The 57262-nt window shown below is 72.6% G+C and carries 51 protein-coding genes and 3 tRNA genes (2 of these 54 cut by a window edge); 29 read left to right on the top strand and 25 right to left on the bottom strand.

Going from position 1 to position 57262, the window contains the following annotated elements:
• A protein-coding gene (locus O7616_RS13315; RefSeq protein WP_282307621.1) for a winged helix-turn-helix domain-containing protein crosses the window boundary here: on the top strand, positions 1-282 show its 3' portion. The gene continues 222 nt to the left of window position 1, outside the view; the window shows 282 of its 504 coding nt (coding positions 223-504); its start codon lies off the left edge, out of view; it ends in the stop codon at positions 280-282.
• Between the two features lie 64 nt (positions 283-346).
• Here the strand turns inward: O7616_RS13315 and O7616_RS13310 are convergent.
• The 3 genes from O7616_RS13310 to O7616_RS13300 form a co-directional block, all read right to left on the bottom strand.
• A tRNA-Val gene (locus tag O7616_RS13310) sits at positions 347-421 on the bottom strand.
• A 13-nt stretch (positions 422-434) separates the two neighbouring features.
• A tRNA-Cys gene (locus tag O7616_RS13305) sits at positions 435-505 on the bottom strand.
• 34 nt (positions 506-539) lie between these two features.
• Positions 540-612: transfer RNA gene (locus O7616_RS13300), tRNA-Gly, on the bottom strand.
• A gap of 387 nt (positions 613-999) precedes the next feature.
• Here O7616_RS13300 and O7616_RS13295 point away from each other — a divergent pair.
• The 3 genes from O7616_RS13295 to O7616_RS13285 all read left to right on the top strand — a co-directional run bounded on the left by O7616_RS13295 (position 1000) and on the right by O7616_RS13285 (position 5422).
• Positions 1000-1602, top strand: coding sequence for a TetR/AcrR family transcriptional regulator (locus O7616_RS13295; RefSeq protein WP_282261571.1), 603 nt, complete (start codon positions 1000-1002; stop codon positions 1600-1602).
• Positions 1603-1680: 78 nt separating this feature from the next.
• Positions 1681-2262, top strand: a complete 582-nt coding sequence (locus tag O7616_RS13290; protein WP_282307066.1) for a TIGR03086 family metal-binding protein — start codon at positions 1681-1683, stop codon at positions 2260-2262.
• A 229-nt stretch (positions 2263-2491) separates the two neighbouring features.
• On the top strand, positions 2492-5422 hold the full coding sequence (locus tag O7616_RS13285) for a M36 family metallopeptidase (RefSeq protein WP_282307065.1): 2931 nt from the start codon (positions 2492-2494) through the stop codon (positions 5420-5422).
• 41 nt (positions 5423-5463) lie between these two features.
• Here the strand turns inward: O7616_RS13285 and O7616_RS13280 are convergent, their stop codons facing one another.
• Positions 5464-6357, bottom strand: a complete 894-nt coding sequence (locus tag O7616_RS13280; RefSeq protein ID WP_282307064.1) for a hypothetical protein — start codon at positions 6355-6357, stop codon at positions 5464-5466.
• Positions 6358-6508: 151 nt separating this feature from the next.
• Here O7616_RS13280 and O7616_RS13275 point away from each other — a divergent pair, with 151 nt between their 5' ends.
• From O7616_RS13275 to O7616_RS13255, 5 genes are all read left to right on the top strand, one after another.
• Positions 6509-7177: a 50S ribosomal protein L11 methyltransferase gene (locus tag O7616_RS13275; RefSeq protein WP_282307063.1), complete on the top strand. Its 669-nt coding sequence runs from the start codon at positions 6509-6511 to the stop codon at positions 7175-7177.
• A 9-nt stretch (positions 7178-7186) separates the two neighbouring features.
• Positions 7187-8365, top strand: a complete 1179-nt coding sequence (locus O7616_RS13270; RefSeq protein ID WP_282307062.1) for a cytochrome P450 — start codon at positions 7187-7189, stop codon at positions 8363-8365.
• A 24-nt stretch (positions 8366-8389) separates the two neighbouring features.
• Entirely contained in the window at positions 8390-9244 is an 855-nt protein-coding gene (locus O7616_RS13265) for a polysaccharide deacetylase family protein (protein WP_282307061.1), read from the top strand.
• Positions 9245-9329: 85 nt separating this feature from the next.
• On the top strand, positions 9330-10262 hold the full coding sequence (locus O7616_RS13260) for an ATP-binding cassette domain-containing protein (RefSeq protein ID WP_282307060.1): 933 nt from the start codon (positions 9330-9332) through the stop codon (positions 10260-10262).
• Entirely contained in the window at positions 10259-11029 is a 771-nt protein-coding gene (locus tag O7616_RS13255) for an ABC transporter permease subunit (protein WP_282307059.1), read from the top strand. The genes O7616_RS13260 and O7616_RS13255 overlap by 4 nt, the downstream gene beginning before the upstream one ends.
• A gap of 35 nt (positions 11030-11064) precedes the next feature.
• Here the strand turns inward: O7616_RS13255 and O7616_RS13250 are convergent, their stop codons facing one another.
• The 4 genes from O7616_RS13250 to O7616_RS13235 are packed head-to-tail and all read right to left on the bottom strand — an operon-like array spanning position 11065 to position 15217.
• Positions 11065-11742, bottom strand: coding sequence for a response regulator transcription factor (locus O7616_RS13250; protein WP_282261580.1), 678 nt, complete (start codon positions 11740-11742; stop codon positions 11065-11067).
• The gene (locus tag O7616_RS13245) at positions 11742-13304 is read right to left on the bottom strand and encodes a histidine kinase (RefSeq protein ID WP_282307058.1); all 1563 of its coding nucleotides are present in this window, start codon (positions 13302-13304) and stop codon (positions 11742-11744) included. Before O7616_RS13245 ends, O7616_RS13250 begins: the two co-directional genes overlap by 1 nt.
• 54 nt (positions 13305-13358) lie before the next feature.
• A complete protein-coding gene (bioD, locus tag O7616_RS13240; RefSeq protein WP_282307056.1) occupies positions 13359-14084 on the bottom strand; it encodes a dethiobiotin synthase in 726 nt (241 codons plus the stop codon).
• Positions 14081-15217, bottom strand: coding sequence for an 8-amino-7-oxononanoate synthase (locus tag O7616_RS13235; protein WP_282307055.1), 1137 nt, complete (start codon positions 15215-15217; stop codon positions 14081-14083). Before O7616_RS13235 ends, bioD begins: the two co-directional genes overlap by 4 nt.
• A 152-nt stretch (positions 15218-15369) precedes the next feature.
• Here O7616_RS13235 and bioB point away from each other — a divergent pair, with 152 nt between their 5' ends.
• The 3 genes from bioB to O7616_RS13220 are packed head-to-tail and all read left to right on the top strand — an operon-like array spanning position 15370 to position 17074.
• On the top strand, positions 15370-16365 hold the full coding sequence (gene bioB / locus O7616_RS13230; RefSeq protein ID WP_282307054.1) for a biotin synthase BioB: 996 nt from the start codon (positions 15370-15372) through the stop codon (positions 16363-16365).
• Positions 16366-16370: 5 nt separating this feature from the next.
• Entirely contained in the window at positions 16371-16562 is a 192-nt protein-coding gene (locus O7616_RS13225) for a hypothetical protein (RefSeq protein ID WP_282307053.1), read from the top strand.
• Positions 16563-16567: 5 nt separating this feature from the next.
• Positions 16568-17074: a GNAT family protein gene (locus tag O7616_RS13220; RefSeq protein WP_282261588.1), complete on the top strand. Its 507-nt coding sequence runs from the start codon at positions 16568-16570 to the stop codon at positions 17072-17074.
• Positions 17075-17082: 8 nt separating this feature from the next.
• Here O7616_RS13220 and O7616_RS13215 read toward each other — a convergent pair whose 3' ends face one another.
• Positions 17083-17610, bottom strand: a complete 528-nt coding sequence (locus tag O7616_RS13215; RefSeq protein ID WP_282307052.1) for a DUF488 domain-containing protein — start codon at positions 17608-17610, stop codon at positions 17083-17085.
• Positions 17611-17725: 115 nt separating this feature from the next.
• Entirely contained in the window at positions 17726-20626 is a 2901-nt protein-coding gene (locus tag O7616_RS13210) for a glycoside hydrolase family 9 protein (RefSeq protein ID WP_282307051.1), read from the bottom strand.
• A gap of 435 nt (positions 20627-21061) precedes the next feature.
• Here O7616_RS13210 and O7616_RS13205 point away from each other — a divergent pair, with 435 nt between their 5' ends.
• Positions 21062-22627, top strand: a complete 1566-nt coding sequence (locus O7616_RS13205) for an aldehyde dehydrogenase family protein (protein WP_282307050.1) — start codon at positions 21062-21064, stop codon at positions 22625-22627.
• A gap of 23 nt (positions 22628-22650) precedes the next feature.
• On the opposite strand, the gene O7616_RS13200 is transcribed toward O7616_RS13205, so the two are convergent.
• Positions 22651-23715 (bottom strand): GNAT family N-acetyltransferase, encoded by a 1065-nt coding sequence (locus O7616_RS13200; RefSeq protein WP_282307049.1) that lies wholly within the window; start codon positions 23713-23715, stop codon positions 22651-22653.
• Positions 23716-23804: 89 nt separating this feature from the next.
• Positions 23805-24506 carry an amino acid-binding protein gene (locus tag O7616_RS13195; RefSeq protein WP_282261596.1) on the bottom strand — a complete coding sequence of 234 codons (702 nt, stop codon included), beginning with the start codon at positions 24504-24506 and terminating at the stop codon, positions 23805-23807.
• A gap of 150 nt (positions 24507-24656) precedes the next feature.
• On the opposite strand from O7616_RS13195, the gene O7616_RS13190 reads away from it, so the two are divergent.
• Together O7616_RS13190 and O7616_RS13185 are read left to right on the top strand one after the other, a co-directional pair.
• Positions 24657-25736: a phosphotransferase family protein gene (locus O7616_RS13190; RefSeq protein WP_282307048.1), complete on the top strand. Its 1080-nt coding sequence runs from the start codon at positions 24657-24659 to the stop codon at positions 25734-25736.
• Positions 25736-26947, top strand: a complete 1212-nt coding sequence (locus tag O7616_RS13185) for an acyl-CoA dehydrogenase family protein (RefSeq protein ID WP_282307047.1) — start codon at positions 25736-25738, stop codon at positions 26945-26947. Before O7616_RS13190 ends, O7616_RS13185 begins: the two co-directional genes overlap by 1 nt.
• A 21-nt stretch (positions 26948-26968) precedes the next feature.
• Here O7616_RS13185 and O7616_RS13180 read toward each other — a convergent pair whose 3' ends face one another.
• The 6 genes from O7616_RS13180 to O7616_RS13155 all read right to left on the bottom strand — a co-directional run bounded on the left by O7616_RS13180 (position 26969) and on the right by O7616_RS13155 (position 33632).
• On the bottom strand, positions 26969-28015 hold the full coding sequence (locus O7616_RS13180; protein WP_282261602.1) for a LacI family DNA-binding transcriptional regulator: 1047 nt from the start codon (positions 28013-28015) through the stop codon (positions 26969-26971).
• A gap of 82 nt (positions 28016-28097) precedes the next feature.
• A complete protein-coding gene (locus O7616_RS13175; protein WP_282307046.1) occupies positions 28098-29519 on the bottom strand; it encodes a GH1 family beta-glucosidase in 1422 nt (473 codons plus the stop codon).
• Positions 29516-30358: a carbohydrate ABC transporter permease gene (locus O7616_RS13170; protein ID WP_282307045.1), complete on the bottom strand. Its 843-nt coding sequence runs from the start codon at positions 30356-30358 to the stop codon at positions 29516-29518. The genes O7616_RS13175 and O7616_RS13170 overlap by 4 nt, the downstream gene beginning before the upstream one ends.
• 10 nt (positions 30359-30368) lie before the next feature.
• Positions 30369-31340 carry a sugar ABC transporter permease gene (locus tag O7616_RS13165; protein ID WP_282307044.1) on the bottom strand — a complete coding sequence of 324 codons (972 nt, stop codon included), beginning with the start codon at positions 31338-31340 and terminating at the stop codon, positions 30369-30371.
• A gap of 109 nt (positions 31341-31449) precedes the next feature.
• Positions 31450-32736 carry an extracellular solute-binding protein gene (locus O7616_RS13160; RefSeq protein ID WP_282307043.1) on the bottom strand — a complete coding sequence of 429 codons (1287 nt, stop codon included), beginning with the start codon at positions 32734-32736 and terminating at the stop codon, positions 31450-31452.
• 332 nt (positions 32737-33068) lie between these two features.
• Complete coding sequence (locus tag O7616_RS13155) at positions 33069-33632, bottom strand: plasmid pRiA4b ORF-3 family protein (RefSeq protein ID WP_282261607.1); 564 nt, start codon at positions 33630-33632, stop codon at positions 33069-33071.
• Positions 33633-33782: 150 nt separating this feature from the next.
• Between O7616_RS13155 and O7616_RS13150 the strand changes: the two genes are divergently transcribed.
• The 10 genes from O7616_RS13150 (at position 33783) to O7616_RS13105 (ending at position 45428) form a co-directional block, all read left to right on the top strand.
• Positions 33783-34529, top strand: a complete 747-nt coding sequence (locus O7616_RS13150; protein ID WP_282307042.1) for a pyrimidine reductase family protein — start codon at positions 33783-33785, stop codon at positions 34527-34529.
• A 148-nt stretch (positions 34530-34677) separates the two neighbouring features.
• On the top strand, positions 34678-36432 hold the full coding sequence (locus O7616_RS13145; RefSeq protein WP_282261610.1) for an ATP-binding protein: 1755 nt from the start codon (positions 34678-34680) through the stop codon (positions 36430-36432).
• Positions 36433-36450: 18 nt separating this feature from the next.
• Positions 36451-37599, top strand: a complete 1149-nt coding sequence (locus O7616_RS13140) for an exonuclease SbcCD subunit D (protein WP_282261612.1) — start codon at positions 36451-36453, stop codon at positions 37597-37599.
• The gene (locus O7616_RS13135; protein WP_282307041.1) at positions 37599-40073 is read left to right on the top strand and encodes an SMC family ATPase; all 2475 of its coding nucleotides are present in this window, start codon (positions 37599-37601) and stop codon (positions 40071-40073) included. Before O7616_RS13140 ends, O7616_RS13135 begins: the two co-directional genes overlap by 1 nt.
• A 2-nt stretch (positions 40074-40075) precedes the next feature.
• Complete coding sequence (locus O7616_RS13130) at positions 40076-41038, top strand: hypothetical protein (protein WP_282307620.1); 963 nt, start codon at positions 40076-40078, stop codon at positions 41036-41038.
• 16 nt (positions 41039-41054) lie between these two features.
• Entirely contained in the window at positions 41055-41912 is an 858-nt protein-coding gene (locus tag O7616_RS13125) for a fused MFS/spermidine synthase (protein WP_282307039.1), read from the top strand.
• Positions 41913-42057: 145 nt separating this feature from the next.
• Positions 42058-42750, top strand: coding sequence for a sigma-70 family RNA polymerase sigma factor (locus O7616_RS13120; RefSeq protein ID WP_282261618.1), 693 nt, complete (start codon positions 42058-42060; stop codon positions 42748-42750).
• Positions 42747-43529 carry a zf-HC2 domain-containing protein gene (locus tag O7616_RS13115; RefSeq protein WP_282307037.1) on the top strand — a complete coding sequence of 261 codons (783 nt, stop codon included), beginning with the start codon at positions 42747-42749 and terminating at the stop codon, positions 43527-43529. The genes O7616_RS13120 and O7616_RS13115 overlap by 4 nt, the downstream gene beginning before the upstream one ends.
• 203 nt (positions 43530-43732) lie before the next feature.
• Entirely contained in the window at positions 43733-44380 is a 648-nt protein-coding gene (locus O7616_RS13110; protein WP_282307036.1) for a hypothetical protein, read from the top strand.
• 127 nt (positions 44381-44507) lie between these two features.
• Positions 44508-45428, top strand: a complete 921-nt coding sequence (locus tag O7616_RS13105; protein ID WP_282307035.1) for a DNA-3-methyladenine glycosylase 2 family protein — start codon at positions 44508-44510, stop codon at positions 45426-45428.
• Positions 45429-45460: 32 nt separating this feature from the next.
• Here the strand turns inward: O7616_RS13105 and O7616_RS13100 are convergent, their stop codons facing one another.
• The 3 genes from O7616_RS13100 to O7616_RS13090 all read right to left on the bottom strand — a co-directional run bounded on the left by O7616_RS13100 (position 45461) and on the right by O7616_RS13090 (position 46814).
• Complete coding sequence (locus O7616_RS13100; protein WP_282307034.1) at positions 45461-45964, bottom strand: DUF1990 domain-containing protein; 504 nt, start codon at positions 45962-45964, stop codon at positions 45461-45463.
• A gap of 83 nt (positions 45965-46047) precedes the next feature.
• Positions 46048-46470, bottom strand: coding sequence for an SRPBCC family protein (locus O7616_RS13095; RefSeq protein WP_282307033.1), 423 nt, complete (start codon positions 46468-46470; stop codon positions 46048-46050).
• A 131-nt stretch (positions 46471-46601) separates the two neighbouring features.
• Positions 46602-46814 carry a hypothetical protein gene (locus O7616_RS13090; protein WP_282261628.1) on the bottom strand — a complete coding sequence of 71 codons (213 nt, stop codon included), beginning with the start codon at positions 46812-46814 and terminating at the stop codon, positions 46602-46604.
• 135 nt (positions 46815-46949) lie between these two features.
• Between O7616_RS13090 and O7616_RS13085 the strand changes: the two genes are divergently transcribed.
• The 4 genes from O7616_RS13085 to O7616_RS13070 are packed head-to-tail and all read left to right on the top strand — an operon-like array spanning position 46950 to position 50303.
• Positions 46950-48065 (top strand): ATP-dependent DNA ligase, encoded by a 1116-nt coding sequence (locus tag O7616_RS13085; protein WP_282307032.1) that lies wholly within the window; start codon positions 46950-46952, stop codon positions 48063-48065.
• 58 nt (positions 48066-48123) lie between these two features.
• On the top strand, positions 48124-49695 hold the full coding sequence (locus tag O7616_RS13080; protein WP_282307617.1) for an alpha/beta hydrolase: 1572 nt from the start codon (positions 48124-48126) through the stop codon (positions 49693-49695).
• A 21-nt stretch (positions 49696-49716) separates the two neighbouring features.
• A complete protein-coding gene (locus O7616_RS13075; protein WP_282307031.1) occupies positions 49717-50169 on the top strand; it encodes a GNAT family N-acetyltransferase in 453 nt (150 codons plus the stop codon).
• A gap of 5 nt (positions 50170-50174) precedes the next feature.
• Positions 50175-50303 (top strand): hypothetical protein, encoded by a 129-nt coding sequence (locus tag O7616_RS13070; protein WP_282307030.1) that lies wholly within the window; start codon positions 50175-50177, stop codon positions 50301-50303.
• Positions 50304-50482: 179 nt separating this feature from the next.
• Here O7616_RS13070 and O7616_RS13065 read toward each other — a convergent pair whose 3' ends face one another.
• The 4 genes in view from O7616_RS13065 to O7616_RS13050 are tightly spaced (at most 11 nt apart) and all read right to left on the bottom strand, a layout consistent with a single transcriptional unit that may run on beyond the window.
• Positions 50483-51208, bottom strand: coding sequence for an ABC transporter ATP-binding protein (locus tag O7616_RS13065; RefSeq protein WP_282307616.1), 726 nt, complete (start codon positions 51206-51208; stop codon positions 50483-50485).
• Between the two features lie 11 nt (positions 51209-51219).
• Positions 51220-52215 carry an ABC transporter ATP-binding protein gene (locus O7616_RS13060; protein WP_282307029.1) on the bottom strand — a complete coding sequence of 332 codons (996 nt, stop codon included), beginning with the start codon at positions 52213-52215 and terminating at the stop codon, positions 51220-51222.
• Between the two features lies 1 nt (position 52216).
• Complete coding sequence (locus tag O7616_RS13055; RefSeq protein WP_282307028.1) at positions 52217-54925, bottom strand: FtsX-like permease family protein; 2709 nt, start codon at positions 54923-54925, stop codon at positions 52217-52219.
• On the bottom strand, positions 54922-57262 hold the 3' portion of the coding sequence (locus tag O7616_RS13050; RefSeq protein WP_282307027.1) for an ABC transporter permease. Its footprint extends 845 nt past the window's final position; the window shows 2341 of its 3186 coding nt (coding positions 846-3186); its start codon lies off the right edge, out of view; the stop codon is at positions 54922-54924. The genes O7616_RS13055 and O7616_RS13050 overlap by 4 nt, the downstream gene beginning before the upstream one ends.

Below are 57262 nucleotides of genomic sequence, written 5' to 3'. Positions count from 1 at the left end.
GACCTGGAGATCGACGCCCTGGACCACCTGGTGACGTGGCGCGGGCAGCCGCTGGCCCTGACCCGCCTCGAACACCGCCTGCTCACCCATCTCGCCACCGCGCCGGTCGGGGTCTGGACGTACGAGAGGCTCTTCGAATCGGTCTGGGGCGGCGCCTACCTCGGCGACAGCTCGGTCCTGCACTCGGCCGTCAAGCGGTTGCGGCGCAAACTGCGCACCGCCGACGCCACCCTGGGCATCCAGACCGTACGCGGCATCGGCTACCGGCTCAGCGTGACCTGAGGTCCGGCGGTGACATGCGAAACGGCCCGCCACCGGATGTTCCGGTGACGGGCCGTCCTCCCTGTGGTGGGCGATACTGGGTTTGAACCAGTGACCTCTTCCGTGTCAAGGAAGCGCGCTCCCACTGCGCCAATCGCCCGTGCTTGTTGCCGAGGTGGGGACGGGATTTGAACCCGCGTACACGGCTTTGCAGGCCGTTGCCTCGCCTCTCGGCCACCCCACCGAGGTTGCCCCCGTCATGCGTGGCGGCAGCTCCGAGCGGACGACGGGATTCGAACCCGCGACCCTCACCTTGGCAAGGTGATGCGCTACCAGCTGCGCTACGTCCGCACGCCCCCGGACGTTCCCGGGTGACGGATGAGAACTTTAGCCGAGCCGGTGAGCGCATGCCAACTCGGGGTCGCCCCGGCGCGTCCCGCTCGTGGCGGACGAGGTCACCACCCCACCCCGTGGGCTTCCTAGGAGGATGGTCTGGCGTCTCGGCCTGCCGGTGACGGTCACCCTCCGACACCAGCGGGCAACGATCGTCATCACCGCGTCGCAGGCCGACCGGTGACCGCGTCCGCACGCCGGCTTCAGCGGCAGACCTGGATGAATGCTTCCTTACCGAACGACCGACGGCACCTCGGGGAAGTGTCCGGCTTCCGACTGACACAGCGTGGCTCAGCACGCGGCGGTAACTGTTCGTGTTCACTCTGATGGGCTACGGTAACGGTCGTGACGAGACGTGCGGCCGAGATCCGCCTGGATGCCCTGCTGCGCACCGCCTGCGACGTGATCGTGGAGCGCGGTCTGGCCAACACCCGAACGGCGGATGTGGCGAACGCAGCCGGCGTGAGCCAGGCACTGGTCTTCTACCACTTCGCCACCAAGGAACGGTTGCTCGCGCAGGCCTTCGCGTACGCGGTCGAGCAGGATCTGGCCCGACTGGACGCGGTGACCCGCTCCTCGGCCCCGCCACTGACCAAGCTCCGCAGGATCCTCAAGCTCTACACCCCGGCCGGTCGGGCGACCTCCTGGTCCATGTGGATCGACGGATGGTCCGAGTCGCTGCGTACCCCGGAACTGGAGAAGGTCTCCCGCCGACTCGACCTGCGCTGGCGTCAGGACCTGGCCGCGGTGATCTCCACCGGGGTCGCCGACGGCACCTTCCAGTGCGCCGACCCGGACGGGGCCGCCTGGCGGATCAGCGCGGTCATGGACGGCCTCGCGGTCCAACTCGCCGTGCACGACCGGGTGATCTCCCGCCGGCAGTTCGGCGAATGGGTCCGACTGGTCACCGCCCGGGAACTCGGCCTGGACCCCGCCGACCTGGACTGAGCGGGGCAGTCGGTCTCAGCCCCCACCAGACCGGGCAAAACGGCTCGGCCCGCCCCGCCGACCGGAACAATCGGCAGCATGGATCTGCTGGAGGCGTACCGCCGGAGCCTGGCCGAATTCGTCGACCGGGTGGACCAGGTCGAGCCCGGCCAGTGGTCCGACCCGACACCCTGCTCGGACTGGGACGTCCGCACCGTGGTCAACCACGTGGTCGGCGAGGCCCGGTGGAGCGTCCCGCTGCTCGCCGGCCGCACCCTCGAGGAGGTCGGCGACCGATTCGACGGCGACGTGCTGGGCGACGACCCGATCTCCACGGCGCGCGAGGCAGCCGCCCAGGCGGAGATCGCCGCCACCCACCCCGGCACGATCGACCGCACCGTGCACCTGTCCAGTGGTGAGACCCCGGCCGCGGAATACCTCCGGCAACTCCTCGCCGAGCACCTGATCCACGGCTGGGACGTGGCAGTGGCGATCGGCGCGCAACCCCGACTGGACCCGGACGCGGTGCACGTGGCCGCCCGGTGGTTCGCCGGGCAGATCGACGACTACCGGCGCAACAACCTGGTCCGGACCGGGGTGCGGGTGCCCGACGACGCCGACGCGCAGGACCACCTCCTGGCCGCCTTCGGCCGCGACCCCGACTGGGCGCCGACCGAATGACCACGCCGCACCCGTAGCCGGCCGACCACCGGCCTCACCTCCCCACACCGATCGTCACGACCGCCCCGGGACACCCCGAGGGCGGCTTCGTCTTTCCTCGATCCCGCGACGTGTCGACATTCCCGGACCTTGCCGCCACCACGATCGACTGATATCCACGAATGCACATGCGTCACCACGCATCGACGGTCGGCGACCGCCGGCCATCCCGCTCCCACGAGGAGGTCCCGTGCCACAACCGGAGTGGTCACCCCCGATGAGCCGGCGTCGACGCCGGCTCATCGCCGTCCTGGCGACGACGGCGACGGTCGCCGCGCTGCTCCCCACCGGCGTGAGCACCGCGGCACCCACCGGCAACACGGCGTCCGCCGAGCGCAGTTCCGGACCGTTCGCCGAGGGCCACGAGCCCGCCGACGCCGACAACCGCACCGGTACGGCCGCACCCGACGCCCGCCAGCGCGGGTTGGCCCGCGCCGCCGACCCCGACGTCCGGTGGAACCGGCTCGGCACCCCGCAGGCGCTCGGGCCCGGCCGCACCCCTCTCGCCACCGGGCTGCCCACCGACCCGGAGGCCGCTGCCCGCGCCTACCTGACCGCCAACCGCGACCTGTTCGGGCTGGACGCCACCTCGGTGGCCGCCATGGAACGGGTGCTGGTCCGGCCGATCGGCAGCGGCGCCGTGGTCACCCTCCGGCAACGCTTCGGCGACCTGCCCGCCGGACCGGACGGTCTCGTCACCGTCGCGGTCGCCAAGGGCGCGGTGCTCTCGGTCAGCTCGTCGCTGGCCCGCGACAACGGGACCCCCGCACCGGCCACCCGCACCCCCGAGCAGGCGTACGCGGCGGCGCTCGCCGACGCCGAGCTGACCGCCGACGAGGTGGCCGGCCACACCATCCGGGCGGTGGCCGTGCCCACCCCGCTGGACGGGCCCCGGGCCGCGTACGAGGTCACCATGATCGGCAGGGACACCGAGCACCCCGCCGCGTTCACCAGCTACGTGGACGGCAACACCGGCACGGTGCTGGTCCGCGAGGACCTGGTCGACTACGACTCCGACAACCCCAGCTGGGCGGTCTTCCCGGCCACCCCGCCCCGCGACCTCGGCCCGGGGCAGGACCCCCGGGTGCGGTGGTGCGCCGACCCGGTGCCCGGCTGCGTGGCCGCCTGGCGCGACCCGGCCACCGGCCAGCCGTGGGACGTCGACGCGGCCACCGGCACGCCGACCTTCACCTCGCGCGGCAACTCGGCCAACACGGTGCTGTCCTGGGGTGCGGGCACCCCGGTCGTCCCGGCCCCCACCAGCCCGGAGCGCCGCTACGAGTACCCGTTCACCGACCAGTGGCACCAGGCGAAGTGCAACCCGGAGGTGTTCACCTCCGCCCAGCGCAACGACGCGGACGCCTCGATCGCCAACCTGTTCGCCATGCACAACCGGATGCACGACTGGTCGTACCGGTTGGGCTTCACCGAGTCGGCGTGGAACCTCCAGGCGGTCAACCTCACCCCGGACGGGCTGGGCGGGGACGCCGAGCAGGGCCGCGCCCAGCAGGGCGCGTTGACCGGCAACCGCAACAACGCCAACCAGGGCACCCCGCGCGACGGGCTGCCGCCGACCACCAACATGTACCTGTGGCAGCCGCAGGCGGGCGGGCCGTACCCGCCGTGCGTGGACGGCGACTACGACATGACGGTGATCGGCCACGAGTACACCCACGCGATCACCAACCGGATGATCGCCGGCCCGGACAGCGGCATCAGCGGTCACCAGGGCGGGGCGATGGGCGAGTCGTGGGGCGACCTGCTCGCCGCCGAGTACCTCTTCCAGCACGGGCTGCGCGCGCCCGGCGAGACGCCCTTCATCACCGGCGGCTACGTCACCGGCAACCTGGTCAGCGGCATCCGCAACCACGACCCCAGCCGCAGCCCGCTGAACTACTCCGACATCGGCTACAACACCGGCGGCCCGGCCGTGCATGCCGACGGGGAGATCTGGGGCGCCACCAACCTCCGGGTCCGCTCCGCGCTGGTGAAGCGGTACGGCCTCGGCACCCCGCAGCGGCAGCTCGACTGCGCACAGGGGAAGGTCGCCGCCGACCAGTGCCCGGGCAACCGGCGCTGGTCGCAGCTGGTCTTCGACTCGTTCCTGCTCCAGGCCGCCAGCCAGGTCAGCATGCTCGACATGCGGGACAACATGCTCACCGCCGACCTGCTCCGCTTCGGCGGCGCCAACCAGGATCTGATCTGGGCCGAGTTCGCCCGCTCCGGAATGGGCCGGGACGCCGCCACCAACGGCGCCGCCGACACCGACCCGACGCCGAGCTTCGCCTCACCGCGCGGCGGCAACGCGACGCTCACCCTGCGCCCGCGCGGGGACAGCGCCGACGCGCCGATCCGGGTGTACGTCGGGGCGTACGAGGCCCGGGCCACGCCGATCGCGGACACCGACCCGGCCACACCGATCCCGGACACCGTGGAGTTGGTGGCCGGCACGTACGACCTGCTGGCCGTGGCTCCCGGCTTCGGGCACCAGCGGCTCGGCACGACGGTCAAGGCAGGTCAGAACGGATACCTGGACCTGCGGATGAGCCGCAATCTGGCGTCCACCGCGTCCGGGGCGACGGTCACCGGCGACGGGGTGAACCTGGACCGGGTCGCCGACGACACCGAGGCGACGAACTGGGCCTCGCTGGACGGGGTGGCCGGCCGGCAGCTCACCGTGGCGTTGCCGGGCGACGGCCCGCAGACGGTCAAGCGGGTGAACGTCAGCGCGATGCTGCGCCCGGCGATCACCGGTGACGCCGACACCGGCAGCCAGAACGCGCTCAGCGCGCTGCGCTCGTTCGCGGTGTCCGCCTGCGACGCGACGACGACCGACTGCGCGGACCCGACGCGGTGGAAGCGCATCTACACCAGCGCCGGCGACGCGTTCCCCGGCGGGGCGTACCGGGCGTACGTCCGGGACATCAACCTGCGGACGTTCGCGGTGCCCACCACCCTCGCCACCCACCTGCGGCTGGAGGTGCTGGCCAGCCAGTGCACCGGCGGTCCGCAGTACGCGGGCGAGCAGGACGACGACCCGGCCACGACGACGGACTGCGCGACCGCCAGCCCGGCCCGGGCCCAGGTCCGGATCGCCGAGTTCCAGGCGTTCTCGAAGTGACACGGTGGGGGCCGGCTGCCGCCGGCCCCCACCGCCCTCGATCAGCGGCGGGCCGGCCGCCACCGGTCGACCGCGGGGCGTTCCCAGCGCCGGTCCACCGGCGGGTCGTCGGCCCCGTCGGCACCGTCGGCCCCGTCACCGGGAGCCCGGGTCAGGTGCCGCAGCCGCAGCAGCAACCCCATGCCGAGGAAGAGCAGCAGCGCACCGAGCAGGAAGGCGGCCTGCACCGCGCCGAACCCGCCGGACTGCGACACCGGGCGTCCGGCCGGCGGTGCGGCGTCGACCGGGTAGTCGGCGACCGGTTCCTCCCCGGCCGTGCTCTCCTCCTCGGCCGGCTCGCTCGGCGGATCGGTGGGCTCCGGCGGCGTGGCGCTCGGCTTCGGCTTGCTGGTCGGGGTGCCACCCGCGCCCACCACCGAACGGGTGGCGGTCTGCCGGGCCAGCAGACGCGAGTCGGCGTCGTACGCCTCGGCGGCGAGGGTGACCCGCCCCTGGGTGACGTCCTCGGCGAAGGCCACCCGGTAGCGGGCGGTGACGGTGCGGCCCGGGCAGAGGGTGCCCGGGTCGAGCTGCCGGTCGGTCAGCCGGGCCACGTCGCCCTCGGTCCGGATGTCCAGGGGGAAGTCCCCGGCCTCCTCCACCCGGTCCATCTTGACCTGGTCGAGTCGGAGGCCCTGCACGCTCAACACCATCGACCAGCGCACCTTCACACAGCCTCCGCGCCGGTCGGTGCGGGAGACGACCGCGGACACCGTCCGCACCTGCTCGCCGGCGGTGAACCGGGCCGGCAACCCACTCAGCTCGGTGGTGAACGCCGCCTGCGCCGGGGCGGCCGATGCCAGCCCCACCCCGCTCAGACAGGCCAGCACCACCCCGACCCGCACCGCGTACCGCCACACCGTCACCACCGCCGCCCTCCGTTCGGTCGCCTCCACTGGGCAACGCTAGGAGCACCGCCTGGGCCCGACCAGACGGGTGTGTTCGCACCGGGCGGTAAGGACGGGAGGGCTTTTCACCGACCGTGGTGAACCGGTCACCACTCCCCCACGACACGCCCGGAGTCGGGCCGCTGGGACAATCGGCGACGTGTCCGAGCTCTCCAGCACGTTCGTCCGGCTGCATGCCCGGCTCGCCCCGGTGGCGTTCGTCCCCGAGGTGCGGCTGCACCAGGCCGACGAGCCGATCGGGCTGTGGGAGCTGACCGAGGGCCAGTTCTCCACCGACCGGCCGCCACCGTTCTGGGCGTTCGCTTGGGCCGGTGGGCAGGCACTCGCCCGCTACGTGACCGACCACCCGGAGCTGGTCACCGGCCGTCGGGTGCTCGACCTGGCCTCCGGCTCCGGCCTGGTGGCCATCGCCGCCGCCCGTGCCGGCGCGGCGTCCGTGCGGGCCGTCGAGGTGGACGAGCTGGCGGTCGCGGCCGTCGCCCTCAACGCCGAGGCCAACGGGGTACGCGTCGACGCCGAGCTGGGCGACATCCTCGACGGCGACGCCGGGGACGCCGAGGTGGTGCTCGCCGGTGACGTCTTCTACAGCGACGCGATGGCTCGCCGGTTCCTGCGGTTCCTCCTCCGGGCCACCCGGGCCGGCGCGCCGGTGCTGGTCGGTGACCCCGGTCGGGCGTTCCTGCCCCGGGACCGCTTCGAGGAGTTGGCCGCGTACGACGTGCCGGTGCCGGAGGCGCTGGAGAGCGTCCGGGTGAAGCGCACCACCGTCTGGCGACTGCGGGCCGGGCTTCCGGGGGCCTCCGGCTAGCGTGTCCGGGTGCTGTTCCGCAGCTGGGCGCAGGTGACCGACCCCGCATGGCCGGACGTGGCCCGGGTGTCGGACCACGTCGGCGGCACCCACCTGGTCGTCACCCGGCACGCGTTGGTCCGTCAGGTCCTCACCGACCCGGTCACCTACCGGCCGGACAACGCGCTGGACGCGGTGACACCGATGCCGGTGACCGCGCTGCGGGTGCTCGCCGGGCACCGGTTCCGGCTACCGCCGACCCTGGCGAACAACTCCGGCGTCAGCCATCCGCAGATCCGGGCGATCGTCGCGGACGCGTTGCACCCCGCCCGGGTGGCCGCGCAACGGCAGTGGCTCACCGCGCTGGTCCGGGAGCGGGTCGACGGACTCACCGCCGCGCTCGACGCCGACGAGTCGGTCGACCTGTACGCGGACCTCGCCGCCGACCTTCCGCTGCTGGTGCTGGCCCGGCTGGTGGAGTTGCCGGACGCCCCGGTCGGCGCGGTCAAGGAGTTCGCCCGTGCCGCGCTGGAGTTGTTCTGGGCACCGCTGGACGCCGACCGGCAGGCGGCGCTCGCCGCCGAGGTGGGCCGTTTCCACCGCGTACTGCGGGACTTCGCGGCCACCGGCGGCGGCCTGGCGGCCGAGTTGCGCGCGGCCGGGCACCCGCCGGACGTGGTGGTCGGCGCGCTCTTCTTCCTGCTGGTCGCCGGGCAGGAGACCACCTCTCAGTTCCTCACCCTGCTGCTGCACCGGCTGGCCGGCGAGCCGGCGGTACGGGCCGGTCTGCGCACCGGCGAGGTCGCCGTCGCCGACGTGGTCGAGGAGGGGCTGCGGCTGGAACCGCCGATCGTCACCTGGCGGCGGGTGGCGGCGACGGACAGCACGCTGGGCGGGACGGTGGTGCCGGCGGGCAGCAGCCTGGTGCTGTGGTTGGGGCGCGCCGGTCGGGACCCGGCGGTCGTGGAGTCGCCCGACGAGTTCCGCCCGGGTCAGCGCGGGTCCCGTCGGCACCTGGCGTTCGGGGCGGGCGCGCACCGCTGCGTCGGTGACGTGCTGGCCCGCATGGAGGCGGCCGTGGTGGTGGCCGAGGCCGCGCCGCTGTTGGACGGGGTGCGGGTGGTCCGTCCGCCCTGGTGCCCGGACAACCTCACCTTCCGGATGCCCGACGCCTTCGTCGTCCGGCGCTCGCCGGTCGCACCGGTCTGACGTCGCTTCGGTAGGTTTCCGGGCGTGTCAGCGACCCCTGCTCGCCGGATCCTCGCCGCCGTAACGCTTCTGGCCCTGCTGGTGCTGAGTGGCTGCACAGTCGGCCCGGCCCTGCACGTCCGACGGATCGTCGCGCACCAGCCGACCCCGTCCGCTTCGCCGTTCGCGCCGTCGGCCTCGCCGTCCACCTCGCCGTCCACGACGGTGAAGCCCGCACCCGGGAGCCTGGACTGGTACCTGGCTCAGGTGCCGACCTTCCCCGAGGCGCCACCGCCGCAACCGGTACCGCTGCCGACGACCGGCGCGGCCCCGTTCTGGCATCGCCTGCCGACCGACCAGAAGGTCGCCTTCATCACCATCGACGACGGCGGCCTGGCCCGCCCGAGTGACGTGGCCGACTTCGTCTGGCGGGCGCGCATCCCGGTCACCCTGTTCCTGAACTCACCGGCGGCCGAGGAGCACCCCGAGTACTTCCGGCAGATCCAGGTCGCGGGCGGGGTCGTCGAGAACCACACGATCAACCACAACTCGCTGGCCGGTCGGTCGTACGACTACCAGAAGCGGGAGATCTGCGGGGCCGCCGACAAACTGGAGGCGCTGTTCGGCAAGCGGGCGACCCTGTTCCGCCCACCGTTCGGCGAACACGACAGCACCACGTTGAGGGCCGCCCACGACTGCGGCGCGAAGGCGGTCTTCCACTGGACCGAGACCGTCCACGAGGGGAAGGTGCGCTACCAGACCCCGGAGAAGATGGTCCAACCCGGCGACGTGCTGCTCATGCACTTCCGGCCGGCGCTGATGGACGACCTCCTCGCGGCGTTGAAGGCGATCCACCGTGCCGGACTCACCCCGGCGCTGCTGGAGGACTACGTGCTCTGACGCCGCCGGGGTATGACGAAGGTCAGGGTCGGGAGGTGCCGTTCGGGCGCGGTGCGCGGACCGCCTGCTCGCCTAGCGTCAACGCATGATCACATTACGTGGGTTGACGAAACGCTTCGGCGCGACAGTCGCTGTCGACGCGTTGACAGTCGACATCGCGCCCGGCCGGGTCACCGGGTTCCTCGGCCCCAACGGCGCGGGCAAGTCCACCACCATGCGGATGGTCCTCGGGCTGGACCGGCCCACCGCCGGGCAGGCCCTGGTCGGCGGGCGCGCGTACCGGGAGTTGCGCCGACCGCTGCACGAGGTGGGGGCACTGCTCGACGCCCGGGCCATCCACCCGACCCGGTCCGGCCGGGCGCACCTGCTGAGCATGGCCCGCAGCAACGGCATCCCCGGCAAACGCGTGGACGAGGTGCTGGACACCGTCGGCCTGGACGCGCGGGCCGCCCGCAAGCCCGGGCGAACCCTCTCCCTCGGCATGGGCCAGCGGCTCGGCATCGCCGGTGCGCTGCTCGGCGACCCGCCGGTGCTGATGTTCGACGAGCCGGTGAACGGCCTCGACCCGGACGGGGTGCGCTGGGTACGTCACCTGATGCGCTCACTGGCGGACGAAGGGCGGACGGTCTTCGTCTCCAGCCACCTGATGAGCGAGATGCAGCTCACCGCCGACCAGCTCGTGGTGATCGGTCGGGGACGGCTGCTCGCCGACGCGCCCACCGACGAGGTGATCGCCGGCAGCCCGGTCGCGGTCCGGGTGCGCAGCCCGCACCCGGACGGCCTGGCCGCCCTCGCCGCGCGCCTGACCGCCGCCGGGGCGACGGTCACGGCCGCCGACCGGAACGAGCTGACCGTCACCGGCGTCACCGTGGACCGGGTCGGGGACCTGGCCCACGAACTCGGGGTACGACTGCACGAGCTGACCCCGCACGGCGCGTCACTGGAAGAGGCGTTCATGGAACTCACCGCCGACAGCGTCGAGTACGCGGGCGGACCGACCGGAGGTGGCGCGCGATGAGCACCAGTACCCGTGGTGGCATCCTGGCCGCCGAGTGGACCAAGCTCTCCTCGGTGCGGAGTACCTGGTGGACGGCGCTGGCCGGGCTGCTGGTGACGGCAGCGGGCGCCGGCCAACTGGCCATCTACGTCGCCAACGGCAACACCAACGACGATCCGGCTGACGACGCCGGCGTCGTCACCGTCGGCAGTGTGCTGATCGACTCGGTCGAGCTGACCCAGTACGTGGTGTTGGCGCTCGGCCTGCTGGCGATCACCTCCGAGTTCACCAGCGGCACCATCCGGACCACGTTGCAGTGCACTCCGTCGCGTGGTCGCGTACTCCTGGGCAAGGCCGTGGTCGCCGGAGCCGTCACGTTCGCCCTCGGTCTGCTGCTCGGCGGCGTCGGCGCCCTGGTCGCAGGGCCGGTGCTCGGCGAGTGGGGCAGCGCCCCGGCCGCCGAGACGATCGGCGACATCGTGGCGGTGGCGGTCTACCTGGCGCTGGTCGGCGTGCTCGCGCTCGGCCTCGGCGCCGCGCTGCGCAGCGCGGTCCTGACGCTCACCGTGCTGCTGGCCACCCTGATGATCGTGCCGCTGTCCCTCCAGGAACCCGACATCGACGTGCTGACCCGCATCGCCGACGTGTTCCCCGGCGTGGCCGGCAATCACTTCCTGGCCGGGGACACCGAGCCGTACCCCAGCCTGGTCGGGTTGCTCCTGCTCGCCGGATGGGCCGGCGCCGCGCTCCTGCTGGGCCGGGCCGCCCTGCGCCGCCGCGACGCGTGACGACCACGGCTGAGCGGGGGCTGCCCGGCCCCCGCTCAGCCGTCGACCAGCCCCGCCTCGTACGCGAGGATCGCCGCCTGCACCCGGTTGCGCACGTCCAACCGGGTGAAGATGCTGGTCAGGTAACTCTTCACGGTGCCCTCCACCAGGTGCAGCCGGCGGGCGATCTCGGCGTTGGACAACCCCGCCCCCACCAGGGCCAGCACCTCCCGTTCCCGCTCGGTCAACCCGGCCGTCCGGTCCCGCGCCACGGGTCGGCGGGCCAACCGCCCGGCGCCCAACTCGATCACCCGGCGGGCCACGGTCGGCGACAGGTACGCGCCGCCGTCCGCGACCGCGTGCACCCCGGCGATCAACTCACGAGGGTCGCCGGCCTTGAGCAGGAACCCGCTCGCGCCGTGCCCGAGTGCCCGCGCCACGTGGTCGTCCTCGCCGAACGTGGTCAGCATGATCGTCGCGGTGTCCGGCACGACCCGACGGATCTCGGCGGCCGCCGCCAACCCGTCCAACCGGGGCATCCGGATGTCCAGCAACGCGACCCGGGGTCGGTGCGCGCGGACCAACTCCACCGCCTGGTGCCCGTCGCCCGCCTCGGCGACCACCTCGATGCCGGGATCGGTGGCGAGGATCGCCCGGACACCGGCGCGGATCATCGCCTCGTCGTCGGCCAGGACCACCCGGACCGGCCCGGCCCCGGCCGTGTCGCTGTTCACTACGCGATCCACTCCTTGCTGGCCAACCGGCCGTCGGTGAAACAGAGCCGCCAGGTCGGCTGAGCGAGGGGGAAGTTGCCGTCGGTGTAGTACTCGCAGCCGTCCCGGTTCGCCGTCGTCGGGCGTTCCAACGGCCGCCGGGGCAGGCCGGCCAGCTCCGCGCGGGCCGTACCGAGACGCATCTGATCGAAGGTGGCCCGGTCCAGCACCGTGCCCGCCGTCGCCACCGGGTAGTAGACGAGGGAGAGCACCAAAGCGAACCCGGCCGGTGCCACCAGAGCCACCAGCAGGCTGCGCCGCACCCGTCGGCGGGCGTCGTGCAACCGCCGCTCCGCGTCCACCGGCCGGTCCACCGCACCGGGCTCCGCCGCGTCGAGAGGTGCCGCCGGATTCACCCCGGCGGGGGCCTCCATCGCCCCGGTGGCCGGCAACACCGCCCGCACGGCGAAACCACCGCTGGTACGGGGGCCGGCGCGCAGCGTGCCACCGGCGAGACGGACCCGCTCGGCGAGGGCGAGCAACCCGCTGCCCTGCGACGGCGGGGCGGGCAACGGGCCCGCCGTCGGGGCGTCGTTGACGACGGCCACCTCCACCCGGTCACCCGTGCGGATCACCGACACCTCGACCGGAGCGCCGGGCGCGTACCGAGCGGCGTTGGTCAACGCCTCCCGCACGATCCGGTGCGCGGCGTGCCCGGTCATCGCCGGTAGCTCCGCGACCGCGGGGGCCGCCTCCAGGCGCACCGCCATGCCGGCCTCCCGGGCGCCCTCGACCAGCTCGGCGACGGTCTCCCCGCTCGGACGCACCGACGCGCCCCCCTCCTCACGGAGCACCCCGATGATCTCGTGCAGTCGCTCGGTGGCAGCGGAGACACTGGCCCGCAACTCCCCCGCCGCCGCCCGGTGCCGCTCGTCGAGGTCGGCGGCCACCTCCAGGGCGGCGGCGCGCAACGCGATCAGGCTGAGGTCGTGACCGAGTGAGTCGTGCATCTCCCCGGCGATCCGGGCCCGCTCCCGCAACCGGATCCGTTCGGCGGCACCACGCTGCTCCCGGGCCGACGCCTCCACGTGCCGTCGACCGGCGTCGACCAATTCCTGCTGCTGACGCCGGTACCGGCCGACCAACCAGGGGAACACCGCCGCGAACAGCAGCACCGAGGCGAGCAGGAACCAGGTGGCCGCGCCGGTGCCGAGCAGCCCCAGGTTGAGCGCCGTGCCGCCGGCCACGATCAGCACGAAGACACCGGCCGCCGGACCGACCGACGCGGCACGCCGCCCGGCGAGGTAACTGAAGACCGGAATCGCGAACACGAAGTTGCCGTCGACCACCGACCCCAGCACCACCAGCACGAGGGCGGCCAACGGCTGACGTCGACACGCCGCCACCGCCGCGCCGAGCAGCGACACCTTGGCCAGCGTCAGCGGCACCGCGTACGGCGCGTAGGGCGGGCTGAACCCGGCGTAACCCACCGGGGCGGCCACCACCGCCCAGAGCAGCACGTCCGACAGCAGGCGACGCCGCCGGTCCCACCAACCCGGCGGCCAGGAGTCGAGGATCCGCACGGCGGTCAGGCTACCCACGCCCGACCTGGGCGGACACCGACGAAAGTCAGGTGTTCAGCCGCTCTCCTCGGCCCAGACCCGCCAGTCGTCGAGCACACCGTGCAGGGCCGGGGTGAGCCAACCCGGAGCGGAACGCCGGAACACACCCGGGTCCATCGCACCCGCGCCGTCGGGCACCGCGCCGAGCAGGTTCGGCACCAGGTCGGTGAGGTTCGTCCAGTGCACCAACTCCGGCCGGGCCGGCCAGGCGCCGATCACCACACCCGCCGGCACGGCCCGCCGGTCCAGCGCCTCCATTGTCAGCGCCGTGTGGTTGAGCGTGCCCAACCCGGCACGGGCGACCACCACCGCCGGAGCGCCGAGCGACACCGCCAGGTCGGCCATCGTCCACGGCTCCCCCGACGGACGCAGCCCCATCGGCACCAGCAGCCCACCCGCGCCCTCGATCAACACCAGGTCGTGCTTGTCGACCTCGTCACGCACCGCGTCCACCGCCGTGTACAGCTCCAACGGCGGCAGATCGGCGACCCGGGCGGCAGCCAACGGCGCCAGCGGATCGGGATAACTGGCCAGGGTCCGGCCGGTCAGCGGAGCCGCCAACCGGTTCACCGCGTCCACGTCGCCCGGCTCACCGCCCGCCGTACCGGTCTGGCCGGGTTTGACCACGGCCACCCGCAACCCGGCGGCCTGCGCGGCCGCCGCGATCGTCGCCGTCACCACGGTCTTACCGACCTCGGTGTCGGTGCCGGTGACCAGGACCGGCCCCTCCCACCCGGTCATGGGGCGGACTCCACGATGACGTCCAGGGCCCGTTCGAACGTCGCCCGGGGCACTCCCGCGCTGACCGTCAGGCGCAGGCGGGACCGGCTGTCCGGGGTGGACGGCGGTCGGAAGCACCCCACCGCGACGCCCCGGTCCCGGCAGTCGGCGGCCCAGGCGGTCGCCGCCTCCGGGCTGGGAGCCGCCACCGAGATCACCGCCGCGTCCGGCGCGGAGACGGTCAACCCGGCCGCCCGCAGTCGGCCGACCGCCAGGGCCACCCGGTCGGCGAGTTCCACGCGCACATCGTCGCCGCCCCGGGTCAGCCGCAGCGCGGCGTGCACCCCGGCGGCGACCGCCGGGGGCAGGGCCGTGTCGAAGATGAACGTACGGCTGGTCTCGACCAGGTGCCGGACGAACTCGGCCGGGCCGGCCACCACGCCACCCGCACCGCCGAGCGCCTTGGACAGGGTGGCGGTGACCACCACGTCCGGCTCACCGGCCAGCTTCGCCGCCGCCACCGCGCCCGCCCCGGCCGGACCTGTCACACCCAGCGCGTGCGCGTCGTCGACCAGCAGCAGAGCGCCGTGACGGCGGGCCACGGCGTGCAGCCGGGCCAGTGGGGCGAGGTCACCGTCGACCGAGAACACCGACTCGGTCACCACCACCGCCGGGCGACCCGGAGCGGCGGCGAGCGCGGCGGCCACCGCGTCCACGTCGGCGTGCGGCGTGACCACCGTCTCCGCACCGGAGATCCGGCAGCCGTCGATCAGGGACGCGTGGTTGTGCGCGTCCGACACGAGCAGCGTCCGAGGTCGGACGAGCGCCCGCAGCGCGCCGAGGTTCGCCAGGTAGCCGGAGGAGAAGACGAGGGCACGGTCGGTGCCCAGCCACCGCGCCAGCTCGGTCTCCAACGCCTCGTGCGCGTCGGTGGAGCCGCGCACCAGGCGCGACCCGGTCGCCCCCAACCCGTACGCCGACAGTGCGGCCGCGGCGGCGGCGGTGACCTCCGGGTGGGTGGCCAGGCCGAGGTAGTCGTTGCCGGCCAGATCGGTCATGCCGTCGGCGGCGGGACGCGGATGCAGTCGCCGGGTCAGCCCGGCTCTCGCCCGCAACTCCGCGCGGCGGTCGAGCGCCGCCAGCCAGTCCGCCACGTCACCCCTTCACCGCCGTTCGTGCCGGTCAGCCCGACACCCGCCGGGCGAAATTACCACCCGCCGCCGACGCCCGACGGATCCACTCGCTGGCCGGCGTAGGGGTTCCCAGGTCATTCCGGCTGATCGGGCCGCCTTGTAGGGTACGAGCCATGCCAGAGATCCTCGACCAGGCCCGGACCCAGGTCCTCGGTGACGGCGTCGGCCTCGACCAGGCCGGCATCCTCGCCGTGTTGAACCTGCCCGACGAGCACCTCCCCGCCGCCCTTCAGCTCGCTCACGACGTGCGCATGCGCTGGTGCGGCCCGGAGGTCGAGGTCGAGGGGATCGTCTCGCTGAAAACCGGCGGGTGCCCGGAGGACTGCCACTTCTGTTCCCAGTCCGGGCTGTTCACCTCCCCGGTGCGCTCGGTGTGGCTGGACATCCCGTCGCTGGTGGAGGCGGCGAAGCAGACCGCCGCCACCGGGGCGACCGAGTTCTGCATCGTCGCCGCGGTACGCGGCCCGGACGCCCGGCTCATGAAGCAGATGCGCGAGGGCGTCGCCGCCATCAAGGCGGCCGTCGACATCCAGGTCGCGGCGTCGCTGGGCATGCTGACCAAGGAGCAGGTCGACGACCTGGTCGACATGGGCGTGCACCGCTACAACCACAACCTGGAGACCTGCCGGTCGTACTTCCCGAACGTGGTCACCACGCACTCCTGGGAGGAGCGCTGGGAGACCCTGCGGATGGTCCGCGACTCCGGCATGGAGGTGTGCTGCGGCGGGATCCTCGGCCTCGGCGAGACCGTCGAGCAGCGGGCCGAGTTCGCCGCCCAGCTCGCCGAGCTCGACCCGCACGAGGTGCCGCTCAACTTCCTCAACCCGCGTCCCGGCACCCCGCTCGGTGACCGCCCGGTGGTGGAGGGCAAGGACGCGCTGCGGGCCATCGCCGCGTTCCGGCTGGCCATGCCGCGCACCATCCTCCGGTACGCGGGCGGTCGGGAGATCACCCTCGGTGACCTGGGCACCCGCGACGGTCTGCTCGGCGGCATCAACGCGGTGATCGTCGGCAACTACCTGACCACGCTGGGTCGACCGGCGACCGCCGACCTGGAGTTGCTGGACGAGCTGAAGATGCCGGTCAAGGCCCTCTCCGCGACACTGTGACGACGATGACGACGACGGAGCTGTGGTGCGACAGGTGCGGTGAGCCGGCGACGGCCACCGCGCACCCGGCCTGCGCCACGGCCCGCCGGTTGGAGCCGCCCCGGTTCTGCCCCCGGTGTCGGCGTCGGATGAAGGTGCAGGTGTTGCCGGTGGGTTGGTCGGCGGTCTGCGTCGAGCACGGCGAAGTCCGGGGCTGACGCCGATGCTGCACGGGCGGGCGGTGACCCTGCGCCCGGCGACGGACACGGACGTGCCGGCCCTCGCGGCGATCCGGGCCGACCCGGAGGTGCGCCGGTGGTGGCGGGGCGGCGACGACCTGACCGGTGCCGTCCGCGCCGACCTCGGCGACGACGACCTGCACGTGTACGCCATCGAGCACGACGGGCAGGTGGTCGGCGCGATCCAGTGGTACGCCGAGGCCGACCCGGACTACCGCCACGCCAGCCTGGACGTCTTCCTCGACCCGGCGGTACGCGGCACCGGCCTGGGGGTGGACGCGATCCGCACCCTGGCCCGGCACCTCGTCGACGAGTACGGCCACCACCGCTTCACGATCGACCCGGCGGCGGCGAACAGCGCCGCGATCCGCGCGTACGCCAAGGTGGGCTTCCGCCCGGTGGGCATCATGCGCCGCTACGAGCGCGGCGAGGACGGCCGCTGGCACGACGCCCTGCTGATGGATCTGCTCGCCGACGACCTGGTGGAGTGAGCGGGGCGTCAACCGCCCCAGCAGAGGTGCCCGTCGGGGAGCCGGCGGGCACCCTCGGCGGGCTGGTGGAGACTGAGCCGCCCGTCCGGCATGAGGTGTGCCACAGGTGTCCCGCGACCGAGCGCCGCGACGTCGGCGATGAGCCGGCGGTGGCAGCGCCACCACAGGCTCTCACTGCACATGACAGCGGTGGTCCGTCCGGCCGCGTCGGCCAGCACCTCGGTCAGCGCCGCGTCGAATTCCGGCGTGCGGGTGTACGCGGCGTACGCCCGGAACGCCTCGACCTTCCACCAGGTGTCCGGCTCGGGTTCACCGGCCGGGACGTGCCGTCGTCCGCCGAGCCGCGGCTCCCAGCGGTAGTCGATGCCGTACTCGGGCAGCCACCGTTCGAGTTCCTCGCGGCGGACGTCCGGGTTGGTGCGGCTGGCGGGGTACCGCCGCACGTCCACCAGCAGAGCCACCCCGCCCGCGGTCAGCAGCTCACCCAGCCGCACCCGGTCGGCGGTGCCGTGCCCGACAGTCAGCAACTCCCCCACCCGGTTGGTTGTGCCCGGAATCCCCTGCGGTTATCCCGGTCCACGCGCGAGATCCGCGCGACATCACCGACAGTGCCGCCTCCGAACACGGGGAGGCAGCACTGTCGGTGATGTGTCAGGCGACGGCGCAGGCGGCGTTGTTCACTGTGAAGGCCGCCGGCTTCGGGTTGTTGCCGGTGTGCGTTCCGTTGAAGCCGAAGCTCACCGACGCCCCGGGCGCGAGCGTGCCGTTGTAGGACAGGTTCGTCGCGGTGACCGCCGTGCCGCTCTGGCTGACCGCCGCCGACCAGCCCTGACTGACGGTCTGTCCGCCGGCGAAGGTGAACCGCAGGGTCCAGCCGTTGATCGCCGTGGTGCCGGTGTTGGTGATCGTGACGGTGGCGGTGAAGCCGGTGTTCCAGTCGGTCGTGGCGTACCCCACCGAACAGGCCCCACCGACCGGCGGGGCCGCGGTGGTCACCGCGACCGGCGCGGACGCCGCGGAGGTGTTGCCGGCGGCGTCCACCGCCACCACGTAGAACTGGTACGCCGTCGACGCGGTCAGCCCGGTCACCGCGACCGTGGTGCCGGTCGGCGAGCCGACCAGCGCGTCGGTGGCGCCGGCCTCGCGGTAGACCCGGTAGCCGGTGACGCCCACGTTGTCGGTCGACGCCGCCCAGCTCAGGGTGAGCCCGGTGGCGGTGACCGCCGAGGCGACCGGGGTGCCGGGCGCGGTGGGCGCGGTGGTGTCCGGCGCCGGTCCGGCCGGCGTGGTGACGCTGACGGCGGCCGACGACGCCGACCGGTTGCCGGCGCCGTCGAGGGCCCGCACGGTGAACTGGTACGTCCGCTCCGGCAGCAGCCCGGTCACCGCGAGCGTGTTGGTGGTGGCGGTACGCAGCACCACTGCGTCGCTGCCCGCCTGCGACTGGGTGATCTCGTAGCCGGCCAGGCTGCTGCCGCCGGTGTCGGTGGACGCGGCCCAGGTCAGCGTGAGCCCGCTCGACGTGACGGCGGACGCGACAGGCGTGCCGGGCACGCTCGGCGCGGTGGTGTCCGGTACGACGGGTCCGGGCTCGTCGCCCCAGACGCGGGTGGTGCCCGAGTAGAGCGGCACCTTGCGGTTGGGCCCGGCGGTGGCCTGGTACGACGGGTCGTTCGTCGGGTCCCAGGTGCCGCCCTCCGGCACGCCCACCTTGAACTGGACCTCCATCCGGTGCTGTGACTGACCGGCCGGGGCGATGGTGTGGCCGGTGCAGTCCACCTCGACGTACCAGATGTCTCCGCTGTACTGCTTGGCCGTGGTCGGGGACGGGCAGCCCTGGGTGTAGCCGGAGGTCACCTGCACCGGGCCGGTGCCGTCGGGCCGGAAGTAGTACCGGAACCGGCCGTCGGTCAGCGCGCGGGCCGGGAACGCCGACTTGTTGTAGACCATCACCTTGAGCCCGGTGGCCCGGGGTTCGGCCTGCGTCACGGTGGTCTCCACGGTCAGCTCGTCGATGTCCGGCGTCTCGGCGACCGGGAAGTTCGCCAGCGGCGTGCCGCCGTACTCGGAGGTCAGCCGGACCAGCGCGGACGTGAATCCGGCGTTGTAGTCGGTGGCGACCTCGTTCATCACGTAGTCCGACCGGCTGTCGCTGTACGCGTCGTTGGGCGACGACGGGCCGCCGACCAACGCCCCGTAGAGGGTGTGCCGGGTCTCGACGGGCACGGTCTGGCTGTCCCACCAGGAGCCGTGCGCGGTGCGGTGGTGCGGGTTCTTCGGCGGGTTCGCCCCGAACCCGATCACGTAGCTGGAGTTACGCGGGTTGTCGCCGAGCGCGTAGTTGATCTGCCGGACGGCGAAGTCGTGGTAGCGCGCCTTGCGGGTCGTGTCGGTGGTCTTGTCGCTGTAGACCAGCGCCGCGAACGAGGTGTTGGCGGCGTAGCGCAGCGCGCCCCAGGAGTCGAGCACCGCCATCCCGCCCGGCGAGTACGGCACCCGCTGCCCGTTCACACCGACGGTCCAGTAGTCCAGCCAGCGGTTGGCGTCGTCGACGTACTTCTGCTTGCCGGTCAGGTTCGCCAGCAGCACGTACGCGCCGAACTGCTTGTTGTCCCAGGCGATCGTCCACTTGTAGGAGCGGGTGGTGGTCTGGTTCTCGGTGCCGAGCTTGTCGTACTCGCTCTCGGCCTTGGCCAGGTAGCCGGCCTCGCCGGTGGCCCGGTGCAGCCAGATCGCGGCCCAGACCAGCTCGTCCTGCCAGCCGCTCCACGACCGGTAGAAGCTGGTCGCGTCGGTGATGCACTCGTGGTACGACTTCCGCACCGTGTCGGCGAACGTGTAGAGCTGCCGGGCGTGGGTGAGCAGCTTGTCCGCGTAGGTCGCGTCGGTGGGCCGGAACACCATCGAGGACGCGGCCATCGCCGCCGCCGTCTCCCCGGCCAGGTCCGCGCCGCCACAGCTCGCATCGATCTTGTACGCGGGCCGCGCCATCGGCATCACCTCGGCCGGGCCCCACCACTTGTGGTCGTCGTCGCCCTTGCCGACCTGCCCGTAGAGGACGTTCGCCGACGGGTGCGCCTTGATGAAGTAGTCGTTGACGAAGCGCAGGTTGTTGAGCAGGTGTGGGAGTTGCCCCGAGGAGGCGTAGCCGCTGCGGTACTCCACCGCGCCCCAGGCGAGCATCGTCGCGCTGAACGCCATCGGGAAGCCGAACTTGACGTGGTCACCGGCGTCGTACCAGCCGCCGGTGAGGTCCAGGCCCGCCCCGGCACCGTCGGTGAGGGCGCTGTCGCCGCGCCAGGAGACCCGGTTCCAGTCCGGCAACCGACCGGACTGCTGCGCCTCGTAGAAGAGCAGCGACTTCTGCAACGCCTCGGCGTAGTTGTAGGTGGCCGGCGCGGCCGAGGCGGGCGACGACGTCGGCCCGGTGACCACGAGGGACAGACCGGTGAGCACTGCCGCTCCGGCGGCCAGCAGCCGCCGCGGCCAGGGCTGGTCGGCGGCCGGTGACCGGCCGGGCTGGCCGCTGAACGGCCGGGTCAGGTGGCGCATGGCGGGCTCCTGTCGGAGGCGTCGCCGGCGGTCGCACCGACGCGGGACGGCGTACGGGCGGCACGGCTACCGGCGACAGCGGGGGTGGCGGTGTGGCCACGGGAGGCCATGGAAGCGCTCCCATGGATAACCGACAATGTAATGGGCGGGTGCTCCGTTGGGAAGCCCGCCGGTCGAGCCGGGCGTGCGCGGACGCACTTCCGTACTCGCGAGTAACAATGCGGACCATCTCACACAATCGATGTGCGTCGATTTATTGTCGGCGTCACCGCAGCTCACGACGCACGGTCGGGAAAAGATTCTCGCGCCGCCCAGACGCGTCGACGGCCAGCCAGACAAACGTACTGTTGCTGACCGGCTACTGGGCGCGAGACAGTACCGATCACCAGCGGTGCCATCGACGCCGCCGTTCCCGGTCGACCCTGAGGAGAAACGATGGCACTACGACTCGCCGACGGCACCGCCTGGTCCGACATCCTGGCCCGCGCGGTGGCCGCCACCCCGGAGGCGTTCGGCACCGAAGTCGACGGCGTCACCACCCTGCACAACCTGGTCGAGGGCGCGTGGCGGGCGGTCGGCCGGCCCGCCCCGGTCCACACCCCGGTGGACAACACCGTCGTCGTCAACCTGCCCCGACTCGACGCCGACACCGCCCGCGCCGCGGTCACGCACGCCGCCGCCGCGCACCGGGAGTGGGCCCGGACCCCGCTCGCCGAGCGTAAGGCCCGCGTCCGCGAGGCACTGGAATCACTCACCGCCCACCGCGACCTGCTCGCCATGCTGCTGGTCTGGGAGATCGGCAAACCCTGGCGGCTGGCCTGCGCCGACGTGGACCGGGCGCTCGACGGCGTCCGCTGGTACGTGGGCGAGATCGACCGGATGCTCGCCGACGGCCGTCAGCCGCTGACCGGCCCGGTCAGCAACATCGCATCATGGAACTACCCGATGAGCGTCCTGGTCCACGCCGAACTGGTACAACTGCTGGCCGGGAACGCCGTCATCGCCAAGACCCCGTCCCAGGGCGGCGCGGTCTGTCTGACCGTCGCGCACGCGTTGATGCGCCGCGCCGGCCTGCCCGCCACCCTCGTCAGCGGCGGTGGCGAGGAACTGTCCGAGGTGCTGGTCCGGGCACCCGAGATCGGTGCCGTCGCCTTCGTCGGCGGCCGCTCCAACGGCGGCAAGGTCGCCGCCGCCCTGCTCGACAGCCACAAGCGGCACTTCATCGAGCAGGAGGGCCTCAACGCCTGGGGCATCTGGAACTTCTCCCAGTGGGACCTGCTCGCCGCGCACCTCAAGAAGGGCTTCGAGTACGGCAAGCAGCGCTGCACCGCGTACCCCCGGTTCGTGGTGCAACGCGACCTGGTCGACGAGTTCCTCGACATGTACCTGCCGGTCGTCCGCTCGGTCCGTTTCGGTCACCCCCTCGCTGTCGGCGACGACTGGGCGGACGGCGACCCGCTGCCCGAGCTGGACTTCGGGCCACTGATCAGCGCGGCAAAGGCCGACGAGCTGCACCGCAAGGTCGACGAGGCGGTACGCGGCGGCGCGGTACCCCTGCACCGGGGCAAGCTCACCGGCGCGCCGTTCCTGCCCGGGCAGGACACCTCGGCGTACGTCGCGCCGTCGGTGCTGCTCGCCCCGCCCGGCCGGTCCCGGTTGATGCACGCCGAGCCGTTCGGGCCGGTCGACACGATCGTCGTGGTGGACACCACCGACGAGCTGCTGGCCGCGATGAACGCGTCCAACGGCGCGCTGGTGGCGTCGCTGGCCTGCGACGACATCGAGGAGGCCGGCAAGCTCGCCGAGGACCTCCAGGCGTTCAAGGTGGGCATCAACAAGCCACGGTCCCGGGGCGACCGGGACGAACCGTTCGGCGGTCGGGGCGCCTCCTGGAAGGGCGCGTTCGTCGGCGGGGACCTCCTCGTCCAGGCCGTCACCGTCGGCGGCGCCGGGCGGCTCTACGGCAACTTCCCCGACTACAGCAGCTACCCCGCGACCTGACGCGGCACGCGGAGGGGCCCCTGCTACGCGCCCGGCGTCAGCAGGGTGCCCTTCCTCTGCGCGGCGAGCGGGACGGTCACGGTGAGCAACGCGCCGTCACATTCGGTCGAGCCGACCCGACCCGACCGGCGCAGCGTACGCAGCATCGGGGCGTTCTCGGCCTGCACGTGCAGCACCAGCGCCGCGTACCCGGCCTCGTCGGCGTGCTTGGCCAGCCGGCGCAGCAACGCCGTGCCCAGCCCACGCCGCTGCCAGTCGTCGCGCACCAGCAGCGCCACCTCGGCCTCGTCGCCCTCGCCGAGCAGGTTCGCCATGGCGACGACCGACTCGCCCGCACCGTCCGGCCCGGTGGCGACCGCGACCAGGGTCACGCCTCGGCTCGGCTCCAACAACCGACGCAGCCGGTCCGGTCGCGGCAGCGCCGCCCCACCCAGGTATCGGCGGTGCCGGCTGCGCGGCGAGCACGCCTCGTGCAACTCCCGTACGCCGGGCAGGTCGTCGGCGCAGGCCGGTCGCACGGCCACCTCGACACCGTCGGGCAGCACCAGTGTGACCTGTTCGGCGGCCCGACGAGCCACGGTGGCGGCCAACTCGACCAGGGCCTGCGCCCGGGCGTACTCCGCCGGGGTGAACGCGGGCGCGGCCCGGCGCAGCGCGAACGAGCCGCCCGCCGGGTCGGCAAGGGACATGCTCGCTCCGGTGATCCCCCGGTCGACGCCGACGGACGCCGGCCGCCAGCTGACCGAGTCGGCGCCGAGCAGTGTCCGCAGGGCCTCACCCGTCGCATCCGGGTCACGCACCAGCCGGTTGGCCAGCCCGAGCACCCGGGTGGGCTGGTCGGCCAGGCCGCGCGCCTCGCTGCGCGCCACCCAGCAGTCCCGACCCCGACCCCGCTCGACGGCGGCGACCAACTCGGCCTCGTCGAGGGTGTCCGGTGCGTCGACCAGGAAGTCGTCCACCGCGCCCTGTTCGGTGGGCTGCACCTGCACGGTGAGGATGTTGACCCCGCGCAGCGCGAGGCTGGCCGTGAGCACCGACAGGTAACCCGGCCGGTCGTCCACCGTCGCTCGGATCCGCCACAACGTCATGGTTGGCTCCCTTCCCCGGTAAGAGCCTCACCCTCGCCTGTTGCCGCCCGGTTGCTCGGCGGTGTCGACCCGGGAACTCCTCGGGCCGCTCAGGGGCCGGTGACCACCGGGGGCGCGCCGACCAGGTCGAGCCGGTCGCCGAGGATCACCGTGCTGGCCCGGACGAGCTGGGTGAGCCGATCCACCTCGGTGCTGTGGAACCCGGCGGCGCAGAGCGTCTCGGTGTGTTCGCGGGCGACGACCAGCACCAGGCCCGCCCGGCCGAACGGCGCGATCGCGTGGTGGGTGCCGTCGGGCGTGGTCATCGACCTGCCGCGCAGCGGGGTCACCTCCGGCAACCGCAACGGCACCGGGGTACGCCAGCTCGCGTGCCCCACCGTCGCCCCTCCGCCCCCGGTGCGCGAGGCCCAGTCGACGGGCACCACCGCGGCGACGGCCCAGTCGGCCGCCAGCAGGCCCGGCACCGCGTCGACGAGGGTGGCGAGCCCGTCGGCCGGGTTGGCCGCGACCTGGGCCAGCAACTCCGCGTCCTGCCCGGTGGTGGTGGGCGCGCCGATCGCCCGCCACACGCCGTCCACCCGTACCCCGGGAATCGCCGCCAGACCGGCCAGCAGCCGCTCCACCCGGGCCGCGCCCGGCCAGACCACCGTGAAGTCGTCCACCGCCCGCCCGCCGAGTCGTTCGAGGACCACCACCTGGACGATGTCCGCACCGGAGACGCCCAGCGTGCGGGCGACCTGGCCGAGCGTGCCCGGACGGTCCGGAAGGGTGACCCGAACTCGCAGCAACATGTCTGTCCCTCCGCTCGGCGGGCCGGCCACAGTGCGGCCGGCAGGCTGGACCCAGCCTGGTCGGTGACCATTTCGTCCCTGTTGCAGGGCCATGTCCCGAGGGGAAAATCCGACCTTGACAACGTGAGCGGGCTGCCATCAACTAGTCGGATGAGCGATCCGGCCGTCGATGCGTCGCGGCCGGAGGCCGTTCCCGCCTCCCCCGCCGGGCTGGCCCTGGACCGCCTCGGCGCCTACCTTGCACAGCACCGGCCGGAGCTGGCCGCCGGGTCGCTGCGAGCTGAGCTGATCGCGGGCGGCAAGTCCAACCTCACCTACCTGCTGCACCTCGGCGACCACGAGGTCGTGCTGCGCCGTCCCCCGCTGGGGCACGTGCTGGCGACCGCGCACGACATGGCCCGCGAGTTCCGGGTCATCTCGGCGCTGGCCCCGACCGGCGTGCCGGTGCCGGGGGCGCTGCTGCTCTGCACCGACCCGGAGGTGATCGGCGCGCCGTTCTACCTGATGGAACGGATGCCCGGCGAGGTGTTCCGCACCCGCGCGCAGACCGACCCGCTGGGCGACGAGCGCCGCCGGGCCCTCGCCATGGCGATGATGGACACCCTCGCCGCGCTGCACGGCGTCGAGCCGTCCAGCGTCGGGCTCGGCGACTTCGGCCGCCCCGAGGGCTACCTGGCCCGGCAGGTCCGCCGCTGGGCCGGTCAGCTCGACCGTTCGCGCAGCCGCCCCCTGCCCGGCATCGACGAGCTGCGTGACCTGCTCGCGGCGACCACCCCGGAGGGCGCGAACAGCGGCCGGATCGTGCACGGCGACTACCGGCTGGACAATCTCCTCGCCTCGGCCGACCCGGTGACCGTGCACGCGGTGCTCGACTGGGAGATGGCCACCCTCGGCGACCCCCTGGCCGACCTGGGGCTGCTGCTGACGTACTGGGACGTGCTGGGCGGCAGCGAGACCTCCGCGGGCAACCCGGTCGCCGACGGTCTCGGTCCGCGCGCCGGCTTCCCCACCGGCGGCGAGCTGATCGACAGGTACGCCGGGCGCAGCGACGTGGACGTCGGGCCACTGCACTGGCACGTGGCGCTGGGCTGCTTCAAGCTCGCCGTGATCTGCGAGGGCATCCACTACCGGCACACGCTCGGGCAGACGCTCGGCGAGGGCTTCGACCGGATCGGCGAGATGGTGGCACCGCTGGTCGCGCACGGGCTGACCGCCGCCAGGGAGCGGTGATGGACTTCTCATACGACAGCCGGACCGAGGAGCTACGCGACGAGCTGACCCGGTTCCTGACCGAGCACGTCTACCCGGCCGAGGCGGTGCACGCCGAGCAGGTGGCCGCGGGGGACCCGTGGTCGCGTACCCCGGTGTTGGCGGAGCTGAAGGCGGAGGCCCGCAAGCGCGGCCTGTGGAACCTGTTCCTCCCCGATCCGCGCTACGGCGCCAGCCTGACCAACCTCCAGTACGCTCCGCTCGCCGAGCTGACCGGGCGCAGCCCGCACCTGGCGCCGGAGGCGGTCAACTGCGCGGCACCGGACACCGGCAACATGGAACTGCTGGCCGAGTTCGGCTCGGAGGCGCAGCGGCAGCGGTGGCTGATGCCCCTGCTGGAGGGCGAGATCCGCTCCGCGTTCTGCATGACGGAGCCGGACGTCGCGTCCTCCGACGCCACCAACATCGCCACCCGGATCACCCGCGACGGCGACGAGTACGTGATCAACGGGCGCAAGTGGTGGTCGTCCGGCGCGATGGACCCGCGCTGCGAGATCCTCATCGTGATGGGCAAGACCGACCCCTCGGCCGACCGGCACCGTCAGCAGAGCATGGTCCTGGTCCCCCGGGACACGCCGGGCGTGGTCGTCCGCCGCGGGATGACCGTCTTCGGCTACACCGACGGCTCCCACGGCGGCCACGCCGAGATCGACTTCACCGACGTCCGGGTGCCCGCGGAGAACCTGATCGGCGCCGAGGGCACCGGCTTCGCCATCGCCCAGGCCCGGCTCGGTCCGGGCCGGATCCACCACTGCATGCGAATGATCGGAATGGCTGAGCGGGCATTGGAGCTGCTCTGCAAGCGTGCGCTCGGGCGCGTCGCGTTCGGCCGACCCCTCGCCGAGCAGGGCGTGGTCCGGGAGTGGATCGCCGAGTCACGGGTGCGTATCGAGCAGGCCCGGTTGCTGGTGCTCAAGACGGCCTGGCTGATGGACACCGTCGGCAACAAGGGCGCACACACCGAGATCCAGGCCATCAAGATCGGCACCCCGGCGATGGCGGAGTGGGTGATCGACAAGGCCATCCAGGGGTACGGCGGTGCCGGCGTCAGCCAGGACACCCCACTGGCCGCCCTCTGGGCGCAGACCCGCACCCTACGCCTGGCCGACGGCCCCGACGAGGTCCACCGCAACTCCCTGGCCAAACGCGAACTCCGCCGCTGGACCTCCTGACCCCCCGCGGTCCCGGGGAGGTCAGGCGGAGGCGCGGTGGACCAGTTGGGTGTCCAGGAGGATGTGCGGGGCCTGCAGCTCCTCGCCACGGATGCGGGCGACCAGCAGGCGAGCCATCTGCCGGCCCATCTCCTCCACCGGCTGGAAGACGGTGGTCAGCGGCGGGTCCGACTGGAGGGCGATCGTCGCGTCGTCGAAGCCGATCACCGCGACGTCCTCGGGCACGCGCCGACCGGCCTCGCGCAGGGTACGCAGCGCGCCGAACGCCATCAGGTCGGACGCGACGAAGACGGCGTCCAGGTCCGGGCAGACGTCCAACAGTCGGGCCATGCAGGCCGTGCCGCTGCCCTCGCTGAAGTCGCCGTACGCGATCAGGTCGGGGTTCACCCCGACCCCGGTGGCCTGGACCGCCTCGGTGTAGCCGGCCAGACGGGCCAGGCCGGCGCCCATGTCCTGCGGACCGGCGATGGTGGCGATGCGCCGACGTCCCAGCCCGGTCAGGTACTCCACCGCCTGCCGCGCCCCGCCAACGTTGTCCACGTCGACGAACCAGGCCGGTTGTGCGCCCGGTTGCAGCATCCGGGCCGGCCGACCACCGAGCACGGCGGGCAGCCCACGCTCCTCCAGCAACGTCGGCAGCGGGTCGGAGTCGTGCAACGACAGCAGCAGTACGCCGTCGACGTGCTGGTTGGTCAGGTGGTGCTCGACCCGTTCCCGCTCCACCGGCGACTGCGCCATGGCCAGCCAGAGCTGCATCGGGGTCTCCAGCAGCCCGGAGCTGATGCCCCGCACGATCGAGGCGAAGAACGGTTCGGTGAAGACCCGGTCACCGGACTCGGACACCACGAGCGCGACCGAGTCGGTGCGCTGGGTGACGAGCGCACGGGCGGCACGGTTCGGCACGTACCCCAACTCGGCGATGGCCTGCTGGACCGCGGCCCGGGCCTCCGGGCTGACCTGGGGTGAGCCGTTGACGACGCGGGACACCGTGCCCCGGCCGACGCCGGCACGCGCCGCGACCGCGTCGAGGGTCGGGCGCCCGAGCGACCGGGTGCGCTGCGTTGTCATGGTGTGCTCCTCCGACGGCGGGCGGACCCGGCGCCACCTGCGGGAGGTGGACGCCGGGGCCGTCCTGATGGCTGGCCCGAGCCTATTGTGCGGCCAGACCGTTGCGCCGGATCACCGAGGCGTACCACTTGGCGCTGGACTTGGGGATGCGAACCTGGCTGTCGTAGTCGACGTGGATCATGCCGAACCGCTTGGTGTAACCCCAGGCCCATTCGAAATTATCCATCAACGACCAGGCGAAGTATCCCCGCAGGGGCACTCCGTCGTCGATCGCCTCGTGCGCCGCGCGCAGGTGGGCGTCGAAGTAGGCCAGCCGGTCGACGTCGTCGACCTGCCCGTCGACGACCGAATCGACGAACGCGGAGCCGTTCTCGGTGACGTACAGCGGCAGATCGGTGTAACCGTGCACCCGTTGCAGGGTCTCGCGCAGGCCCGGGGCGTCGATCTCCCAGCCCATGTCGGTGACCGGGACGCCCCGGGTGACGAACCGGACGTCCTCGCTGCCGGGCCAGCACGAGGGGGCCGGGTCGACCGGGTCACCCTCGACCGCCGCGGCGACGACGTGCCGGCTGTAGTAGTTGACCCCGACCAGGTCCAGCGGCTCGGAGATGGTCGCCAGGTCGCCGTCGCGCACGTGGTCGAAGTCGGTCACCGGGGCGAGGTCGGCCAGCAGGTCCTCCGGGTACGACCCGCGCAGCAGCGGGTCCAGGAAGAACCGGTTGGCCAGCCCGTCGATCCGTCGGGCCGCGTCCACGTCGGCCGGGGCGTCGGTGGCCGGGTCGACCGGGTAGAGGTTGACCGTCACGCCCACCTCGGCAGCCGGCCGGGTGGCCCGCAACGCCTGCACGGCCAGGCCGTGACCGAGCATCAGGTGGTGCCCGGCGCGGACCGCGTCCGCCCCGTCGGTACGGCCCGGGGCGTGCACCCCGGACCCGTAGCCGAGGAACGCCGAGCACCACGGCTCGTTGAGCGTGGTCCAGTACCGCACCCGGTCACCGAGCGCGTCGGCCACCAGGGTCGTGTAGTCGGCGAAGCGGGCCGCGGTGTCCCGGGCCGGCCAGCCGCCGGCGTCCTCCAGCGGCTGCGGCAGGTCCCAGTGGTAGAGGGTCAGCCACGGCTCGATGCCGTTGGCCAGCAGCTCGTCGACGAGTCGGCGGTAGAAGTCCAACCCCTGCGGGTTGGCCGCGCCGACGCCGCCGGGCTGCACCCGGGACCAGGAGACCGAGAAGCGGTACGACTTGAGGCCCAGCTCGGCCATCAGGGCGACGTCGCCGCCGAGCCGGTGGTAGTGGTCGCACGCGACGTCGCCGGTGTGCCCGGCGACGACGCGACCGTCGGTGTGGCTGAAGGTGTCCCAGATCGACGGGGTGCGGCCGTCCTCGGCCGCCGCCCCCTCGATCTGGTATGCCGCGGTCGCGGCTCCCCACAGGAATCCGGGTGGGAAGGTCAGCCCGGGGCGCTCGTCGAGGACGCCGACGGCGGGCGGGCTGGCGGGGTTGCTCACGACTTGACGGCACCTTCCATGATCCCGCCGATGATCTGGCGGCCGAACACGAGAAACACGACGACCAGGGGGATGGTGCCGATCGCCGTGGCGGCGAACACCTGGGAGTAGTCGGTGTAGTAGGCGTACGAGAGGAAGGAGAGCGAGACCTGGAGGGTCGGGTTCTCCGGGGTGAGGATGGCGTACGGCCAGAGGAACGAGTTCCAGGTCTCCATGAAGGTCAGCAGACCGAGGACGCCTGCGGCGGGGCGCAGCGCGGGCAGCACGATGTTCCAGTAGATCCGGAACGTGCTGGCCCCGTCGACCCGACCGGCCTCGATCAGCTCGTCGGAGATCGCCTGGCTGGCGTACTGCCGCATCATGAACACGCCGAAGGCGCTGACCAGGAACGGCACGGTGACCGCGTAGAGGGTGTCGTACCACCCGAGGTCCTGCATCATGCCCCAGAGCGGGATGAGCCCCATCTGGGTCGGGATCATCATGGTGACGATGATCGCCAGCAGGAGGGCGTTGCTGCCGCGGAACCGCAGTTTGGCGAAGGCGAACCCGGCCAGCGAACCGGTGAGCACCACCGAGACGGTGACCACCGAGGAGACGATGATCGAGTTCATCATGCCGGTGAAGAAGTTGGCGGCGTCGTTGTCGAGCACCCGCCCGAAGTTGTCACCGAACGCTCCACCGGGGGTTACCGGTGGCGGCACGTCGTTGATGTTGTCCAGGCTGCGGGTGCCGATCACGATCATGTAGTAGAACGGGTAGATCGACAGCAGCGCCGCCAGGACGAGCGCCATGTAGGTCAGCGGGCTGGTGCGCCACAGGCGCCGAGAAGCCGAAGTCATCGCTTGCTCCTCACTTCGCCGAGCGGCGGACGAGTAGGAAGTTGAACAGCGACACCACGATGATGATCACGAAGATCGCCCAGGCGACCGCGGCTCCGTAGCCGGCGGTGCTCAGGTTTTCGATGCCCATCTCGTACATGTACATGGCCAGCGTCTGGAACTCCCGCTGGTCGCCGCCGAGGATGTTGCCGTTGCCGAAGAGCAGCGGCTCGGTGAAGAGCTGCATGCCGCCGATCGTGGACAGGATGACCACGAAGATGAAGGTGGGCTTGAGCATCGGCAGGGTGATCTGCCAGAACTGTCGCCACGGGCTCGCGCCGTCGATCTCCGCGGCCTCGTAGAGGTCCTTCGGGATCGCCTGCATCCCGGCGAGCAGGATCAGGGTGTTGTACCCGGTCCACCGCCAGTTGACCATCGTGGAGATGGCGAACCAGGAGCTCCACCGCTGCGAGTCCCAGTCGACAGCGTCGACACCGACGAGGCTGAGCAGCCAGTTGAAGAGACCGAACTCCCGCTGGAACAGCATCCCGAAGACGATCGCGACCGCGGCCACCGACACCACGTTCGGCACGAAGATGGCCATCCGGAAGAAGGTCTTGGCGCGCAGGAAGGTCCGGTTGAGCAGGTTCGCCAGGAAGAGGGCGAGCAACAACTGCGGAATGGTCGACAGGGCGAAGATGCCGAACGTGTTGACCAGCGCGTTCCAGAAGTACTCGTCGGACACCAGCCGGGTGTAGTTGTCGAAGCCGATGAACGAGTGGTCGCCGATCAGGTCCCAGTCGTGCAGGGACATCCAGGCGGTACGCACCATCGGGTACAACCCGAACACGCCGAAGATCACGAAGAACGGCGCGATGTAGAGGTACGGCGAGTACTTGACGTCGAGACGGTTGAGTAACCTTCCCCGGTTACGTCGGGAAGAGACGTCCGGAGGGGGCGGTGCTGCTGGCGACGGCGGTGCCGTCGTGGCCGACAGGCTCATGCGAATTTCCTTTTCCGGCGAGGCCCGGGGGCCCTCGCGCAGGGCGCTACGCGGAGGGGACCGGCCGGTGGCGTCCGGGAAGCCCCGAACGCCACCGGCAGGGAATCACTCAGAAGGCACCCTGAGTCTTGGCGTCCTTCGTGAACTGCTCCCAGGCCTTCGTCTTGTCGGCCTGCCCGTTCTCGAACGCCCGCAGTGCCGGCTCGAACGCGTTCTCCTTCACCGCCTGGTGCTTCGGACCCAGGTGGGTCGGCTGGATCTTGGCGACGCTCTCACCGAAGATCTTGCCGGTCGGCGCGTTGCTGAAGTACTCGTTGGTGTAGCTGAGGAACGCCTCGTTCTTCAGCGCCTCCAGGTTGGTCGGCAGCGGGCCCTTGAGCTTGAAGGCCTCCACCTGGCTCTTGGCGTTGGTGAGGTACTCGGCGAGCTTCGCCGCCTCCTTCGGGTACTTGCTCTGCTCGGGAACCGCGAGCCAGGAGCCACCCCAGTTGCCGCCGCCACCCGGCACGGACGCGACATCCCACTTGCCCTTGTTGGCCGGACCGGAGTTGTCCGAGACGATGCCGAGCATCCAGGACGGGCAGAAGGTGACCGCGAAGGTGCCCTGCTTGAAGCCACCCGACCACTCCGGCGACCAGGTGGACGTCTTGGCGGAGATGTCCACCATCGAGGTGGCGGTGTCCCAGGCGTTCTTCACCGCGGGGCTGGTGTCCGCGATGATGTTGTTCTCCTTGTCGTAGAACAGATCACCGTTGCCCTGGAACATGACACCGTTCGAGACGGCGGTGATCGAGTCGACGAACGCCTTGCCGGTGGCCTGCTTGTACTTCCGACCGGCCTCGTGGAAGCCGTTCCAGTCCGACCAGAGCGCCGACACCTGGTCGCGCTCGGTGGGCAGGCCGGCCGCCTGGAACAGGTCCTTGCGGTAGCAGACGGCGAGGCTGCCGACGTCGGTCGGCAGGCCGACCAACCGGCCGTCCTGCGACTTGCCCAGCTCCCACTTCCAGGGCAGGTATTCCTTCGAGTGGTCGGCGATCAGCGGGTTGAGGTCAACCCAGTTACGCGGGTTGGTCTTGAACTCGTTGAGGATGCCCTCTTCCAGGGCGGTGACGTCCGCCGCGCCCTTGCCGGTGGCCAGGTAGCGGACCAGCTTCGGCCGGTACTCGCTGAGCTGCGCGGTCTTGCGCAGCTCGACCTTGATGCCGGTGTCCTTCTCGTACTGCTTCACGAGCTCGTCGTAGCCGAACTCGCTGAAGGTGTCGACGACCAACTTGGTCGGCTTCTCGCCGGCAGCCGGCTCGTCGTCGTCCTTGCCGCAGGCCGCGAGACCGCCGATTGCGGTGATCGCGGCCAGGGCAGCGGCCGCCAGGCGGGTACGCCGCGTGGTGACACTCATGCGCTGACCCCTCTTTCCGGTGGTGAGGCTGGGTGGTTGTGGTGGGGGGTGTCTCATCGCGCCAGGCCGGGGATGCGTGAGTGACCCATGCCACCTCCGGGAGCGCTCCCATGAGATTGCCGTCGGGTAACGGGAGTGTCAATAGGGCGATGGGAGCGTTCCCAGATCGTTACCGCGCGCCTCACAGGCCCCACCTGTCCCCACCGAAACCCACCCTGACCAGCCCTTTCAACTCGGGTGATCAAAGGATTTCGGTCAGAAATCGCCCTGCCGCCGACGCGAACGTCTTGATCGACAGGGCGGACGCACACCGGTCGGCGCCCGGGGTGTGGTCAGCAGAAGCGGCGGAGGAGGGTGGTCGAACGCTCGGCGTCGAAGCGGGACGGGTCGAAGGTGGCACCCGCCCAGTCACGCAGCAACGCCAACCGCGGGTCGGCGAGATCGGCCGGCGCGGCCTGGTCGTCCAGGGCGACCAGAAGCGCGCGATAGCCCAGCGGCCCGCCGATACCCTCCGGCGGGCAGGCCCGCTCGCCGGCCAGACAGACCGGGTACCGCTCGTCGGGGTCGACGGTCAACGCGTCCTCCACGACCAGGTCGTGCTCCCACCAGTCGCCGAAGTCGTACGTGTAGGAGAACCGGCTGCCCTTGCCGAGCACCGCGTCCAGCCGCACGTCCAACTCGTCGTGCAGCCCCAACTCACCGTCCGGGTCGGGCTCGCCGTACTGCACGGCGTCGATCTCGAACGAGTGCAGGTGGCAGTCCCGCCACCCCATCGCGTGCTGCACCACCCGGTGCAGCCGGTCCAGCGTGTAGCCGGCCGGCACGAGCACCCGCCGCCACACCGGTGGGCGGACGCTGGCCAGGGACATCTTCAGCTGGAAGATCTGACGCGGCATGCTGTCCTGTCCTCCCGCGGCTTAGGCTGCGAGCATGATCTGCCGCGCGTGCCGGGCCCGGCGACACGACGACTGCCCAGGCCGGAACTGGTGCGACTGTCAGCACCGTACCGAAGAACCGACCCCTCCGGTCACCGGTCCGGCCGGCGAATGACCGTCGGAATTCCGATCCGCCGACTCTGGCCCGAACCGTCGGCACAGCCACTCGACGACACCACGTTGACCGCCCTCTACGGCCGCGACGACCAGCCCCGACTGCGGGTCAACTTCGTCTCCAGCCTGGACGGCGCGGTGAGCGTCGACGGCTACTCCGCCGGGCTCTCCGGCGAGCCGGACAAGCGCGTGTTCGGCCTGCTGCGGATGGTCTGCGACGCGCTGGTGGTGGCCGCCGGCACGCTGCGCCACGAGGGATACCGGGCGGTCCGCCTCAACGAGACCCGGCGCGCCTGGCGTCGGGCCAACGGCCTGGTGGAGTACCCGACCCTGGTGGTCGTCTCCGGCTCCCTCGACCTGGACCCTGCGCAGGCCGCCTTCGCCGACGCGCCGACCCGACCGATCGTGCTCACCCACGCCCACGCCGAGCCGCCGCCCGGCCTCACCGACGTCGCCGACCTGCTGCGCTGCGGCACCGACCGGGTCGACCTGGCCGCCGGCCTCGCCGCGCTGCACGGGCGCGGGCTGACCCAACTGCTCTGCGAGGGCGGGCCGCACCTGTTCGGCGCGCTCACCGCCGCCGACCTCGTGGACGAGTTGTGTTTGACCGTCTCTCCCCTGCTCGCCGGAGCGGGACCGGGCCGGATCACCGCCGGCGACACCGCCCCACCCCGGCACCTGCCGTTGCGCCACGTGCTCGCCGCCGACGACGGCGTCCTCATGCTCCGCCACGCCCGCCCGTAACGGGCCGTCACCCGGCCGCACACCCACTGTCGCGGGTGTGACGGACCAGGGTGTCGTCCGCCGCGTCGCGTGGCGACCTGTCGTACTCCTCGGGCAGGATGCACAGCATGCTTCCCGACCGTGCTGCCCGACCGACCCGTCTCGCCCGATGACCGACGCCGACCTCGACAGCCCCGGCGAGGCGGTCGGGCGGGTGCTGGGCACCGCCGACGCCACCCCGTTGCAGTTCTGGACGGCCGTGGCGCCGGGCAGCTACCTGCAGCTCGACGATGTGGTGGTGACCCGGCGGGAGCTGCCCGACCGGGAGCCGGTGACGATCGCCGGGGTGGTCACCCAGGTCCGCGCCCGGCACGAGGGCGCCCAGTTCGACTCGGACGTCTTCGCCATCGCCGACGGCACGCTGCCGGCGCAGGTGCAGGAGGCGGCCGAGATCACCACCACGCGCGTCGACCCGGAGCTGTACGTGCCGCCGACGCCGGGCATGGTGGTGCACCGGGCCGAGGGTGACGCCCGGGCGCGCGCGCTGCACTTCGACCGGATGGAGCGACGCATCCCGATGGGGATGGGCCGCGACGGGGTCCCGGTCTACCTCAACGCCGACTTCCTCGACGGCAGCCGGGGCGCGCACGTCTCCATCTCCGGCATCTCCGGTGTGGCGACCAAGACCAGCTTCGCCACCTTCCTGCTCTACTCGGTGTTCCGCTCCGGCGTGCTGGGGGGCGACGCGGTCAACGCCAAGGCGCTGATCTTCAACGTCAAGGGCGAGGACCTGCTCTTCCTCGACCACCCCAACACCCGTCTGGACGAGCCCACCCGCGCGGCGTACGCGAAGCTGGGCCTGAACGCCGGCGCGTTCCCGGACGTGCGGGTGTACGCCCCGCCCCGGGTCGGCGACGCGGCCGGCACACCGGATGTGAGCAGCCGGCTCACCGGTGTCGACTCGTTCTACTGGACGCTCAGCGAGTTCTGCTCCGACCGCCTCCTGCCGTACGTCTTCGCCGACGCCGACGACGAACGCCAGCAGTACACGATGGTGGTGCACTCGGTGGCGGCGCACCTGGCCCGCTACGCCCAGCCGGCCGACGGCGGGGTGAGCATCGACGGGGTGCGCCTCGGCTCCTACGGCGACCTGGTGGACCACATCGTCGACCAGCTCAACGACGACGAGACCCGCTCCGACTGGGCGGGCAGCGCGGTCGGTCTGGGCACCGTCAACGCGTTCGCCCGGCGGTTGATCGGCAGTAAGAAGGACCTCGCCCGGCTGATCCGTGGCGACCTGGCGACCCGCCGCCCGCACTCGATCAACACCAGCGAGTCCGCGCAGGTCACAGTGGTCGATCTGCACAACCTCCCGGACCGGGCGCAGCGGTTCGTGGTCGGTGTGACGCTGAAGAGCGAGTTCGAGCGCAAGGAGAAGGCCGGCACCGCGAAGCCGCTGCTCTTCGTCGTCCTGGACGAGCTCAACAAGTACGCCCCCCGGGAGGGCTCCTCGCCGATCAAGGAGGTGCTGCTCGACATCGCCGAGCGGGGCCGCTCGCTCGGGGTGATCCTGATCGGCGCGCAGCAGACGGCGAGCGAGGTGGAGCGGCGGATCGTCACGAACTCGGCGATCCGGGTGGTGGGCCGGCTCGACCCGGCCGAGGCGTCCCGCCCGGAGTACGGTTTCCTCCCGCCCGCCCAGCGCCAGCGGGCGCTGCTGGCCAAGCCGGGCACCATGTTCGTCAACCAGCCGGACATCCCGGTGCCGCTCTGCCTGGAGTTCCCGTTCCCGGCCTGGGCCACCCGGGTCTCCGAGGCGGGTCGGGCACCATCGGAGACGCTGCGCTCGATCACCCAGTCCGCCGACCCGTTCGCCGTGGTGGGCTCCGGCGGCGGCAGCACCGACGACGACATCCCGTTCTAGCTGGGGGCCGGCACACCCATGAAGATCCTGCACACCTCCGACTGGCACGTGGGAAAGGTGCTCAAGGGGCAGTCCCGGGCCGAGGAGCACAAGGCCGTGCTGGCCGGGGTGATCGACATCGCCCGTGCCGAGCAACCGGATCTGGTGATCGTCGCCGGTGACCTCTACGACACCGCCGCGCCCACCTCGGAGGCGACCCGTCTGGTCACCCGGGCGTTGACCGCGCTGCGGCGTACCGGCGCCGACGTGGTGGCGATCGGTGGCAACCACGACAACGGACCGGCGTTGGACGCGCTGCGCCCGTGGGCCGAGGCCGCCGGCATCACGCTGCGCGGCGGGGTGCGGGAGAATCCGGACGAGCACGTGATCGACGGCACCACCGCCGGCGGCGAGCGGTGGCGGCTGGCCGCGCTGCCGTTCCTGTCCCAGCGGTACGCGGTGCGCGCCCTGGAGATGTACGAGCTGACCGCGGCGGAGACCAACCAGACGTACGCCGACCACCTGGGCCGGGTGCTGGAGCGACTGACCGAGGGTTTCACCGAACCGGACCGGGTGCACCTGGTCACCGCGCACCTGACGGTGACCGGCGCGTCCACCGGCGGTGGCGAACGCGACGCGCACACGGTGCTGGGCTACGCCGTCCCGGCCACCGTCTTCCCGGCGACCGCGCACTACGTGGCGTTGGGTCACCTGCATCGGGCGCAGCGGGTCGTCGGGCCCTGCCCGGTGCGCTACAGCGGCAGCCCGCTCGCCGTCGACTTCGGCGAGCAGGAGAACGTCCCGTCGGTGACGATCGTCGAGGTGACGGCCAGCAGCGCCGCCCGGGTGCGGGAGGTGCCGGTGACCGCGGCGAGCGCGCTGCGGACGGTGCGGGGCACCCTGGCCCAGCTCGCCGAGATCGAGGCGCCGGACGCCTGGCTGCGGGTGTACGTGCGGGAGCAGCCCCGCGCCGGTCTGCGCGAGGAGGTGCAGGAGTTGCTCCCCCGGGCACTGGAGATCCGGATCGACCCGGAGCTGTTGGCCGCGCCGGGCAGCGGCGCCCGCATCGCGCAGCGGTCGGGGCGTTCACCCCGGGAGTTGTTCGCCGACTACCTGGACAGCCGGGGCCACGCCGACGAGGGCGTCCAGGAACTCTTCGACGAGCTCTTCGAGGAGGTCGATCACTGATGCGTCCGATGCGCCTGGACATGGCCGGGTTCACGGTCTTCCGCGACGAGACCACAGTCGACTTCACCGACGCCGACTTCTTCGCCCTGATCGGCCCGACCGGTTCGGGCAAGTCCACGGTGCTGGACGCGATCTGCTTCGCGCTCTACGGCACGGTGCCCCGCTGGGGTGGGGCACGGGGGCTGGCCAACGCCCTCGCGCCGTCGGCGTCCGAGGCCCGGGTGCGGTTGGTCTTCGAGTCCGGTGGGGCCCGGTACGTCGCGACCCGGGTGGTCCGGCGGGACGGCCGGGGCAACGTCAAGACCGCGAACGCCGGGTTGCAGGTGATGCCCGCCGGTTTCGACGTCACCAAACTGGACACCGGGTTGAGCCCGGACGATCTCGGTGAGGTGGTGGCCGGCACCCCGGCCGAGATGGAGCAGGCGGTACTGGACGCGGTGGGGCTGCCGTACGAGCAGTTCACCAGCTGTGTGGTGCTGCCGCAGGGGCAGTTCGCCGATTTCCTGCACGCGAAGCCGGCGACCCGGCAGCAGATCCTGGTGAACCTGCTGGGCCTGGGCGTCTACGAGGACGTGCAGAAGCGGGCGACGGCGCGGGCCACGCAGGCGGACGCCAAACTCGACGCGGTCGACCAGGTGCTCGCCGGGCTCACCGGCGTGGACGACGAGGCGTTGGCCGAGGCCGAGGCCCGGGTCGAGCGGATGGCGGAGCTGTCGGCGGCGGTGACGGCCGCGGTGCCGGAGCTGACGGCGGCCCGGACCGCCGCGCGGGAGGCGGCGGCGGCGCTGACCGCCCTCGACGACGAACTGCGGGTGTTGACCGGGGTCCGCGCGCCGGGCGGGGTGGCCGAGGTGGCACGCGCGGTCACCGAGGCGCGGGCGGAGGCGGAGGCGGCGGCCACCGCCGTGTCGCTGGCGGAGGAGCGGGAGGAGAAGCTACGCGGGGAGCTGGCCGGTGTCGGCGACGAGAGCGCGGCGCGGCTGCTCCTTCGGGCGTACGACGATCGGGACCGGTTGTCCGGTGAGGCGGCCACGGTCCGCGCGGCGGTGGCCGCGGCGCACGAGGAGCACACCGTGGCGGTGGCCGCGCTGGCCGACGCCCGCGCGGCGGCCGAACGGGCCGACGCCGAGTTGGAGGCGGCCTTCCGGGCGCACGAGGAGGCGAAGGCCACCGACCTGGCGGTCAGCCTGCGGGTGCACCTGCATGCCGGCGCGCCCTGCCCGGTCTGCGAGCGGCCGGTGACGCGGGTGCCGGACGTGCCCGCCGATTCGGCGGTGGCGGCCGCGACGGCGGCGGGCAAGGCGGCGCGGGCCGCGACCAAGGCGGCGCAGACGGCTGTGCAGCAACGGGACGCGGCAGCGCGTGATCTGGAGCGGCTGCTGGTGCAGGCGCGGGCCCGGCAGGAGCAGGTGGACGCCCGGTTGACCGAGCTGGACGGCCAGCTTGACGGGGTGGCGGAGCCGGCCGTGTTGCGCCGGGAGTTGGCCGAGCACGCCCGGTTGCGGGGCGCACTGGAGGAGGCCGCCACCGCGGTTCGGGCCGGCCGTGAGGCCGCGCGCCAGGCCCGCGCCGGAGTGGATGCGGCCGAGGAACGGTTGCGAGCGGCCTGGCGGGCCTTCGACACCTCCCGCGACGGGTTGGCCCGGTTCGGTCCGCCGGCCACCGACCGGGAGGACGTGGCCGCGGCGTGGGCCACGCTGACCGGCTGGGCGACGGCCGAGGCGGACCGCCGCCGTGCCGATCGGGCCGGTCGGGCGTCGGCGGTGACCGAGGCCGAAGCCGCGGCCGCTGCCGTGCAGCGCGACCTCGCCGCCCGGTTCGCGGCCGTCGACGTGCCGGTCGGTGACGATCCGGTGCACGCCGCGACCGTCGCCGTCGAGCGGGCGGACGCCGACCGGCGGCGGCTGCGCGAGCGCCGCGAGCAGGCCCGGACGCTGCGCGAGCAGCGGGCCGTGCACGAGCGGGAGGCGCAGGTGGCGCGGGCGCTCGCCGGGCACCTGCGGGCCAACAACTTCGAGCGGTGGTTGCTGGCGGAGGCGTTGGACCTGCTCGTCGACGGCGCGTCGGGGATCCTGCGGGAGCTGTCCTCCGGCCAGTACGAGCTGGTGCACGACAAGGGCGAGTTCGTCGTCGTCGACCACCACGACGCGGGGTTGCGCCGCGGCGTGCGCACCCTGTCCGGCGGTGAGACGTTCCAGGCGTCGTTGGCGTTGGCGTTGGCGCTCTCCGAGCAGCTCGCCGGGATGTCGACGACGGCGGCGAGTCTGGAGTCGATCGTCCTGGACGAGGGCTTCGGCACGCTCGACGCGGCCACCCTGGACACGGTGGCCGCCACCCTGGAGAACTTGGCCGCGCGCGGTGACCGGATGGTCGGTGTGGTCACTCACGTGCCGGCGCTGGCCGAGCGGATTCCGGTCCGCTTCGAGGTGCGCAAGGATGCGCGTTCGTCGCGGATCGAACGGACCGGCCGGTGAACGTGCGGGGCGACGCCGCGTTCTTCGTCGACTCGTGGGATCCGGCGTACGGGGCGTCGTTCGAGGCGTCCGCTTCCGGGCCGGCCGCGCCGAGCAGCGCGCAGGTCGACGCGGACGCGGAGGTGCCCGCTGTGGACTGGCGGGCGATCGGGGTACGCCCGGGGGTTAGCGCGCCCGACGTGGTGCTGCTCGTCGACGGGGTTCGCCGGATCGACGCGAGCATCTGGACGGCGGAGGCCGACGGCGGTTCGTTTCCCGGGTTGGCCGCCTCGTACGCGGCCGGGGTGGTGCGGTGCGACCTGGGTCGGGGGGCGGCGCAGTTGGCCGGCACCCGGGTGGGTCGGGGTCTGTTCACGGCGAGCCCGTCGGCGCAGGACGTGGTGGCGGGTGCGATCCGCTACCCGGTGCACCGGGTGGGTGGCACCGGTGAGCTGGGCAAGTTGCCGGCGGCGGTGCAGGCGCCGTTGACGGCGTTGGAGGTGGCGGTGTCGGACGCCGCCCGGGTCGACGGTGACCTGCTGGTGGTGGACGGCCCGTTGCGGAGTCGTCGGCAGTTGCCGCGCACGTTGGGCTACATCAAGACCCAGCACAGCCAGTATCTCGACGCGCGGCTGACGGCGGTGGTGGTCGGTCTGGCGTCGGGTGAGCGTTCGCCGGTGTTCCGGCTCGGCACCGCCTGGGGTGGTTGGTCGTGGTATCTGCGGCTGCCGGTGGCTGTCGGTGCGCCGTGGGCGGGCATCGTCCGGGTGGAGTGCTCGGCCGACCTGCCCGTCGAGGCGGCCATCGAGTTGGCCGACCTGTCGCTGGTCACCCTGCCGCGTTTCGCCTCGACGCCGTACAAGGATCCGCGGGCTCCGCAGAACCTCATCCCGATCGCCGGCCTGGAACGACGGTTGCGTGCCCTGCTCGGTGACTCCCGGTTGCTGCACCGCGCGTTGACCGCAGCGGCCCGCGCGGCGCGGTAGACGGGCACCTGTCGCGATGGGACGTAAACGGGCGGCCGACCGGGTGGTCGAGCAGGTGGACACCGGGCGGGCCGAGCTTGTTCCGGATCCGGACCGGGCGGGTTCGTGGACGCTGCTGCTGGACGGCGCACCGCAGTCGCATGTGGACCTGACCGATCCGACCCACCTGGAGTTCGAGTACGTGCGGCGGCTGGCCGCCGCGGTGGATCTGGTCGCGCCGCCCGGTGAGCCGTTGCGGGTGCTGCACCTGGGCGGCGGTGCGCTGACCCTGCCCCGGTACGTGTCCGCCACCCGACCCGGGTCGACCCAGCGGGTGTCCGAGGTGGACGGTGCGCTGGTGGAGTTGGTGCGTCGGGCGTTGCCGTGGCCGTCCGACGCGCGGCTGCGGGTCCGGGTGCAGGACGCCCGGGCCGTGCTGACCTCCACCCGGGACGCCAGCTTCGACGTGGTGGTCGCCGACGTGTTCGCGGGTGCGCGTACCCCGGCTCATCTCACGTCGGTGGAGTACGCGGCGGAGGTGGCCCGGGTGCTGCGCCCCGCGGGGTGGTATCTGGCGAATCTGGCCGACGGTCCACCGCTGCGGTACGCCCGTGGGCAGGTCGCCACGGTCCGCTCGGTGCTGCCGCAGGCGTGTCTGGTGGGCGACGCGGCGGTGTTGCGGGGCCGCCGCTACGGCAACCTGGTGCTGATGGCCGGGCGGACCACCCCGCCGGTGCCGGAGCTGACCCGGCGCGCCGCCGGCGACTGGTTCCCGGGTCGGGTGGTGGCCGGCGACGAGGTGGACCGCTTCACCAGTGGCGCCGCGATGGTCCGGGATGCCGACGCGACCGGCTCCGATCCCCCGCCTCCGGGCCTCTTCTCGGTGCGCCGCTGACCGTCCACCCCGCACTGACTGTGCGCTCCGATAACGACGCGGGATTTTTTTTCCGGGTTCGTTGATCCGTTCGGGGCGGCGGTGCGTACCACCGGGCGGCCCGCCTCACGGGCCGACGTTGGTGACGGAGACCCCGGAGGTCTGCATGCATGCGGTGGCGGCCGGCTGGCATGGTGACGCGGTACGCGCTGACTGGTTGTCGGCACGGTCCTCGTCGCGGCCGACCTCGTCTGCCCGAGGGGTCGACGCGAGGGCGACGTCTCGCCAGAATGGTCCGGTGACGCCGCGACCGGCGCCCGGGCGCCATCAGGCGACGTCAACCGAGGCCAGCCACTCCGACCAACTGATCAAGCTGCTCTACGCCGAGCACGCTGGTCCACTCCTGATGTTCGTCATGCGTCTCACCGGGGGGGACCGGCAGCGCGCGGAGGACATCGTCCAGGAGACGCTGCTGCGGGCCTGGCGCAACGCGCACCGCCTGGGCACGCAGGGGCAGGGCTCGTTGCGACCGTGGCTCGTCACGGTGGCCCGGCGGATCGCCATCGACGAGCACCGCAGCCAGGAGGCCCGGCCGCCGGAGACCTACGACCGGGACCTGACCGCGTTCGCCGAGGCGGACAGCACCGACCGGGTGCTGCGCACGATGACCGTTGCGGACGCCCTGCGTACGCTCAGTCAGTCGCACCGGGAGATCCTGATCTCGACGTACTTCCGGGGGCGGACGGTGCCGGAGGCCGCCGAGGAGTTGGGGCTGCCGCTCGGCACCGCCAAGTCGAGGGTCTACTACGCGCTGCGCGCGCTGCGCACGGCTCTGCAGGAGCGGGGGGTGACAGAATGAGCCGCCCGGACCACATGGACGTCGCGGCGTACGCGCTCGGTGTGCTCGACGAGCAGGATACCGAGCGGTTCGAGGAGCATCTCGCGACCTGCTGGGCGTGCGCCGCGGAGTTGGAGACGATGGTTCCGGTGGTGGGGCTGCTCTCCGACATCGACGGCGAGACGATGATGGCGATGGAGCAGACCGCGACCGACCCGGCGCTGTTGAACCGGACGCTGGGCGCGGTCCGGGCCGACCGTCGCCGTACCCGGTTTCGTCAGATGTTGGCGACCGCCGCCGCGGTCGTGGTCTTCGGCGGTCTGACCGGTTACGGGTTCGTCAGCGTGACGGGCAACGATCCGGCGCCGGGGGTGCTCGCCGATTCGACGCCGAGCGCGCCGAACGACCCGCAGACGAGTGGGCCGACGGCGCCGCCGAGTGGCCCGGGTGTGGGTGGCACCGAGGAGGAGGGTGACCAGCTCGACGCGACCGACCCGACGACGGGTGTCCAGACGACCGTCTTCCTGGTGAAGCGGGACTACGGCACCCGGATCAATTTCAGCCTGCGGAAGTTGCCCGGCCCGCGCACCTGCCGGTTGGTGGTGCTGCGCAAGAACGCCGACCCCGAGGTGATTTCCACCTGGTCCGTTCCGGAGGGTGGTTACGGCACCAACGCCCGCCCGCAGGGTCTGGAGTTGAGCGCCACCACGTCCGCCGTGGTGAGCGACATCAAGCAGCTCCAGGTGCAGTCGGTCGACGCCAATGGTGTGGCGAGTCCGCTGGTCACCGTGCCCATGTAAGCTCGCGAACCGTATCGGCACCGGTCATCACGACAATGACCGGTGCCGATCTGTCGTTGGGGGAGGACTTCCGTGCAGGGGCGTACGGATCACCAGCCGATTCGGTTCAATCAAAGAACGTGAAATTGACCACTGTTACTTCTTCAACCTTGACAGCCCAGATCCCGTACCTATGGGTGAACTGCCGAGAATGAGGAGGGCACGTGGCACAGATGAAGCGGTCCGTCATCGTCGCGAGCGCGATGGTCGCACTAACGGCCTGCGCTCCCGCAGGTTACGACCCCGCGAACTCGAGCGCGGTCGAGCCGGTCGCCGTCGCCGCGGCCGAGCCCACCGCGTCGGTCGTACCGGAGGCCTCGGCGTCCGCCGAGGCGCCGGCCGCCGACGCGCCGCCCGCGGACGTCGAACTGACCGAGAAGTTGATCGGCAAGAGCGTCGCCCGGATGGGCAAGGTGGTCACCGACGAGGACGGCTGGATCCTCTACCGCTTCGACAAGGACACCGCCGACCCGCCGTCGTCGAACTGCGTCGACAAGTGCGCCGAGGTGTGGCCCCCGTCGCTGACCGACGGCAACCCGCAGCTCACCGGCGTCTCCGACGACAAGGTCGGCAGCGTGACCCGGCAGGACGGCACCCGTCAGCTCACCATCGGCGGCTGGCCCGTGTACCGCTACATCGGTGACAAGAAGCCCGGCCAGTGGAAGGGCCAGGCGGTCGGTGGCACCTGGTTCGTGGTCCAGCCGGACGGCAAGAAGAACCTGAGCTGCCTGCCCACCTCCACGCCGAAGGCGGTCGCGCCGCCGTCGGACAGCGGCGCGAGCGACGCCGGGGGTTCGGGCTACTCGTACTGAGTCCCGCACCACGAGATCACGGTGGTCGGTCGTCGCCGGGGAGGGCACGGCCGACCACCGGTCGTACGCGGGACGTCGGCATACCGGTGGTGCCGGCGTCCCGCCCGGCACGTGGCAGAGTGGGCGGGTGACCGCTACCGAACCCGCCGCGACCAGGGTGTTCCGTCCCCCGGTCGGCTACCGGCTGGCAGCCTCGGTGCGCGGGCTCACGTTCAGTCCGTACGACCCGTGCGCCCGCGTCGCCGCCGGTACCTTCTGGTGGGCCACCCGCACCCCGGACGGCCCGGCCACCCTCGCTCTGCGACCGACCGGCGGCGAGTTGCTCGCGGAGGGCTACGGGCCGGGCGCCGAGCACGTCCTGGACCGGGCCGACGCGATCGCCGGGCTCCGGGACGACCTGACCGGCTTCGCCGAACTGGCGGGGGCACACCCACTCGTCGCCCGGCTGGCCCGGGAGCACCGCGGGCTCCGGATGCCGACGACCGGGCAGGTCTTCCCCCGACTGCTGCGCGCGATCTTCGAGCAGAAGGTCACCGGCAAGGAGGCCTACCGGGCGTACGCGGCGACCGTACGGCACTTCCGGGAGCCCGCCCCCGGCCCGTTGCAGCCGCTGCTCCTGCCGCCCGAGGCCACCGCGGTGGCCGCCACCCCGTACTGGGTGTTCCACCCGTTCGGGGTCGAGCAGCGCCGGGCCGACACGCTGCGGCGCGCCGCCGCACTGGCCGATCGGTTGGAGCGCAGCGTCGACGCCGCCGACGCCACCCGTCGGCTGACCACCATCCCGGGCATCGGACCGTGGACGGCCGCCGAGGTGGTCCGGATCGCGTACGGGGACCCGGACGCGGTGAGCGTCGGCGACTACCACATCCCGAACACTGTCGCCTGGGCGCTCGCCGGCGAACCGAGAGGCGACGACGCCCGCATGCTGGACCTGCTGGAGCCGTTCCGAGGCCACCGGGGACGGGTGTGTCTGCTGCTGGAGGCAGCCGGCATCCAGGCCCCGAAGTACGGCCCACGCGCGCCGATCCGCTCGTTCGCCCGCTACTGACGCGACCGTCGGGCTTCCGGCGACGTGGTGCGTCAGCGGCCCGAGCAGATGCGGCGCAGGGTGCGGCCGAGCCACCACGCGTACGTGTGTTGCACGGCCCGGACCGCCGGGCCCCCGGCACGGGTGAACCAGCGGTCCGGCAGGCTGAACGCGCGTACCTCGAACCAGACCGCGCCGTCGTCCTCGCGGCTGACCACGAACGCCTCCTCACCCCGCTCCGGGTGGCCGGGCAGCGTGCCGTAGCCGAAGCCGGCGAGCGTGGACGAGTCCTCGCTCCAGACCACCTGGCACGGCCCCCAGAGTCGGGCCGGACCCACGCCCAGACCGGCTGTCACCAGCACCCCCTCGGTGGCTCGCGGTGCGTCGGTGCGCATCCGCACACCGGCGACGCGGTGCAGCCGCCAGCTCAGCACCGCGTCCGCGGCGGTCTCGAAGCACCCGGCCGGCAACGGACACCGGTGGCGCAGATGGTGGTAGCCGTCGGGCAGCGGCCCGTGCCGGGTCACCCCCACTTGTGGGTACGTCAGCTCGGCCACCGCTCCCCCTCGCCCTCGCCTGGACACCGCCAGCGTACGGTCGGCGTGGACGGGCCGCCGGTCGGCGCCGGGGGCGGCGGCGGTCAGCCCCGCTCGCTCCGACGCCGGAGCCCGTCGGCCTCCATCCGCACGTAGCGACGCAGCATCCCGCCGTACAGCCGGCCGATCAGGCCGGCCAGCGGACCGGACTGGCTGAAGGCCAGCTCGACGCGGGTGCGCCCGTCGGGCAGCGGCAGCAGCCGGTGCTCCGCCGTGGTCCGTACGCCCGCCGTGTCGGAGACCCAGACGAACCCCTGCCGATCGGTCAGCTCGGTGACCCGCCACACCGCCGGCCGCAGCTTCGGCTGCGTCAGTCGTGCCGTCGCGCCGACGGCGAGCGGTCCCGGCTCACCGCGCTCGGCCCGGGACACCGAGGCCGTCCACTCCGGCCAGCGCGGTACGTCGACGAGCACCGCCCAGACCTGCTCGACGTCGGCGTCGATCTCCGTGTCGGCCTCGAACCGCATCGCGTCCCCTCCCCGGCGGCGCCGTCCGACGCCCGTCACGCATGCAGACGAGGCTGCCGCGTGGATCGTGACGCCGGAATCCGCCGGGTGGTCGGTGATCCGCCGGGCCGTCTGACCACCGGCGGGTGGGATCAGGCGGCTTCGCGCAGGTCGGCCAGGCTCAACGGGGTACGCCGACGCAGCAGCTCCTCCAGCTCGGCCACCGAACCGACCTCGCCGAGCACGTCGCGGCCACCGCCGAACCGCTGCGGGTAACGGCGGGCCAGCCGGTAGCGGTAGCGGCCCCGGATCAGCTCGACGCTCACCCGCCACCGCCCGCAGCAGTCACAGACCCACTCGGACACCTCGCGAAAGTAGCTCTGACCTGCAGGTATTCGATTCGGTCGGTGGGGACGAGAGGCACAGCGGCGGACACGCCACCCCCGGACCCAGGGTGATCTGCCTCACGGCTGTCGGTGCCGTCTGATTGACTGGTCGCCGTGGACCTGCCGATCAACCCGCCGGTCGAGCCGATGCTGGCCAAGAGCGTTTCCAAGCTGCCCACCACGCCCGGGGTGACCTACGAGCCCAAGTGGGATGGTTTCCGGTGCATCGTGTTCCGCGACGGCGACGAGGTCGAGCTGTCCAGCCGGGGCGGCAAGTCGATGACCCGCTACTTCCCCGAGGTGGTCGAGCAGGCCCGACGGCAGCTGCCCGAGCGGTGCGCTGTCGATGGTGAGCTGATCGTGATCCGGCGCGACGGGCCGACCGGCCAGCCCCGACTGGATTTCGAGCTGCTGGCCCAGCGCGTGCACCCGGCCGCGTCCCGGGTGAAGATGCTGGCCGAGACCACCCCGGCCGACTTCGTCGCGTTCGACCTGTTGGCGATCGGTGACGAGGCGCTGCTCGACCAGCCCTACCCGCGCCGCCGGGAGCGGTTGGTCGAGGCGCTGGCCGGGGTGCGTCCGCCGGTGCACGTCACCCAGGTCACCACCGATCCGGAGACCGCGCGCCGGTGGTTCGACGTCTTCGAGGGCGCCGGGCTGGACGGGCTGATCGTCAAGCCGGCCGACCTGCCGTACGAGCCGGGCAAACGGCTCATGTTCAAGGTCAAGCACGCCCGCACCGCCGACGCCGTGGTGGCCGGCTTCCGCTGGCACAAGTCCGGCCCGGTGGTGGGCTCGCTGCTGCTCGGCCTCTACGACGACTCCGGGGTCCTGCACCACGTGGGTGTGAGCGCGTCGTTCAGCATGGCCCGCCGCGCCGAGTTGCTCGACGAGTTGGCGCCCTACCGGGACATCGGCGGCGAACACCCGTGGGTGCACGGCGATCACGAGCGCGGCCAACGCATCCCGGGTGGCGTGAGCCGGTGGACCGGCACGAAGAACCTGGAGTGGGAGCCGGTGCGCCCGGACCTGGTCGTCGAGGTGGGCTACGACGCGATGGAGGGCGAGCGGTTCCGGCACACCGCCCAGTTCGTCCGCTGGCGCCCGGACCGCGATCCCCGATCCTGCCGCTACGACCAACTCGACCGCCCGATCCGCTTCGATGTGGACCAGGTGCTGCGCGGCGATCCGACGGCCACCGTGGACCGGGCCGCCACCGGCTCGGCGTAGCCTGGCCGTCGACCCGACCTGGGAGGATCACGTGACCCGCACCGCCGACCGCTCTCGGATGGCGTCCCGTCGCCGGGCCCGGCGCACCCTTGCCGCCTTCGTCGTCGCCGCGCTCCTCACCGCCGGCTGCACTCTGCCGGCGTTCGCGCCGCGCACCGAGGTGCAGGGCGAAGCGGCACCGACCGGCAGCGCGCCGACCTGGCGGCCCTGCCCGGACGTGCCAGACGAACTGGTCGGGCGCGGTGCTCCGGACATGCGCTACGAGTGCGCCCGGATCGCGGTGCCGCGCGACTGGGGCACCGGCGCCGGGGCGACGGCCGGCCCGGGCGCCGGGCAGACCTTCGAGATCGCCCTGCTGCGTGCCCGGTCCACGAAGCAGCGCGACCGCGTCGGCTCGTTGGTGGTCAACCCGGGCGGCCCGGGCGGCTCCGGCGTCGACACCGCCGTCTACCTGTCCTTCGGCACCCAGTTCGGCGGGCTGCCCACCTCGATCACCGACCGCTTCGACATCGTCGGCTTCGACCCGCGCGGGGTCTCCCGGTCCAGCCCGGTGAAGTGCATCTCGGACGCCGACCTGGACGCCAGTTTCGGCTTCGACCCGGATCCGTCGAGCCAGGCGGCGTTCGACGACTTCGTCGGCCTGAGTCAGCGGATCGGGCGCGGCTGCGGCGACCGGTACGGCGACCAGTTGCCGCTGTACGGCACCGAACAGGCCGCCCGCGACATGGACGCGGTGCGTGCCGCGGTGGGCGACGACAAGCTCACCTACCTCGGTTACTCGTACGGCACCCTGCTCGGCGCCACGTACGCCCAGCTCTACCCGCAGCGGGTACGGGCGCTGGTGCTCGACGGCGCGGTCGACCCGCAACAGCGGCTGGTAGAAGGCTCGGAGAGCCAGGCCCGCGGCTTCGAACGGGCATTCACCAACTTCACCCGCTGGTGCGCGGCGAACGCCGGCCGCTGCCCGATCGCGCCGGACGCGCGGGCCGCGGTGACCTCGGCCATCGACAAGGCCAGAGTCTCTCCGGTACGCGGCAGCGACGGCCGGGAGGCCACCGCCGGTTGGGTGTTCTACGCGGTCATCTCGTCGCTCTACACCGAGTCCGGCTGGCAGGAGTTGGCCCAGGCGATCGACCGGCTGGGCGAGGGCGACCCGAAGGACGTGTTCCGGCTCGCCGACTCGTACGCCGGCCGGGAGGACGACGGCCACTACTCGAACCTGTTCGACGCCAACCTGGCCATCAACTGCGCCGACGAGACGGAGAAGCCGAGCCGGGAGCAGATCCGGCGGTTGCAGTCCGAGTGGCGTGGGAAATATCCGCTGTTCGGGCCGGCTCTCGCGGTGGGCATGCTGAGCTGCGTCGAGTGGCCGGGCGGGCGCGACCCGTACCCGACCGGCAAGGCGAACGGCGCACCGCCGATCGTGGTGGTCGGCACCACCGGCGACCCGGCGACGCCCTACGAGCAGACCCCGCGCCTGGCCTCGATGCTGGGCGTCGGCCGGGTGCTGACCTGGGAGGGCGAGGGGCACACCGCCTACCCGCAGACCTCCTGCATCACCGACGCGGTCGACGCGTACCTGCTCGACCTGACCGTCCCCCGGGAGGGCCTGCGGTGCCCGGCCCGCTGACCGGTGTGTCAGGCTCACGGCATGACTGACGTGATCTACCGGGAGGCGGTCCGGGCGGACCTGCCCGCCGTCATCGCCCTGCTCGCCGACGACGTGCTGGGCAAGGCCCGTGATTTCACCGAGGTCGACGAAACCTACGAGAAGGCGTTCGCCGACATCACCGCCGACCCGCGTAACCAGCTGATCGTCGCCGAGCAGGACGGCGAGATGGTCGGCTGCCTACAGATCACCTACATCCCTGGCCTCGGCCGGCACGGCAGCGAGCGGTCGCTGATCGAGTCGGTCCGGGTCCGTTCCGACCGTCGCGGACAGGGGCTGGGCCGGGACCTGATGACCTGGGCGATCGACCAGGCCCGGCAGCGCGGCTGCGCACTGGTGCAGCTCACCACCGACAAGACCCGCGCAGACGCGCATCGCTTCTACCTGGGTCTCGGTTTCGTGGCCAGTCACGAGGGCATGAAGCTCGCACTCTGACCGCGGTGCTCACCACCGGCACGGCTCTGATGATCCCGGTGCTGCCGCTCGCTGGCCTCTCCGCCGTGTTCGCGCGGGATTCGGCGCCGATGTCGGCCTGGGCAGCACCCTTCACCCGGACACTGTGGAGCTGATGCCGTAAACGATTCACCGACCCCCGATTCGTTTACGACATCAGGTCCACAGCGAGCGCGGATACCATCCGCCCACCACGGCGCCAACCCGAGCAGCCGGCACCGCCGCCTGAAGCCGGCACCGCCGCCTGACGCCCAGCGCCACCGGTCGGCCGCAGCACTCAGCCAGCACCGGCCGGTCAGCCGTCGACCAAACGACCGTCGCGCAGGACGAGGACCCGGTCGGCGAGGTCGATCAGGGCCGGGTCGTGGGTGGCGACCAGGGCCGTCATGCCGCGGGCGTGTACCACCGCGCGCAGCAGGTCCATGATGGACCGGCCGGTCTCCGAGTCGAGCTGACCGGTGGGCTCGTCGGCGATGAGCAGGTCCGGCTCGTTGGCCAACGCGCGGGCCACCGCGACCCGCTGCTGCTGCCCGCCGGACAGCTCGTACGGGCGTTGCGCCGCGTGCCCGCCCAGGCCGACCAGTTCCAGCAACACCGCGACCCGCTGTTCCCGCTCGTCGGCCGGCACCTGGGCCAGCCGCAGCGGCACGCCCACGTTCTCGGCGGCGGAGAGGATCGGCACCAGCCCGAAGGTCTGGAACACGTACCCGACGGTGCCCCGGCGTAGCCGCAGCAGCTCCGCCTCGCCGGCCGCTGTGACGTCGTGCCCGGCCACCACCACCTGACCACTGTCCGGCCGGTCCAGCCCTCCGACCATGTTCAGCAGGGTGGTCTTGCCGGCCCCGGAGCGGCCCCGGATGGCTACCAACTCGCCACGGCCAGCGGTGAACGAAACGTCCCGCACCGCGTGTACGGCGCGCTCACCCCGGCCGAAGGTGCGGCTCACCCCACTGACCCGGACCACCTCATCGGAGTGCTCCGAGGGCACACCCGCGAGACCGGCCGCGCCGGTCACCACCATGTCCCGACGGCTCATGCCTGTGCTCCCCGCTCGTCCGTGGCCCGGTCACCGGGCCGTACCTGCACATGGTCGGGCTCCAGGTCGAGCCGGACCCGTTCCTTCAGCGAGAGCGCGTCGACGAACGCCGCCGGTAGCTGCATCCGGCCGTTGCGATCCAGCACCGCGTACTCCTCGCTGACCAGCTCGGTGTTGCCGTCCACGCCGATCCGAGCGGTCCGGCGTACCTCGGAGGCGGTCCGGCCGTCGCGGATCGCGACGGTCCGGCGGACCTGCGTGGCCACGGCGTGGTCATGGGTGACGACCACGATGGTCACACCCAGCTCGGCGTTGATGGTGCGCAGTGCCCCGAAGACGTCCGCGCCGGTCGCCTCGTCCAACTCACCGGTCGGCTCGTCGGCGAAGAGCACCTCCGGGTCGTTGGCGACGGCCACCGCGACGGCGACCCGCTGCTGTTCGCCACCGCTGAGCTGCCCCGGCCGCCGGTCGGCGCTGTAGCCGACGCCGACCATGTCGAGCAGTTCCCCGGCCCGCTGCCGACGGGCCTTGCGGCCGAGTTTGCCGGCCAGCTCCATCGGCAGCTCGACGTTCTCCCGCGCGGTGAGGTACGGCAGCAGGTTGCGACCGGTCTGCTGCCAGACGAACCCGACCAGCTCCCGCCGGTAGCTCAGCCGCCGCTTGGCGGACAGCGAGAGCAGGTCGTAGTCGGCCACCCGGGCGATGCCGGCGGTGGGCGTGTCCAGACCGGAGAGGATGTTGAGCAGCGTCGACTTGCCCGAGCCGGACGCACCGACGATCGCCACCAGCTCACCCCGGTCGATCACCAGGTCGAGCCCCTGTAGGGCGACCACCTCCACCCCCTCGGTCTTGAAGATGCGCACCAGGCCGTCGCAGACGATGTGCCCGCGCAGGCGGTCCTGCCCGCCGGCCCGATCGGCGGCGCGTTGGGCGGCCCGCTGTTGCAGGTCGGCCAGGTCCGGCACCAGTGGAGTCTGGGCGGTAGCGGTCATCTCAGCTCTCCTCTCCGAGCCGAAGCACCTCTCCGAGGCGCAACCGGCGGTTGTTCAGGGCCTCGACGGCGACCGCGAAGCCGAGGGCGACCGCCCCGAGCGCGATCACCGCGGCGACCAGGCTGGGCTCGAAGGCCACCCGGACCGGCACACCGTCGGTGAACGCGGACAGGCCGAGCACCGGGTTGAGCAACAGGGGCAGCACCGCGCCGACCAGCGCACCGGTCAGCACCGACACCGCGACCAGCGGGGTCAACTCGACCAGCAGCAGCCCTCGCCACTGTCGGCGGGACAGGCCGAGGGTACGCAGCCGAGACAGCACCTGACCCCGGGCGCGCGCCCCGGCGAGCACGGTGAACGCGATGGCGAGCAGCCCGAGCACGCTGCCGCCCACGGCGCCGGCCACGAACCCGAACGCCAGCACCCCGTTCGCGCCGCCGTCACCGAGGTCCCGGCGGACGTCCGCACGGGTGTCGACGGTGACGCCGATCAGCCGTTCCCGCCCGGTCACCGCCCCGCCACGTTGGTAGCGTTCCTGGCCCTTGTCGCCGGCCTGACGCAACACCTCCGCGTCGAGCCGATCCCCGGCGACCAGCAGGCTGCTCGGCACGGGTGTGGTGTTCCGCTTCGGCAGCGCCTGCCAGGGCAGGATCACGAACCGGCCGCTGTCCGTCGGCACCAGCGGGAAGCTCTCCTCGGTGCCGGCGACCCGGAACTCGTAGCGCTCGCCCTGCACGGAGATGAAGGCGGAGCCGTCCAGGCCGGCCTTGGCCAGGTCGGCGGCGACCGCCGGGGAGACGATCGCCGGCAGCGCCCCCGACTCGGGCCGGGCGGTGCGCAACGCGGCCGGCACCGGCAGGTTCACCCCGGATTCGCGGACCACGGTGTCCAACCCCGAGCCGTCGACCAGCAGCACGTCCGCCTGCCCGATCCGGGCGTCGGTGCCGAACTCGTCGACGGCCAGCCGCTCGTCCGGTTGGGCCAGCACCCGCGTGACGGCCCGGACACCCGGCAGGCCACCCAACTCGTCCAGGGTGTCGGGGGCGAAGCGCTCCCCCCGGATCACCGCGTCGGCGGGCACGATCCGCTCGGCGGCCTGTGCCCGGCTCGCGTCGACGCCGGCGGCGACGACCGCGCAGAACGCGGCGGTGCCGATCGCCAGCACCACCACGACCAGCGGGGCGGCGACCGCAGCGCGGCCGGCCCGCGCCGTGCCGAGGAAGGCGACGCTGCCCCGGGTCCGCGCGGCAAGCCGGCTGACCAACAACAACGGCCAGGGGTACGCGCGCAGCGCGAGCACCGCGGCCGCGATCACGAGGAGCACCGGCACCGACACCAGTAGCGGGTCCACCTCGCCCAGGGTGAGGCCACGTCGGCGCAGCAGCACCGCGGCGAGCCCGGCCAGCAGCAGCAGGGAGACCTCGACGGTGAGCCGACGGGCCGACGGGCGTACCCGGATCAGGTCCCGCCGGGCCGCCCCGCCGGCCGGTACGGCCATCGTCGCCAGCGGCAGCGCCAGCGTGACGAGCACGGTCGCCGCGATGACGTACGGCGCGGTCGGGTCGGGGTCGCCGGGGAACAGGGTGCCCAGCCACCAGCCGAGCGCGGCGGCGACGGGTACCACCAGCACGGATTCGGTGAAGCTGCGCCGGGCGCCGGCGGTGGCCGCGCCACCACGGGCACGTAGCAGCACGAACTCGGAGCGGCGTCGGCGGATAGCGAGGCCGGCCGCGAGCACGATGAGCCCCGCCAGGGTGGCCAGTACGCCGGCCGCGATCACCGCGAGCAGGGTCCGGGCGGCGTTGATCTGGGCGGCGAACGCGCGCAACGGAACGTCGACGCCCACCGTCACCGCGAGGTCCGACGGCTTGCGGCGTTGCAGTTCCTGCAGGCCGTCGATCATCCCGTCCAGGTGGCGTGCGTCGATGGTGTCGGCGCCGAGCCGGTACCGCCAGGTGGACTGGGCCGGCCAACCGGCGGCGACCCGCTTGTTCAGCGGCGACGGGGCGACGACGCCGACGATGACGAACGGCTGGCCGTCTCCCTGCGGTTCGATGATCTGCAGAAGCTGTGGCAGTCCGTCCCAGATGCCGTTCGCGCGGTCGACCGGGCGGAACAGCCCGGACACCACCATCGGGGCGGCGTCGGTCAGGTTGCCCTTGTCATCGGCGTTGCCGATCCGCAGTCGGCTGCCGGCCCGCAGGTTGAGCTTGCGGGCCACGTCGACGTCGAGCGCCACCTCGATCGGCCGGTCCGGCACGTACGTCTCGCTCGGCCACGCCCCCTCGACGAGGGTGCTGGCGCCCTCGATGTCGGGCACGGCCCGTAGGCCCAGGTCGACGAGCAGGTTGCGGGCCGCGAGGTCCGGCCCGACCACGCGGGCCGCCGGGGTCTCGACGGTGTACCACCGCTCGGCCACCGCCGAGCGCACCTGCGGCGGCAGGTCGGCGGCCAGGGCGTCGAAGCGTGCCACCGCGTCACCCGTGGCCGTGTTTCTGAACGTCGCGGCCTGCATGCCGGTGGTGTAGGAGATGTCCCGGCTCTCGGCTGTCCCGCTGCTCAACTGCGCCCGCAAACCCTGTTCGGCGAGACGGTTCACCAACCGGGGCACCCCGCTGATCAGCAGGGTGACCACCAGGGTCAACACCGCCAGGAGCAGGAACTGCCCGCCGTACGTCCGGACCCGCCGGACGGCCGCGCCGACGCTCATCGTTCTCCCCCGATTCGCAGCTGCACCGCCGCCACCCGCTGACGGATGCCGGTGGCGATGAACGCGCTGAAGGCGAGCGCCGCCAGCAGCAGACCGACCGCGGTCAGGCCGATCGGAACCCAGGGCAACGCGAACGCCGCCGGGGGTACCGGTCGGCCGGCGGCCGGGGTGAGGATGACCAGTGGGGCCATGGTCGCGCCGACCGCGGCACCGAGGAGCAACCCGACTCCCACGCCGATGCCGGCGAGGAACGCCTGTTCGGCCAGGAGCGCCCGGGCCATCAGCCGGGGCGTCGCGCCGAGGGTGTGCAGCACCGCGAACTCGCCGAGCCGCCGCCGGGCGGTGGCCCACACGTCCACCATCAGGCCGACGAGGGCGAGCAGCACCGCGCCGAGCGCGGCGGCGAGCATTCCGGTACGCGAGCCCTGCCAGTACGGGTCGTCGGCGGCCGCGTCGATGACCGCCTCCCGGTCGAGCACGGTGACGCCCGGCAGCTCGGTGGCCGCGTCGGCGGCGGCGGTCGGGTCGGCGGCTCTGATCCACCATTCCGGCACGGATCGCACCGTCCCGCTGGTACGGATCAGCGTGTCGACAGCCGCGGGCAGGTCCAGCAGCACGCCCTCCCCGGTGGTGGTCGGTACGGCGGTCAGCTCACCGACCAGGTGCACCCGCAGCGTCGTACCGGAGAGTGTCAGGTCGGCGGTGTCGCCGACACCGAGGCTCAGTGCGGCGCTTGTCGCGGGCGTCATCAGCACCGGTACCGGCTTGTTCACTCCCACCGGCACGACGGCGAACCGGCTGGACGGCTGTTCGGAGAGTCGCGCGTCGGGAATCAGCTCCACCGCGTGGGTTGTGGTGAACCCGTTGGCGGTGGGCTGCACCCGGGTGGGCTCCTCACCGCGGGTGGTCATCACCCAGTCGCCGCTCAGCTCGACGGGTCGGGTCGTGCCGTCGGCACCGACCGCCGTCAGCCCTTCCATCTGGAGTCGGTACAGGTTGCCGGTGCCCGGCCCACCATCGGCTTCGAACCCGGCCAGCCGCAGTCGCGCCCCACCCCCGTCGGGCAGTTGCACGGTGAACCGGGTGGCCCGGCCGTCGCTGTCGGCGTCGGCTGCCGGCAGCCGCAGGGCGAGGCCGTCGGAGCCGGTGACCAGCAGGGTCACCGCGACCCGGGCCGATCCGACGCTCCCGGTCACCGGCGTACGGACGGTGCCGCTGATCGCGCGCGTGCCGGTGGGCAACTCGACGCCCGCGGGGGCCTCGCGCGCGCCGATCATCCGCTGGTAGCGCTCCGACGCCGACCCGTCGGCGAGACGGTCGGCGAGGCGGACGACGCCCGGGGCGCTGGCCGGGTCGAGGCCGATCACCGTCGCCGACAGGTTCTGCCGGCCGACCCGGATCTCGTCCCGCCACACCGGCAGCACCCGGTCCACGCTCGGCAGCGCGGCGAGCTGATCGGCCCGGGTCGGCGGGGCGGCCCCGGCCCGTTCGGTGACCCGGACGTCGGCGCCGACCGTGTGCCCGGCCTGCTCGACCTGGGACCGCTCTCCGGTGCTGATCAGAGACCAGGCCAGGGTGCTGCCTCCGACGGCGAGGGCGAGCAGCAGCACCGGCCCGGCGTGGGGACGCCGACCGGCCTGCCACATGCCGAACATGGTGGCCGTCCAGGGCCGCCGGTCGACGAACCGCTCGGCGAACCGGGTGAGCGGCGGAAGGATCCGCAGCACCAGCACCGCACCGGCCAGCACGCCGAGCGTCGGGGCGGCGACCAGCAGTGGGTCGAGCCCGAGCCGGCCACCCGAGCCGGCCAACGGTGAGGCGTACCGGCGGAGCTGCACCCAGGCGAGCACGGCGAGCGCCACGAGCACCAGGTCGACGCTCGCGCGTTGGACGCTCGCCGCCCGGTTCGGCCGGGATCGGGCGGCCATGTCGGCCACGTACGTACCGGCGCCGCGCAGCGTCGGGAGGACCATGGCGACCAGGCAGCCGGCTGCGGTGGCCGCCGCTGCCGCCCAGACCAGTGTGGTGTTGCCCCCGGCGGTGGAGAGGGACGCCGACCCGCCGGGTCGGACGAACCGCAGCGCCTCACCGGCGATCAGCGGACCGAGCACGGCAGCCGGGGCGACCACCAGGGTCGCCTCCCGGGCGGCCAGGCCGGCCAACTGCCGGCGGGCGGCTCCACGGGCCCGCAGCAGCGCTGTCTGCGGGCGGCGGTCCTCGTGCAGGAGCGCGGCGACCAGCACCAGCGCGTACCCGCCGAGTACCAGGATCAGCAACAGCGGAGTGGCCAGCGAGGAACGACCCACCAGGTCGGCGCGGCCGATCCGGTCCAGCAAC

Source organism: Micromonospora sp. WMMD964 (genome assembly GCF_029581455.1).
Taxonomy (GTDB): Bacteria; Actinomycetota; Actinomycetes; order Mycobacteriales; family Micromonosporaceae; genus Micromonospora.
The sequence above is the reverse complement of the archived record's forward strand: the minus strand, read 5'-3'. Positions and strand labels throughout refer to the sequence as shown.

Bases quoted from the DNA above. Each gene is read 5' to 3' on its own strand.
- O7616_RS13145 (WP_282261610.1), top strand. From the start codon at position 34,678: ATGACCGACGCCGACCTCGACAGCCCCGGCGAGGCGGTCGGGCGGGTG.
- O7616_RS13165 (WP_282307044.1), bottom strand. From the start codon at position 31,340: ATGAGCCTGTCGGCCACGACGGCACCGCCGTCGCCAGCAGCACCGCCC.
- O7616_RS13160 (WP_282307043.1), bottom strand. From the start codon at position 32,736: ATGAGTGTCACCACGCGGCGTACCCGCCTGGCGGCCGCTGCCCTGGCC.
- O7616_RS13170 (WP_282307045.1), bottom strand. From the start codon at position 30,358: ATGACTTCGGCTTCTCGGCGCCTGTGGCGCACCAGCCCGCTGACCTAC.
- O7616_RS13190 (WP_282307048.1), top strand. From the start codon at position 24,657: ATGAGCGATCCGGCCGTCGATGCGTCGCGGCCGGAGGCCGTTCCCGCC.
- O7616_RS13260 (WP_282307060.1), top strand. From the start codon at position 9,330: ATGATCACATTACGTGGGTTGACGAAACGCTTCGGCGCGACAGTCGCT.
- O7616_RS13140 (WP_282261612.1), top strand. From the start codon at position 36,451: ATGAAGATCCTGCACACCTCCGACTGGCACGTGGGAAAGGTGCTCAAG.
- O7616_RS13200 (WP_282307049.1), bottom strand. From the start codon at position 23,715: ATGACGTTGTGGCGGATCCGAGCGACGGTGGACGACCGGCCGGGTTAC.
- O7616_RS13080 (WP_282307617.1), top strand. From the start codon at position 48,124: ATGGCGTCCCGTCGCCGGGCCCGGCGCACCCTTGCCGCCTTCGTCGTC.
- O7616_RS13060 (WP_282307029.1), bottom strand. From the start codon at position 52,215: ATGACCGCTACCGCCCAGACTCCACTGGTGCCGGACCTGGCCGACCTG.
- O7616_RS13205 (WP_282307050.1), top strand. From the start codon at position 21,062: ATGGCACTACGACTCGCCGACGGCACCGCCTGGTCCGACATCCTGGCC.
- O7616_RS13150 (WP_282307042.1), top strand. From the start codon at position 33,783: ATGACCGTCGGAATTCCGATCCGCCGACTCTGGCCCGAACCGTCGGCA.
- O7616_RS13125 (WP_282307039.1), top strand. From the start codon at position 41,055: ATGGGACGTAAACGGGCGGCCGACCGGGTGGTCGAGCAGGTGGACACC.
- O7616_RS13210 (WP_282307051.1), bottom strand. From the start codon at position 20,626: ATGCGCCACCTGACCCGGCCGTTCAGCGGCCAGCCCGGCCGGTCACCG.
- O7616_RS13255 (WP_282307059.1), top strand. From the start codon at position 10,259: ATGAGCACCAGTACCCGTGGTGGCATCCTGGCCGCCGAGTGGACCAAG.
- O7616_RS13055 (WP_282307028.1), bottom strand. From the start codon at position 54,925: ATGAGCGTCGGCGCGGCCGTCCGGCGGGTCCGGACGTACGGCGGGCAG.
- O7616_RS13075 (WP_282307031.1), top strand. From the start codon at position 49,717: ATGACTGACGTGATCTACCGGGAGGCGGTCCGGGCGGACCTGCCCGCC.
- O7616_RS13135 (WP_282307041.1), top strand. From the start codon at position 37,599: ATGCGTCCGATGCGCCTGGACATGGCCGGGTTCACGGTCTTCCGCGAC.
- O7616_RS13220 (WP_282261588.1), top strand. From the start codon at position 16,568: ATGCTGCACGGGCGGGCGGTGACCCTGCGCCCGGCGACGGACACGGAC.
- O7616_RS13225 (WP_282307053.1), top strand. From the start codon at position 16,371: ATGACGACGACGGAGCTGTGGTGCGACAGGTGCGGTGAGCCGGCGACG.
- O7616_RS13120 (WP_282261618.1), top strand. From the start codon at position 42,058: ATGCATGCGGTGGCGGCCGGCTGGCATGGTGACGCGGTACGCGCTGAC.
- O7616_RS13195 (WP_282261596.1), bottom strand. From the start codon at position 24,506: ATGTTGCTGCGAGTTCGGGTCACCCTTCCGGACCGTCCGGGCACGCTC.
- O7616_RS13065 (WP_282307616.1), bottom strand. From the start codon at position 51,208: ATGGTGGTGACCGGCGCGGCCGGTCTCGCGGGTGTGCCCTCGGAGCAC.
- O7616_RS13115 (WP_282307037.1), top strand. From the start codon at position 42,747: ATGAGCCGCCCGGACCACATGGACGTCGCGGCGTACGCGCTCGGTGTG.
- O7616_RS13155 (WP_282261607.1), bottom strand. From the start codon at position 33,632: ATGCCGCGTCAGATCTTCCAGCTGAAGATGTCCCTGGCCAGCGTCCGC.
- O7616_RS13290 (WP_282307066.1), top strand. From the start codon at position 1,681: ATGGATCTGCTGGAGGCGTACCGCCGGAGCCTGGCCGAATTCGTCGAC.
- bioB (WP_282307054.1), top strand. From the start codon at position 15,370: ATGCCAGAGATCCTCGACCAGGCCCGGACCCAGGTCCTCGGTGACGGC.
- O7616_RS13095 (WP_282307033.1), bottom strand. From the start codon at position 46,470: ATGCGGTTCGAGGCCGACACGGAGATCGACGCCGACGTCGAGCAGGTC.
- O7616_RS13180 (WP_282261602.1), bottom strand. From the start codon at position 28,015: ATGACAACGCAGCGCACCCGGTCGCTCGGGCGCCCGACCCTCGACGCG.
- bioD (WP_282307056.1), bottom strand. From the start codon at position 14,084: ATGACCGGGTGGGAGGGGCCGGTCCTGGTCACCGGCACCGACACCGAG.
- O7616_RS13185 (WP_282307047.1), top strand. From the start codon at position 25,736: ATGGACTTCTCATACGACAGCCGGACCGAGGAGCTACGCGACGAGCTG.